This window comes from Cellulomonas sp. T2.31MG-18, from assembly GCF_964266755.1.
Lineage (GTDB): Bacteria > Actinomycetota > Actinomycetes > Actinomycetales > Cellulomonadaceae > Cellulomonas.
In genome coordinates this window covers 170,401-228,071 of record NZ_CAXWGW010000003.1, presented here as the reverse complement: position 1 = coordinate 228,071, position 57,671 = coordinate 170,401, and the positions used below count along the sequence as shown (strand labels likewise).

Here is a 57,671-nt window from a genome sequence, read left to right as displayed (position 1 = left end):
ACTCCCTCGACGGTGTCATGGCGCGCCAGGCCGGCCGGTCGGGCCCGTGGGGCGCGTTCCTGGACTCGACGCTCGACCGGTTCGCGGACGCGGCGGTGTTCGGCGGCCTGGTGCTGTGGTTCTTCGGACGGGGCGACGACAGGCTCACGGCCGTGCTCGCGCTGGCCTGCCTGGTCCTCGGATCGGTGGTGCCCTACGCGCGGGCCCGCGCCGAGGGGCTCGGGATGACGGCGTCCGGCGGCATCGCCGAGAGGGCCGACCGGCTGGTCGCCGTGCTCGTCGCGACGGCCGCCGTCGGCGCGGGACTGCCGCCCGTGGTGCTCACCGTGGTGCTCGGCCTGCTGGCGGTCGCATCGGCGATCACGGTCGGCCAACGCATGGCCGCGGTGCACCGGCAGGTGGCGGAGGCCGGTCGGTGAGCCGTTCCGGCGGCGTCATGGTGCGCGGCTTCGCTCTCGCCTGGCGCTGGGGCCGGCATCTGCCGGGACCGGTGGTCCGCGCGGCGACGACGCTGGCTGCGGACATCACGTGGCTGCGTCACGGGACCGGCGTCCGGCGCCTCGAGTCGAACCTGCGTCGGGTGCGTCCCGATCTCGCGCCCGCCGAACTGCGGCGGCTGTCCCGCGCGGGCATGCGCTCCTACCTCCGCTACTACGGCGAAGCGTTCACACTGCCCGGGTTCTCCCCGCAGCAGATCGCCGCACGGGTACGGGTGGTGGGGCGCGAGAACGTGCAGCAGCACCTGGACGCCGGTCGCCAGGTCGTCATGGCGCTCGGGCACCTGGGGAACTGGGACCTCGCCGGCGCCTGGGCGACGGCGGACCTGGCCCCGGTGACCACCGTCGCCGAGCGTCTGGAGCCCGAGGAGCTGTTCCAGGAGTACGTCGGCTTCCGAGAGGGTCTGGGGATGCGCATCCTGCCCCTCACCGGCGGTAGCGACGTGTTCCGTGCCCTGGTCCGGACCTCCCGGACCGGACCCGGAGTGATTCCGCTGCTGGCGGACCGGGACCTGACGGCCCGCGGCGTGGAGGTGCAGCTGTTCGGCGAGACCGCGCGCGTCGCCGCAGGTCCGGCAGCGCTCACGGTGATGACCGGCGCGCCGCTGTGCCCCGTCGGGATCAGCTACGAACAACTCAGCGGGGAGCGCCGGCGGCGCGCCGGCACGCCCTGGGGGGTTGTGGTCGAGTTCTTCCCGGCGCTCGAGGTCCCCGAGGAGCTGCCGCACCGCGACCGCGTGCAGGCCGTGTCGCAGGCCTGGGTGGACCGGGTGGCTGACGTCATCGCGGCGCACCCGCAGGACTGGCACATGCTGCAGCGCGTGTTCGTCGCCGACCTCGACCCGAGCCGCTACGCCGCGACGGTCGCCGCTGCGGCGGGGGAGTCGTGACCGGGCGGCGGGCGACGCACCGACCGCTGCGCGTCGGGATCGTCTGCCCGTACTCCTTCGACATGCCCGGCGGCGTGCAGTTCCATGTCCGCGACCTCGCGGAGGCGCTGATCGCCGCCGGCCACGAGGTCTCCGTGCTGGCGCCCGCGGCTGACGACACCCCGGTCCCGGACTACCTGGTCCCGGCGGGACGTGCGGTGCCGGTGCACTACAACGGCTCCGTCGCCCGGCTGACGTTCGGCCCGGTCACGGCCGCCCGCGTCCGTAGGTGGCTGGCGGCGGGCCAGTTCGACGTGCTGCACCTGCACGAGCCGGTCACACCGAGCCTCGGCATGCTGGCGCTCTGGATCGCCGACGGCCCGATCGTCGCCACCTTCCACACCGCGATCGTCCGGTCGCGGTCCCTGCAGCTGGCGTACCCCCTGGTGCGCCAGTCCCTGGAGAAGATCTCCGCGCGGATCGCCGTGTCCGAGGACGCGCGCCGGACGCTCGTGGAGCACCTCGGCGGTGACGCCGTCGTCATCCCGAACGGCGTCTACGTCGACCGCTTCTCCTCCGCCGAGCGGGACGAGCGGTGGACGGGTGCACCGGGTGCGCCGACCATCGCCTACCTCGGCCGGCTGGACGAGCCGCGCAAGGGCCTGCCCGTGCTGCTCGGAGCCGTCGGCCGAGTGCTGGACGAGGTGCCCGGAGCCCGCTTCCTCGTGGCGGGCCGCGGTGAGACGGGACAGGACCAGGCGCAGGAGGTGCTCGGGGCGCGGGCGGCCTCCGTGGAGTTCCTCGGCGGCCTCTCGGACCAGGACAAGGCTCGGCTGCTGTCGTCGGTCGACGTCTACTGCGCGCCGCAGACCGGGGGCGAGTCCTTCGGGATCGTCCTGGTCGAGGCGATGAGCGCCGGCACCCCGGTCGTCGCGAGCGACCTGGGCGCGTTCGCCCGCGTGCTGGACGACGGCTCGGCCGGCGTCCTGTTCCGCACCGGGGACAGCGTCGACCTCGCCGACACCCTGCTGCGGGTGCTCGGCGACGCCGAGCTGCGTCGCACGGTGGCCGACCACGCCCGCCAGGTGGTGCGCCGGTACGACTGGTCGACCGTGAGCGACCAGGTGCTCACGGTGTACGAGATGGCGGTCGCCGGGCGGGACGCGCCGGTGGGCGAGGACCCGTCGTCGTTGCGCGGCGCGCGGCTGATGGAGCTGCGCCGAGGACGTGAGCCCCGATGAGCCGGCTGGAGCTCGCGATCCTGCTCGTCGCCGTCGTGCTGCTGGTGATCCTGTGGCTGGTCTGGGTGGCGGCGACCCGGCTGGACCGGTTGCACCGCAGGGTCGGTGCCTCCCGGGCGGTGGTCGACGCCCAGCTGGTGCGCCGCGCGACGGCGGCGGCCGAGCTGGCCACCAGCGGGCTGCTGGACCCCGCCAGCGCGATGATCGTCGGCGAGGCCGCCTGGACGTCGCTGAGCTGCGAAGGCCCCGAACCCGCGGCGCTCACCGTCCCGCCGGACCTCCGGCGGCTCCTCGACACCTCGTCGGACGAGTCCGGCTCGGCCGCCCGTCCACCGCAGCCCTGCGACCGGGGCCAGGTCGAGAGCGACCTGACCGCGGCGCTCCGCGAGGTGCTGCGCGACCCGGAGGAGGTGGCCGCGCTGCGGGCCGAGCTGGGGGGCGACGGTCTGCTCGACGACCTCGCGGCGGCCTGGTACCGCGTCCAGCTGGCCCGGCGGTTCCACAACGACGCCGTCGCACAGACCCGGGCCGCCCGCCGCGGCGCCCTGGTGCGCCTGCTCCGGCTCGCGGGCACGGCGCCCAACCCCACGACGCTCGAGCTCGACGACGCGTGGCCCGAGGGGCTGCCGATGGTGCGCCCGCGCCCCTGAACGGCCCCGCGGCGCCCTCGGAGCACCGGTCTACGATGGGCCGTCCCCCCACCGCAGAACGGATGAGCGAGGCGCGACGTGAGCACGGAGAAGGAAGTCCAGGACAACGGCGTGATCGGCACCGCGCGCGTCAAGCGCGGCATGGCCGAGATGCTCAAGGGCGGCGTCATCATGGACGTCGTCACCCCGGAGCAGGCCAAGATCGCCGAGGACGCCGGGGCGGTCGCCGTGATGGCTCTCGAGCGGGTCCCGGCGGACATCCGGGCCCAGGGCGGCGTCGCGCGGATGAGCGACCCGGACCTGATCGACGGCATCGTCAGCACCGTGTCCATCCCGGTGATGGCCAAGGCCCGCATCGGCCACTTCGTCGAGGCACAGGTGCTGCAGAGCCTCGGGGTGGACTACGTCGACGAGTCCGAGGTGCTGACGCCGGCGGACTACGCCCACCACATCGACAAGTGGGCGTTCACCGTGCCCTTCGTGTGCGGCGCCACCAACCTCGGCGAGGCGCTGCGGCGCATCAACGAAGGTGCGGCGATGATCCGCTCCAAGGGCGAGGCCGGCACGGGGGACGTCTCGAACGCCACCACGCACATGCGGACCATCCGGGACGAGATCCGCCGGCTGACCTCCCTGCCGGAGGACGAGCTGTTCCTCGCGGCGAAGGAGCTCGCGGCCCCGTACGACCTGGTGGTCGAGGTCGCCCGGGCCGGGAAGCTGCCGGTCGTGCTGTTCACGGCGGGTGGCATCGCCACCCCGGCGGACGCGGCGATGATGATGCAGCTCGGCGCTGAGGGCGTCTTCGTGGGTTCGGGCATCTTCAAGTCCGGCAACCCCGCCCAGCGCGCCGCGGCGATCGTCAAGGCGACCACGTTCTACGACGACCCGGACGTCATCGCCAAGGTCTCGCGTGGTCTGGGCGAGGCGATGGTCGGGATCAACGTCGACGACGTCCCGGTGCCGCACCGGCTGGCCGAGCGGGGCTGGTGACCACAGGCCGTCCCACCGACGGCGCCGACGCGCCGCGGGCCGACGTCGACGGGGGAGCGGTGTCCGGGCTGGGACCCGACTGGGTACCCGGCCCGGACGGCCTGCTGTTCCGGCGTGCCGCGCGGGTCATCCTGCTCGACGACCAGGACCGCGTGCTGCTGATGCGGGGCCACGACCTCGACCAGCCGGACCGCAGCTGGTGGTTCACCATCGGCGGGGGCATCGCCGAGGGCGAGGCGTCGCGGCAGGCCGCCGTGCGCGAGCTCGAGGAGGAGACCGGCATCCGCCTGGAGGTGGAGCAGCTGGTCGGACCGGTGTACACCAGGTCGGCGATCTTCGACTTCTACGCGCAGCGCTGCCGGCAGGACGAGGACCTCTACCTGGCCCGGATCGCCTCCGACGGTCTGGGCGAGCTCAGTCGCGACGGCTGGACGCACGTGGAGCTCGACGTCCTCGACGAGGTGCGGTGGTGGGAGCTGGACGAGCTCCGGTCCGTCGAGATCGAGGTGTTCCCGGCCGGTCTGGTGGACCTCGTCGCCGCGCTGGTACCCGGTTGGGACGGCGTGACCCGGCACCTGGGCCTCGCACGAGAGGTGTGACCGGCCAGGCCGTCCAACTGCGGGGCCGGCGCCGTCGGACGTGACCTCCGCCCGCAGTCCTCAGGTGACCTGTGCGCGCAGTGCGTACGCCGGGTCGCGGTGCTCTCCGCCGTCGAGCACCGCGCGCAGCGCGCGTGCGGCCGTCAGCATGTCGACGTGCGTCAGGTACGGCGCCGCGACGCCGAGCCGGACCACGTCCGGCGTGCGGAAGTCGCCGAGCACGCCCCGCGCGGCGAGCGCCCGCACCACGCCGTAGGCCTCGGGGTGCCGGACGGACAGCTGCGAGCCGCGCCGCTCGTCCTCGGCGGGGGTGACGACGTCCAGGGCCGGCACCAGCTCCTCGATCGCCTCTCTCAGGTACCGGGTCAGCGAGAGGGAACGGCTCCGGAGGGCGCGGAGGTCGACGCCCTCGAACGTGCCGAGCGCCGCCTCGAGCGCCACCATCGACAGCACGGGCGGCGTCCCGACCCGGAACCGGCCGATCCCGGGTGCCGGCGCGTAGGTGGGCTCCATGGCGAACGGCCGCGCGTGCCCGTGCCAGCCGGGCAGCACGTTGGCCGCCTCGACCAGGTGCCGTCGGGCCACGTAGAGGTAGGCCGGCGACCCCGGACCGCCGTTGAGGAACTTGTAGGTGCAGCCCACGGCGAGGTCGACCTGGTGCAGGTCGAGTCCCACCTCGACGGCCCCGGCCGAGTGGCACAGGTCCCACACCGCGAGGGCACCCGCCTCGTGCGCGGCGGCGGTGACGCCCGCGAGGTCCCACAACCGACCCGTCCGGTAGTCCACCTGCGAGTACGCGATCGCGCCGACCGGCCGTCCCTCCGCCGCGAGTCGGGCCAGGGCGGTCTCCGCCTCGTCGGGCGGGACGGTGACCACCGTCCACCCCACCTGCTCGGCCACCCCGGCCGCCACGTACAGGTCGGTGGGGAACGACCCCGGGTCGGTGAGCAGCACCGGTCGGTCAGGACGCAGCCGCGCGGCGGCGTGCAGCGCCTGGTGCAGCCGCACGGTCGTCGAGTCGCCGACCACCACCTGACCCGGGGCGGCCCCGACCAGCCGGGCGATGGCGTCGCCGATCCGCTGCGGGGCATCCCACCAGGCGTGGTCGTTCCACGAGGCGACGAGGTCGGTGCCCCACTGCACCCGCACGGCGTCCACCAGCGCAGCCGCCACCCCTCGCGGCAGGGCGCCGAGCGAGTTGCCGTCGAGGTAGACCAGGCCGGGTGGCAGCTCGAAGCGGTCGCGCAGGTCCGTGCCGGCGTGGCGTCGGTCGAGCTCGCGCGCGCGGATCTCGAGCCGGTCGGGTGCCTCGCCGTCGGTGGGTGCCACGGGCGCCAGCCTGCCAGCCCGCGAGACCGATTTAGGATCGCTCCCCGTGACCACGACCGTCGGAGTCCTCGCCCTGCAGGGCGACGTGCGCGAGCACGTCGCCGCCCTGACGGCCGTCGGGGCGCGGGGCGTGCCGGTGCGCCGGACGACGGAGCTCGACGCGGTGGACGCCCTGGTGCTGCCGGGGGGCGAGTCCACCACCATCGACAAGCTGCTGCGGGCGTTCGACCTGTTCGGGCCCGTCCAGCAGCGGCTGCGCGACGGGATGCCGGCCTACGGGTCCTGCGCCGGCATGATCCTCCTGGCCGACCGCGTGCTCGACGGCACCACGGACCAGCAGACGCTCGGCGGCCTCGACGTCACCGTGCGCCGCAACGCATTCGGCCGGCAGGTGGACTCGTTCGAGACCGACCTGTCGATCGAGGGGATCGAGGGCGAGCCGGTGCACGCCGTGTTCATCAGGGCGCCGTGGGTCGAGGAGGTCGGGCCGGCCGCCCGGGTCCTCGGTCGGGTCGAGGGCGGCCATGCCGCCGGTAGGATCGTCGCGGTGCGCCAGGGCCCGTTGCTCGTCACGTCGTTCCACCCGGAGGTGACCGGGGACACGCGGGTGCACCGACTGTTCGTCGAGATGGTGCGCGGGGACCGATGAGCGGCGGCGGTGCCGCCCGGACCGCGACCACCGGCACGCACGAGGACTGAGGGGTAGCAGCACATGTCGGGTCACTCCAAGTGGGCCACCACCAAGCACAAGAAGGCCGTCATCGACGCGAAGCGCGGCAAGCTCTTCGCCAAGCTGATCAAGAACATCGAGGTCGCGGCCCGCACCGGTGGCGGTGACCCGGCGGGCAACCCGACGCTGTTCGACGCGATCCAGAAGGCCAAGAAGACCTCGGTCCCCAACGAGAACATCGACCGGGCGGTCAAGCGGGGCTCCGGCCAGGAGGCCGGCGGCGCCGACTACCAGACGATCATGTACGAGGGCTACGGGCCCGGTGGCATCGCCGTCCTCGTCGAGTGCCTGACGGACAACCGGAACCGAGCGGCGTCCGACGTCCGCGTGGCGTTCACCCGCAACGGCGGCACGATGGCCGACCCCGGGTCGGTCTCCTACCTCTTCTCCCGCAAGGGCGTCGTCATCGTGCCGAAGGACGGCACCGACGAGGACGCGGTGACCGAGGCCGTGCTGGACGCCGGAGGCGAGGAGGTCACCGACAACGGCGACAGCTTCGAGGTGCTGAGCGAGGCCACCGACCTGGTTCCCGTGCGCACCGCGCTGCAGGACGCCGGGATCGAGTACGACTCGGCCGACGTCGTCTTCTACCCGTCGATGCAGGTCGAGGTCGACGTCGAGGGCGCCCGCAAGATCCTGCGGCTGATCGACGCGCTCGAGGACTCGGACGACGTGCAGAACGTCTACACCAACTTCGACGCTCGGGACGAGGTCATGGCGCAGCTCGAGGACGAGGACTGACGCCTCACGGCGCCGCCCGGCACGTCGCGCACCGCGGCTGCCGGGCGCGGTCCATCATCACCACGTGCGCGTCCTCGGAGTCGACCCCGGCCTGACCCGGTGCGGCATCGGCGTGGTCGACGGGCTCCCGGGACGGCAGCTGCGGCTCGTCGCGGTCGGCGTCGCCCGGTCCGAGCCGACCGCCGAGGTCGATCAGCGCCTGTGGCGCATCGAGCAGCAGCTCGAGGAGTGGATCGAGGAGCACGGGCCCGACGCGGTGGCCGTGGAGCGGGTGTTCGCCCAGCACAACGTGCGCACGGTGATGGGGACCGCGCAGGTGGCCGGGATCGCGCTGGTCGCTGCAGCCCGCCGCCGCATCCCCGTGGCGTTGCACACGCCGAGCGAGGTGAAGGCCGCCGTGACGGGCAGCGGCACCGCGGGGAAGTCGCAGGTGCAGACGATGGTCGCCCGCCTGCTGGACCTGTCCGAGCTGCCGCGACCCGCCGACGCAGCGGACGCGCTCGCCCTGGCGATCTGCCACCTGTGGCGACCGGCCGGCGCGCTCGGCGCACCGCAGCGCGCGCCGGGCTCGCTAACCTCCGCGCAGCGCGCCTGGGCCGCCGCCGAGCAGGCCTCCCGCCGTCGCAGGTAGTCCGTGTCGTTCGTACAGGTGTTCGCTGCGATGTGGCAGCATGACGGCGGACGACGACCCGGAGACAGGAGGCCGCGGTGATCGCCTCGATCCAGGGCACCGTGCTGGCAGTTCGGTTGGACTCGGCCGTGCTCGCGGTGGGGGGTGTGGGCCTGCTGGTGCAGGCGACGCCGACGACGCTCGCCGGCCTCCGCGTCGGGAGCGCCGCGACGCTGTCCACGACGCTGGTCGTCCGCGAGGACTCCCTGACGCTCTACGGCTTCGCCGACGACGACGAGCGCGACGTCTTCGAGGTCGTCCAGACGGTCAGCGGCGTCGGGCCGCGGCTCGCCCTCGCCATGCTGGCGGTGCACACCCCGGACGGACTGCGCAGGGCGGTGGCGGACGAGGACCTCGCCGCGCTGCAGCGTGTGCCGGGCATCGGTCGCAAGGGTGCGCAGCGCATCGTCCTCGAGCTGGGCGACCGCCTCGGTGCCCCCGCCGTCCGTGCGACCGCGGCCGGCCCGGTAGCGGCAGCCGCACCCTCGGACCGCCGCGACCAGGTGGTCGAGGCGCTCGTCGGTCTCGGCTGGCAGGCGCGGACGGCGCAGGACGCGGTGGCCTCGGTGCTCGACGGCAGCACGGAGCCGATCTCCGCCGAGGACGTCGCAGGCGTGCTCCGTGCCGCGCTGCGCACGCTGGGCGGTGCGCGTGGCTGAGCCCGCGTACGGCGACGCGCCCGAGGAGACCGTGACGGAACGGTTCCGGGCCGACTCGCTGGTCCGCTCGGGCGCGGACGACGTCGAGCGGGCGGCCGAGGCCGCGCTGCGCCCCCGACGGCTGGACGAGTTCGTCGGCCAGCGCGTCGTCCGCGACCAGCTGTCGCTCGTGCTCCAGGCGGCCACCGCGCGCGGCAAGGCGCCCGACCACGTGCTGCTCTCGGGACCGCCGGGGCTCGGCAAGACGACGCTGGCGATGATCATCGCGGCCGAGCTGGGCACGTCGCTGCGCGTGACGAGCGGCCCGGCCATCCAGCACGCGGGCGACCTGGCCGCGGTGCTGTCCTCCCTGGAGGAGGGGGAGGTCCTCTTCCTCGACGAGATCCACCGCCTCGCCCGGCCGGCCGAGGAGCTGCTGTACGTCGCCATGGAGGACTTCCGGGTCGACGTGATGGTGGGCAAGGGCGCCGGCGCGAGCGCGATCCCGCTGGCGCTCCCACCGTTCACCGTCGTCGGCGCGACGACCCGCGCGGGGCTCCTGCCGGCGCCGCTGCGGGACCGCTTCGGCTTCACCGGCCACCTCGACTTCTACGACACCGCGGAGCTGGAGCAGGTGCTCGTGCGCTCGGCCGGCCTGCTGGGCGTCCCGCTCGACCGCCGGGCCGCCGTGGAGATCGCCTCGCGGTCGCGCGGCACGCCACGGATCGCCAACCGGCTCCTGAGGCGCGTGCGTGACTGGGCGGAGGTGCGCGGCGACGGGAAGCTCGACCTCCCCGCCGCCCGTGCCGCGCTCGCCGTGTACGAGGTCGACGAGCGCGGCCTCGACCGGCTGGACCGAGCCGTGCTCAGCGCCCTCTGCACCCGTTTCGGCGGGGGACCGGTGGGCCTGACGACGTTGGCGGTCGCCGTGGGGGAAGAACCCGAGACGGTGGAGACCGTCGCGGAGCCGTTCCTCGTCCGGGAGGGTCTGGTGGGCCGCACGCCGCGCGGTCGCGTCGCCCTGCCGGCCGCCTGGGAGCACCTCGGTCTGCGGCCGCCGCAGCCCACGGACACGCTCTTCGCCTGACGGAACCGGATGGGACCCATGCGCGTTGGAGGCACCAGTCGCGGCGCCTAGACTGCGGCGGACACACCCGATCTGCAGGAGACTCCCGCGCCCATGGGCAACTACGGCTTCTACATCATCATCGCGCTGGCCTTCGGCGCGATGTGGCTCATGTCGAGCCGCACCCGCAAGCAGCAGCAGGCGGCGCAGGAGTTCCGCAACACGCTCGAGCCGGGCGACGAGGTGATGACCGGCTCCGGGTTCTTCGGCACGGTGGTCGAGGTCGAGGGCGACGTCATCACCCTCGAGTCCACGCCCGGCAGCCGTACCCGCTGGCTGCGCGCCGCGATCTCCAAGAAGATCGAGCCCGTCGTCGCCGAGATCGGCGAGGCGGACGACGACGAGGACGAGCCCATCGACGTGCCGGACGACATCTCGTCGCTCGAGCCGCTGCCGACCCAGGACAGCACCCGCCCCGCCGCAGGCACGAGCACGCCGTCCGCCGCCGACGAGCCGGGCACCACGGCGGAGCCGACCACGACCGACGGTGACCGCCCGGACCGCGAGGGTGGTTCGCAGACCAAGTAGCAGCACCGGCCGGGGGACGCGCCCTCGGCCTCGTCCCCACCGGCGGCAGGCGTCGCCGGTGCGCGCATGAGAGAGAAGACGTTGGCCGCTCCGACACGCCGGCAACACCCGGTCCGCACGCTCACCACGCTCGGCGTCCTGATCGTCGTGGCCTTCGCCGCGATCGTCGCGGGGACGAAGTGGTCCTCCGCGACGTTCGCGCCGAAGCTGGCCCTCGACCTCGAAGGCGGCACCCAGATCATCCTCACGCCGGTCGCGCAGCAGGCCGGTCAGGTGACCTCCACGACGATCAACCAGGCGATCGACGTCATCCGGCAGCGTGTCGACTCCTCCGGCGTCGCCGAGGCTCAGATCACCAGCCAGAGCGGCAACAAGATCGTCGTCGCGCTTCCCGGCCACCCGTCCGACGAGACGCTGAACCTGGTGCGGACCTCCGCCCAGATGGAGTTCCGGCCGGTGCTGCAGGTGGGCAACCCGGGCCCGTCGCCGTCCGCGACCGCCTCCGCCACCCCGACACCCGGGGCGACCCCGTCGTCCGCCGCCACCCCCGCGGCGACGCCCGCCGCGACGCCGTCCGCCACGGCGACGGCCGAGGCGAACCCTGCCGCGTCGGCAAGTGCGAGCCCTGCGGCCTCCGCGGGCGCCACGCCGGCACCGTCCCCGTCGGCCAGCGGACCGACGTCGCCGAGCGACGTCGCCTACTACGTCACGCCGGACGTGCAGGCCAAGTTCGACGCGCTGGACTGCACGCAGGCGTCCAACCGGACGGGTGGTGTCAACGGCCCGGCCGACGCCGCCTTCGTGACCTGCGACACCGCCGGCACCGCGAAGTACATCCTCGGGCCGGTCGAGGTCAAGGGCTCCCACATCGCCAGCGCCTCGTCGGGCCTCAACCGCCTGCAGAACGGCGGCACCGGCAACCAGTGGGTGGTCGAGCTGTCGTTCGACTCCACCGGCACCACGCAGTTCGGCAACGTGAGCTCGCGGCTCTACAGCGAGACGGCGCCGCTCAACCGGTTCGGCATCGTCCTCGACGGTCTCGTCATCGAGGCGCCGACGATGAACGGCGTCATCAACAACGGTCAGGCGGAGATCTCCGGGTCCTTCACCCGGCAGAGCGCGGCCACGCTGGCCAGCCAGCTGAACTTCGGCGCGCTGCCGATCAGCTTCCAGGTGGAGAGCGAGCAGCAGATCTCGGCGACGCTCGGTTCCGAGCAGCTGCAGAAGGGCCTGCTCGCCGGCCTGATCGGCATGGTGCTGGTCGTCATCTACTCGCTGGTCCAGTACCGGGTGCTCGGTCTGCTGACCGTCGCCTCGCTGGTGCTCGCCGCGATCATCACGTATGCGGTGATCACCCTGCTGTCCTGGACGCAGGGCTACCGCCTGTCGCTCCCCGGTGTCGCCGGTCTGATCGTGGCGATCGGTATCACGGCCGACTCCTTCATCGTCTACTTCGAACGGATCCGCGACGAGCTGCGCGAAGGGCGCGTGCTCGGCGGTGCGGTCGAGCGCGGCTGGGACCGGGCACGGCGCACCATCCTGGCGTCCGACGCGGTCAACTTCCTCGCCGCCGTCGTCCTCTACGTCCTCGCCGTCGGCAGCGTGCGCGGCTTCGCGTTCACGCTGGGCCTGACGACGATCATCGACCTCGTCATCGTCTTCACGTTCACGCACCCGATGATGGAGATCATCAGCCGCTGGCCGTTCTTCACCGAGGGCCACCGCTTCTCCGGCCTCGACCCGCGGCGCCTCGGCGTGCCGACCACCCGCTACGTCGGGCGCGGCCGTGTGGTCACCGCCGGCGAGTCCACCGCGACGGCGGCCCCCGAGGCGGCCGACCCGGGGCGCGGTCGCCGCAACCCCGTGCCCGTCGGCTCCGGCGCAGGCACGGGCCCGGCGGCCGCCGCCGGCGGCATGACGATCGCCGAACGGCGGGCCGCCCAGCGACGAGCCCAGGCAGGCAGCCCGCCCACCGACGCCGGTGCCGACGAGACGCCCACCGCCACCGAAGGGGACGAGCACTGATGGCCGTCGGATTCGCCCAGTGGGGCAACGACCTCTACACCGGTCGGCGCTCCTACGACATCGTCGGCCGCCGGCGCGTCTGGTACGTGGTCGCCGCCGTGCTCGTCCTCAGCTCCGTGGTGCTGCTCTTCGCCCCCGGCCTCAACCCGGGCATCGAGTTCCGCGGCGGCTCGGAGTTCGTCGTCTCCGGCATCTCGAACAAGGACCAGCAGCTCGCGGTCACGACCGTGCAGGCCGTCGACACCAAGGAGGTGCCGCGCGTCAGCTCGGTGGGGAGCAGCGCGCTGCGCGTGCAGACCCGCACGCTGAGCAACACCCAGGTGGAGCAGGTCAAGGGCTCGCTCGCGAAGGCCTACGGGGTGCCCGAGACGCAGGTGACCAGCACGTTCATCGGCCCGACGTGGGGCGGTGACGTGTCCCGCAAGGCGGCGACCAGCCTCGTCGTGTTCCTCGTGCTCGTCGCGGCCGTCATGACGCTGTACTTCCGGAACTGGCGGATGGCCGTCTCGGCGCTGGTCGCGCTGTTCCACGACGTCACGCTGACCGCCGGCGTCTACGCGGCCGTCGGCTGGGAGGTCACCCCGGCGACGGTGGTCGGCTTCCTGACCATCCTCGGCTACTCGATCTACGACACCGTCGTGGTGTTCGACAAGGTGCGCGAGAACACGGACGGCGTGCTCGACCAGTCGCGCTACACCTACGCGGAGAAGGCCAACCTCGCGGTCAACCAGACGCTGGTGCGGTCGATCAACACCTCGGTCGTCGCGCTCCTGCCCGTCGCGTCGATCCTGTTCATCGGCGCGTTCGTCCTCGGCGCGGGGACGCTGCGCGACATCGCCCTCGCCCTGTTCGTCGGCATGCTGGTCGGCACGTTCTCGTCCATCTTCCTGGCGACCCCGCTCGAGGTGACGCTCCGGGAGCGGGAGCCGGCGCTGCGTGCGCACCGCGACCGGGTGCTCGCCGCCCGGACCGGATCCGGTTCGCCGGCCGCTGCCGGCGAGGCACCCCTCGTGGGCGCCGCCACGCGCACCGTCGGTCCGCTTCACCCAGGCTCGCACCAGGGCGTCGCGGCCCAGCCGCGCCGCCGGCGCCGGTGAGCGCCGCACCCGCAGCGTCCGGCGTCCCCGACCGTGCGGCGGTCGCGGCACGCGTCTCGGAGCTGATGCGCGAGGTTCCCGACTACCCGGAGCCGGGCATCCTGTTCCGCGACATCACCCCGGTGCTGGCCGACGCGCAGGCGTTCGCCGACCTGGTCGCCGTCATGGCCGCGGCCGCGCCCGGCCCCGTCGACCTGGTGGCGGGGATGGAGTCGCGCGGCTTCCTCCTCGCAGCACCCGTCGCGGTCGCGCTCGGCGCCGGCCTGGTGCCGGTGCGCAAGGCGGGCAAGCTGCCCGGTCCGACGCTCTCCGAGACCTACGAGCTCGAGTACGGCACGGCGACGCTGGAGCTGCACCCGTTCACCGTTCCGGCGGGCTCCCGGGTGCTCGTGCTCGACGACGTGCTGGCCACCGGCGGCACCGCGGCTGCCACGCTGCGCCTGTTCGCCGACTGCGGCGCCCAGGTGGTCGGCATCGGGGTCCTGGCCGAGCTGGCGGCGCTCCGAGGCCGCGACCAGGTGCCCGGCGTACCGGTTGACGCGCTGCTGACCCTGCCGTGAGGCTCCGCCCGGACGGGCTGCGTGACGGCCCCCGGACGTCCCGCCGTACACTCGCACGCACACAGCGGTGCCGCACCGCCCGACGGAATCGGTGACCCTCGTCGGGCGTTGGTAGTGGGACCGCGGGGAGAGGGGGTGTCGACATGACGGAGCAGCAGGTCGCGCCCGCGCAGTCGGACCCCGGAGACTCCCACGGCTCGAGCGCACGGTTGCGTGCCCGTCTCGCACGGCTCAGCGGCCGCGGGACCACGACGTCGCCGGCTATCGAACCGGTGCTCCAGGCCGCCCGGACGAACCATCCGAAGGCTGACCTGTCGATCCTCGAGCAGGCGTACGCCGTCGCAGAGAAGGCCCACCGCGGCCAGCTGCGCAAGAGCGGTGACCCGTACATCACCCACCCCGTCGCGGTCGCCACCATCCTGGCCGAGCTGGGCATGACGCCGTCCACGCTGGCCGCGGCGCTCCTGCACGACACCGTCGAGGACACCGACTACTCCCTCGACCAGCTGCGCACCGACTTCGGTCCCGAGGTCGCCATGCTGGTCGACGGCGTGACCAAGCTCGACAAGGTGCAGTACGGGGACGCCGCCCAGGCCGAGACCGTCCGCAAGATGGTCGTCGCGATGGCGCACGACATCCGCGTCCTGGTCATCAAGCTGGCCGACCGGCTGCACAACGCGCGCACCTGGAAGTTCGTCTCCCCGGCCTCCGCCGAGCGCAAGGCGCGCGAGACGCTCGAGATCTACGCCCCGCTGGCCCACCGGCTCGGCATGAACACCATCAAGTGGGAGCTCGAGGACCTCGCGTTCGCGACGCTCTACCCCAAGGTCTACGACGAGATCGTGCACCTGGTCGCCGAGCGGGCGCCGGCCCGCGAGGAGTACCTCGGGATCGTCCGCGAGCAGGTCAGCGCCGACCTGCGGGCCGCGAAGATCAAGGCGACGGTCACCGGCCGCCCGAAGCACTACTACTCGATCTACCAGAAGATGATCGTGCGGGGCCGCGACTTCGCCGACATCTACGACCTCGTGGGCGTGCGCGTCCTGGTCGACACGGTCCGTGACTGCTATGCGGCGCTCGGGGCGCTGCACGCGCGATGGAACCCGGTGCCGGGCCGGTTCAAGGACTACATCGCGATGCCCAAGTTCAACCTGTACCAGTCGCTGCACACGACGGTGATCGGGCCCGGCGGCAAGCCGGTGGAGATCCAGATCCGGACGCACGACATGCACCGTCGCGCGGAGTACGGCGTCGCGGCCCACTGGAAGTACAAGGAGAACGCGAAGAGCGGCACCGCCGAGGCAGCCGGCGACATGACGTGGCTGCGTCAGCTGGTCGACTGGCAGAAGGAGACGGCCGACCCGACGGAGTTCCTCGACTCGCTGCGCTTCGAGATCGCCGGGTCCGAGGTCTACGTCTTCACACCCAAGGGCGACGTCATCGCGCTGCCGCAGGGATCGACGCCCGTCGACTTCGCCTACGCCGTGCACACTCAGGTGGGCCACCGGACGATGGGCGCCCGCGTCAACGGCCGACTCGTGCCGCTGGACTCGACGCTCGAGAACGGCGACGTCGTCGACGTCTTCACCTCCAAGTCGGAGACCGCCGGCCCGTCGCGCGACTGGCTGGGCTTCGTCAAGAGCCCGCGCGCCCGGAACAAGATCCGGCAGTGGTTCACCAAGGAGCGCCGCGAGGAGGCCGTCGAGCGCGGCAAGGACGCGCTGGCCAAGGCGATGCGCAAGCAGAACCTGCCCATGCAGCGGCTGCTGTCGCACGAGTCGCTCGTCGCCCTGGCGAACGAGATGCGGTACCCGGACGTCACCGCGCTGTACGGGGCGATCGGGGAGAACCAGGTCGCCGCCAGCACCGTGGTCCAGCGGCTGGTGCACTCGCTCGGCGGCGAGCCCGCGGCGGAGGAGGACATCGCCGAGACGGCGCGTCCGGGGCCGACGGCCCGGCGGGTGCGCACGGGCGACCCGGGTGTGGTGGTCAAGGGCGTCGACGACGTCTGGGTCAAGCTCGCCAAGTGCTGCACGCCGGTTCCGGGCGACGAGATCATCGGCTTCGTCACCCGCGGCGCCGGCGTGAGCGTGCACCGGGCCGACTGCGTGAACGTCGACAACCTGCGCAGCCAGCCCGAGCGGCTGGTGGACGTCAGCTGGGGTCACACGAGCTCGCAGCTGTTCCTGGTGCAGATCCAGGTCGAGGCGCTGGACCGGTCCCGACTGCTGTCGGACGTCACCCGGGTGCTGTCCGACCACCACGTCAACATCCTGTCGGCGGCGGTCTCCACGTCCCGGGACCGCGTGGCGCTGTCCCGGTTCGTGTTCGAGATGGCGGAGCCGTCCCACCTGGCCTCGGTGCTCTCCGCGGTCCGGAAGGTCGAGGGCGTCTTCGACGTCTACCGGATCACCGGAGCCCGTACGGCGGACGAGCCGGCCATCCGGGCCTGAGCCCGCGCCTGGCGACCCGCCGGGTCCGGGTCCTCACAGCCGGCCGAGCAGCTCGCGAGCCTGCCGCAGCCCGCGTCCTCCCGCGACCTCCTCCAGCCGCGCCCGGGCCGCCGCCGGGTCGAACCCGAGCCCGCACAGGCCCTCGAGCAGCACGGCAGCCACCGGCGCGGGCAGCCACCGTGCGACGTCCAGCCCGGTCCGCTGGACGGTCGTCACCCGGATGCGACCCAGGGTCAGGACGTCCTCCGCGGGGAGCGGGGCCTCGGCACTCGACCGCCACGGGTCAGGGTCCGTGCGCCGGCCCCTCGGGGGAACGAGCACGTCGACGCGTGACGGTGCAGGACCGCCGAGGTGGACCCATGCGGCACTCGCCCGACCGACCACGCCGCGAGCCGGCACGACGTCCGCGACGGCAGCCAGCCGCATGATCGGTGAGACGTCGAGACCGGCAGCGACGGCGACGTCGCCCCACAGCACCGCCACCGTCCCGTCGCGGCACATGCCGGCCCACGCAAGCGCACCGACATCGCTCCTGCGGACAAGCTCGGGAACGGGTACGCGGACGGGCACGAGGGCATGGAGCGCGGACACGCCGTCAGCATGCCGTCGGGCACGGCGACCGGTTGACCGCCCTGTGGACGACCCCGGCCGCGGGGCCCGACGGCGGGCGCCAGGCGCTCAGCCCCGGGCGTCCTGCGCTGCGCGCTGAACCTGCTCGAGCCAGGCGCGGCGAGCGTCGAGCGCCGCCTGCGCCTCCGCCACGGCGCGGGCGTCACCCTTGGCACGGGCACGAGCGAGGTCCGCCTCGAGACCGGCGATCGCCTGCTCGAGCTGGGCGGCAGCCCCCTCCGCGCGGGCCCTCGTCTCCGGGTTGGTCCGGCGCCACTGGGCGTCGTCCGCCTCCCGGACGGCCTGCTCGACCGCACGGAGACGGCCCTCGACGCGCTGCACGTCCCCGCGGGGCACCTTCCCGGCCGCCTCCCAGCGCTCCTGCACGGAACGCAGGGCCGCCTTGGCAGCACCGAGGTTCCGGACCGGCAGCAGGGCCTCCGCCTCGGCGAGCAGCGCCTCCTTGACGACGAGGTTCGCCTGGTACTCCGTGTCGGTGGCCTGGTTGGCCGCGTCGCGTGCCGCGAAGAAGGCGTCCTGGGCGGCGCGGAACCGGGCCCACAGCGCGTCGTCGACCGGGCGGCTGGCCCGTCCGGCGGCCTTCCACTGCGTCATGAGGTCACGGAAGGCACCCGCCGTCGGCCCCCACTCGGTGCTGGCGGACAGCCGCTCGGCCTCGGCCACCAGCGCCTCCTTGGCGCCCTTGGCCGCGGCGTTCCGCGACTCGAGCTCGGCGAAGAAGTGCCGTCGCTCGCGGTCGAACGTGGTGCGCGCGTGGCTGAACCGCTTCCAGAGCGCCTCCTCCGTCGCCCTGTCGAGACGCGGCCCGGAGCGCTGGGCCTCCTTCCACTGGTCCAGCAGCGCGCGGAGCTGTTCGCCCGCCGGCCGCCACTGGATCCGGCTGGGGTCCGTCTCGGCGATCTTCTCCGCCTGCTCCACCAACGTGGTGCGTGCAGCGGCAGCAGCCTCGCGCGCGGCCGCGCGCTCGGCCTCGGCGGCGGCACGCCGCTCGGCAGCGACGGCACGCAGGGCGTCCAGGCGCTCGCGCAGCCCGACGAGGTCACCGACCGCTGCGGGCGCCGCCAGCTCCTCGGTCAGCTTGGCGAGGGTCTGGTCGATCTCCTTGACCGAGAGGTCCGTCGCGGAGAGCCGCGCCTCGAACAGCACCACCTTGGCCTGCAGGTCGAGGAACCGGCGCACGTAGAGCGCGAGTGCCTCGTCCGGGGTGGCGCCGGGGAACTGGCCGACCTCACGCTCGGTCTCGCCGTCGCGGACGAACACCGTCCCGGTGTCGTCGACGCGGCCGAACTCGGCCGCGCGCGCCGCTTCAGCGGGGTCCACCGGCGCGACCGGGGCGGGCGCTGCAGCCGGTGCAGCCGCCGCCGCGGGTCGGCCGGCAGGACGAGGCGTCGGCCGAACCGAGGCGGGGCTGGGGCGGGGGCCGGGGCGAGGAGCCGGTCGGGGTCCGGGGACCGGGGCCGACGGCGCGGGGGCGGTGTCGGGCAGCGGGCTCCCGGCCTCCGGCGCAGCCGGTGCTTCAGCGGTCGTGGGCTCCGCTGCATCGGCGGCGACCGTGGTGGCCGTCGGCTCCGTGCTCTCGTCGGCGGGCGCACCGTCGTCACCCTGGTCGGCAGGAGCGGGCTCGTCGTCGGACGACGCGGCAGCAGCAGGCTGCTCGGCCGGGGCGGTCACCGGCTCGGGGGCCGGTTCGGCGGGGGCCGTCACCGGCTCGGGGGCCGGTTCGGCGGGGGCCGTCACCGGCTCGGGGGCCGGTTCGGCGGGGGCCGTCACCGGCTCGGGGGCCGGTTCGGCGGGGGCCGTCACCGGCTCGGGGGCCGGTTCGACTGCCGTGTCGACGTCGTTCGCGGCCTCCGCCGTGGTGGGGACCGTCGTGGCCTCGCCGTCCTCGTCGGGCGCCGTCGGCGTCTGGGGGCTCTGCGTCACTGGGTCTCCACTCCCTCGATGATGACGTCCGACGCCGGGGCGGTGGTGGTACCCACCGTCACGGTGCCCGCGTCTGCGATGGCCTTCAGCACGTCCAGACCGGACGTGATGTGGCCGAACACGGTGTAGCCGCCCGCCGAGTCCGACGGGATCGTCGAGTCGGCGTAGACCAGGAAGAACTGGCTGCCCATCGAGCTGGCGTTGCCGGACTGCCGCGCCATCGCGACGGTGCCGGCCTTGTACACGTTGTCAGCGGGGGCGTTCTCGATCGGGCCCCAGCTGTACCCGGGGCCTCCGGTGCCCGTCGCCGTCGGGTCGCCGCACTGCAGCACGTAGATGCCCGAGGTGACCAACCGATGGCACTTGGTCGAGTCGAAGTAGCCCTGGCCGGCGAGCGTGACGAAGTTCGCGACGGCCTGCGGCGCCGCAGCCCCGTCGAGCGTCATCGTGATGTCGCCCTTGTTGGTGATGACCTTCGCCGTCCAGGTGCGGTTCTGCGCCAGCGACTTGTCGGGCAGCACGCCGCCGTTGCCCGTGCGTGCCGCCGTCGAGATCGTCGCCTGGCCCGAGGGCGTCGCGCTGGGCGCGGCGGCGGCCTTGCCGCCGTCCCGGGTCAGGCTGATCACGAGCACCACCGCGATGGCGACGACCGCGACCACGGACCCGATGCCGAGCCCGAGGCGCTGGCGGTGACGGCGCCTCGCCCGCGCGCGAGCCTGGCGCTCCTGCCACTTCTCGAGCCGCCGACGCTCGTACTCCCGCTCCCGCTTGCTGGACACGCCCACCCCTCGTGATGTGCGGGCCAGGTGAGTGGGACCACCTGCGGCACCGCGCCGTAGGACCGGGCACAGTCTAGGCAAGGGGCGCGGCGCCACGACCACCACGCCCGCTGGTCCGACGGTGGATCTCGTCCGCCGTGCGCACGAGGTGGACGCTCTCCACGGACCGACGGTCGTACCGTGCCGGGGTGGAGGTCCTCGAGGTGATCTCGCCCCTGCTCGGGGCCCGCTGCTGCGTCGTCGTGGGGGAGCAGGCGTCCTGCGTGGTCGTCGACCCCGGCGCCCTGGTCGCTGACACGGTCGTCGCGCTCGTGGCGCAGCGGGGCCTGCGACCGCAGGCGGTGCTGGCGACGCACGGGCACGCCGACCACACGTGGGACGCGGGTCGCCTGTCCGACCGGTTCGGCGTCCCCGTCGTCGTGCACGCGGACGACGTCTACCGGCTCGCGGACCCGTGGGGGACCCTCGGCGTGCTCGGCGCGGCGGTCGGCTCGCCCGACGGTCCGCTGGCCGCCGAGCTCCGGCGGCTCGGCGCCGACCCGTCGGACTGGGTCGCGCCGCACGACGTGCGTCCGGTGTGCGCGGACGGCGCCGCCGAGGAGCGGCTCGCGCTCGGAGAGCTCTCCGTGGTGGCCCGGCACGCGCCCGGTCACACCGAGGGATCGGTCGTCTACGTGCTGGAACCACCGGACGAGCGGCCGATCGCCCTCACGGGGGACGTGCTGTTCGCCGGCACCGTCGGCCGGACGGACCTTCCCGGGGGCGACGCCGTGGCCATGAGCCGGACCCTCCGGCTCGTCGTGCGCTCGCTCCCGCCCCGGTCCGTCGTCCTGCCGGGGCACGGCCCGGCGACCGATCTGGCGACCGAGCTCGCGCGGAACCCCTACCTGCGCTGAGCCGCGGACCGCCCTGGCGCGCTGTTCTGGGAGGATCGGTGCCCATGGCACGCCCCACACCGCTGTCCGGATTCCCCGAGTGGCTCCCCGAAGGTCGGATCGTCGAGCAGCACGTGCTGGACGTCCTCCGGCGCACGTTCGAGCTGCACGGCTTCGCCGGTGTGGAGACCCGCGCCGTCGAGCCGCTGGACCAGCTGCTGCGCAAGGGGGAGACCTCGAAGGAGGTCTACGTCCTGCGGCGCCTGCAGGCCGACCCGCAGCAGGAGGAGCGGGGCGACACCCTCGGCCTGCACTTCGACCTGACCGTGCCGTTCGCTCGGTACGTGCTGGAGAACGCCGGGCACCTCGCCTTCCCGTTCCGTCGGTACCAGATCCAGAAGGTGTGGCGCGGTGAGCGACCCCAGGACGGGCGGTTCCGGGAGTTCATCCAGGCGGACATCGACGTGGTGGGCGCCGGCTCGCTGCCGTACCACTACGAGGTCGAGCTGCCGCTGGTGATGGCCGAGGCGCTCTCTGCGCTGCAGGAGGTCGGCGTGCCGCCGGTGCGGGTGCTGGTGAACAACCGGAAGGTCGCGGAGGGCTTCTACCGCGGTCTGGGTCTGGACGACGTCGAGGCGGTGCTGCGGAGCATCGACAAGCTCGACAAGGTCGGCCCGGAGGTGGTGGCCGAGCTGCTGGTCGAGGAGGCCGGGGCGTCCGCCGACCAGGCGACGGCCTGCCTCGAGCTCGCGGCGATCTCCGGGCCGGACGGGGGCGTCGTCGACCGCGTGCGGGACCTGGCGAAGCGGTACGACGTCTCGTCCGACCTTCTCGACGAGGGGCTGCAGGAGCTCGGCACGCTCGTCCGGGCAGCCGCCGCACGGCTGCCGGGCACCGTCGTCGCGGACCTGAAGATCGCGCGAGGCCTGGACTACTACACCGGCTCGGTCTACGAGACGGTGCTCGTGGGCCACGAGCACCTCGGGTCCATCTGCTCCGGCGGCCGGTACGACACCTTGGCGTCGGACGGTGCCACGACCTACCCCGGCGTCGGACTCTCGGTCGGCGTGAGCCGGCTCGTCTCCCGGCTGCTGTCCGCCGGCCTGGTTCGCGCGACCCGTGCGGTGCCGACGGCCGTGCTGGTGGCCGTGACGGACGAGGACTCGCGGCAGCGCTCCGACGAGGTGGCGGCCACGCTGCGCAGCCGCGGCATCCCCGTCGAGGTCGCGCCGGCGGCGGCCAAGTTCGGCAAGCAGATCCGGCACGCGGACCGTCGCGGCATCCCGTTCGTCTGGTTCCTCGGTGCCGACGGCGCGCCCGACGAGGTCAAGGACATCCGCTCCGGCGAGCAGGTGGCTGCCGACGCAGCCGCCTGGGAACCGCCCGCGGCCGACCGGTGGCCCAGGGTGGTGCCGGGAGACGCGCACTAGGATCGTGCGGGCGCCCCGCCGGGCGCCCACCCCCTGACGACGAAGGACGACCCGTGCTGCGCACCCACACCGCCGGCTCGCTGCGAGCCGAGCACATCGGCACCACCGTGACCCTCACCGGGTGGGTGGACCGGCGGCGTGATCACGGTGGCGTGGCGTTCGTCGACCTGCGGGACGCCTCCGGGATCGCGCAGGTGGTGATCCGCGACGAGGCCGTGGCGCACGAGCTGCGCGCCGAGTACGTGCTGCAGGTGACGGGGACCGTGGGCCGCCGCCCGGAGGGCAACGAGAACCCGCACCTGCCCACGGGCGAGGTGGAGGTCGTCGCCGACCACGTCGTCGTGCTCAACGAGGCGGCGCCCCTGCCGTTCCAGGTGTCGACCTCGCTCAACGAGCCGGTGGGCGAGGAGGCGCGCCTCAAGTACCGCTACCTGGACCTGCGCCGGCCGGCCCCCGCACACGCGATGCGGCTGCGCGCCAAGGTGAGCCAGGCGGCGCGCCGGGTGCTCGACGCCGAGGGATTCGTCGAGTTCGAGACGCCCACGCTGACCCACTCGACGCCCGAGGGCGCCCGCGACTTCCTGGTGCCGGCGCGCCTGGCGCCCGGCAGCTGGTACGCCCTGCCGCAGTCGCCGCAGCTGTTCAAGCAGCTGCTGATGGTCGCGGGGATGGAGCGGTACTACCAGATCGCCCGGTGCTACCGGGACGAGGACTTCCGCGCCGACCGGCAGCCGGAGTTCACCCAGCTGGACGTCGAGATGAGCTTCGTCGACCAGGACGACGTGATCGCCGTCGCCGAGGGTGTGCTCAAGGAGGTCTGGGCGCTGATCGACGTGGACCTGACCACGCCGATCCCGCGGATGACCTACGCCGACGCCATGGCGCGGTACGGCACCGACAAGCCGGATCTGCGGTTCGGCCTCGAGCTGACAGACCTGACGCAGTACTTCGCGAGCACGCCGTTCCGGGTGTTCCAGGCGCCGTACGTCGGCGCCGTCGTGCAGCCCGGGGGAGCGGCGACACCGCGCCGCGGGTTCGACGCGTGGCAGGACTGGGCCAAGCAGCGTGGCGCCAAGGGCCTCGCCTACGTGACGGTCGGCGACGACGGCGAGCTGGCCGGGCCGGTGGCGAAGAACATCTCCGACGAGGAGCGCGCGGGGCTGGCGGCCGTCGTCGGCGCGAAGCCGGGCGACGCGGTGTTCTTCGCCGCGGGCAAGGCATCCGAGGCGCGCGCGCTGCTCGGTGCTGCGCGGCTGGAGATCGGCCGGCGTGCCGAGCTGATCGACGAGGACGCCTGGTCGTTCGTGTGGGTGGTCGACGCCCCCCTGTTCAAGCCCACCGGTGAGGACGACGACGTCGCGCTGGGCACCAGTGCCTGGACGGCCGTGCACCACGCGTTCACGTCGCCGACCCCGGAGTGGGTCGACCGGTTCGAGGAGGACCCGGGCAACGCCCTGGCGTACGCGTACGACATCGTCTGCAACGGCAACGAGATCGGCGGCGGTTCGATCCGTATCCACCGTCGCGACGTGCAGGAGCGCGTGTTCGCGGTGATGGGGATCGACCACGACGAGGCGCAGGAGAAGTTCGGCTTCCTGCTCGACGCCTTCAAGTTCGGCGCCCCGCCGCACGGCGGAATCGCGTTCGGCTGGGACCGGATCGTCGCGCTGCTCACGCACGCCGAGTCGATCCGCGACGTGATCGCGTTCCCCAAGTCCGGAGGCGGATTCGACCCGCTGACGGGTGCGCCGGCTCCGATCACGCCCGAGCAGCGCCGCGAGGCCGGGGTGGACGCCAAGCCCAAGGCGCCCGCACCGGCGCCCGCGCTCTGACGTCTGCCGCATGACGGCGTTGGACGAGCTGCCCCCACGGTGGCGGCACGACCGGCTCGTGTGCTCCGACGCGGAACGCCTCGGCTCCGCTCGGGTGCTGAACGACGAGCACGCACTGGTCGCGCTCGCCGCACGAGATCGCGGCACCACGGGGGCGGCCTACGGCGAGCGGGGCGGTGCCGCACGGTTGGTGACGGCACTCGTCCGGTCCGGTGAGCTACACGGGCCCGTGCTGTGGTTGAGCATGCCGCGCGACGTCGGCCTTCCCGATGCCGTGTGCGCCGAGCTCGGACTGGAACCGCTGCCCGGCTGGGACTGGCTCTCGGCCGACCGCCCGCCGTCGGCGCAGCCGAGGGAGGGCGACGTCGTACGCCTCGATCCGCAGGCCGACGGACCGGCGATCCGGGAGTGCCTGCGGACGGCGAACCCGGGTACGGAGGCCGACCCCACCGGGCCGCACGAGGCGGGCTGGTGGGGAGTGCGGGCGCCCGACGGCGGGCTCATCGGCGTCATCGGCGCGTCACGGCGTGGAGCGGCGACGCCGCAGCAGCACACGTGGCACCTGCACGGGCTCGGCGTGCGGCCGTCGCATCGCCGTCAGGGCTGGGGCCGCGCACTCACCGCCGCGGCGGTGCGGGACGGGCTGGACGCCGGCGCGCCGTGGGTGTCCCTCGGCGTCTGGGCCGACAACCACGCGGCGCTCGCGATGTATGCGGCGCTCGGGTTCCGGACGGACCATGAGCGTCGTTCGTACCGGCCTGTCGGTGAGCAGGCGACGCACCCCAGCCACTGACGTCGGCGCACCCTCCGCGGCGCGTTCGCGCCCTCAGTGCGTGATGGCGAGCCGGTCGTGCAGCCGGCGCAGCGGTGCCGGCGCCCACCAGTTCCACCGGCCGAGGACCGTCATCGTCGCGGGTACCAGCAGGACCCGGACCACGGTGGCGTCGACCAGCACCGCCACGGCCAGGGCGAAGCCGACCTCCTTGATCACCAGGAGGCGGCCGGCGACGAAGCCGCTGAAGACGACGATGACGATGGCGGCGGCCGACGTGATGATGCGCCCCGACCGTTGCAGACCGAGTCGCACAGCGTCGTCGCTGGTCGCCCCGCCGTCGTACAGCTCCTTGATCCGGGACAGCAGGAACACCTCGTAGTCCATCGCCAGCCCGAAGGCGAAGGCCACCACGAGCGCGAGGACGTACGTCTCGATCCCGCCCACGGAGGTGAACCCGAGCAGGCCGGCCAGGTGGCCGTCCTGGAAGGTCCAGACGAGCACCCCGAGGGATGCGGACAGCGACAGCACGTTGGTCAGCAGGGCCTTGAGCGGGACCACCACCGACCCGGTCATCAGGAAGAGCAGCACCAGCGTCGCGAGCGCCACGATGCCGCCGGCGATCCACGCGCGCTGCGCCAGCGCCTTCTGGAAGTCGAGCTCGTGCGCCGCCTGCCCGGTCACCCACACGGGGTAGCCCGGCCGCATCGCGCGGATCTCCGTCACCACGTCGCGCGCCACCGCGCCCGCCGGGTCGGCGGTGTCGGGCCGGACGCCGATCTGGACGTAGGAGCCGACCGCGGCGGGCGGGTCGACCGACCGCACGTGGGGCGAGCGGGCGAGCGTCGCGGCCAGCGCGGTCCCCTGCTCCATGCTCGCCTGCACCACCACGGTGATGGCGGGGGCCGCCGCGGACGGGTACTGGTCCGCGAGCTGCCGCAGGAACGTCACCTGGTCGCTGCCCCGCGGCAGCAGCTCGGCGCCGGAGTTCCGCAGCTCGAGGTGGGTGAGGGGTGCCGCGAGGAGGGCCAGCAGCGCGAGGGCGCCGCCCATCACCCACCACGGTCGACGCTGGACCCGGCCGGCCAGCCGGGAGAACGCGCCCTCCTCGGACTGCACGTCCGAGGTGCGGGCCAGCACGCCCCGGAGCACCGGGACGAGCGCCAGCACGCTGGGCCGCGCGAGTCGGCGGCCGGACCACACCAGCAGCGCCGGAACCAGGGTCAGCGCCGTTGCGAGCGCGATGACGATGACGGCGACCGCGGCGCCGCCGATCGCCCGCAGGATGTCGGGCCGGAACACCAGCAGCCCCGCGATGGAGATCGCGACCGTCAGCGCGGAGAACGTGACCGTCCGACCCGCGGTGGCCATCGTGCGCTCGACGGCCTCCGCCACGGCGCCGTCGCCACGTCGACGCCGGCTGCCCACGCCGCCGTCCGCGTCCGTCAGCCGGTGCAGCTCCTCGCGGTAGCGGCTGACCACCAGGAGGCCGTAGTCGATCGACAGACCCAGGCCCAGGACGGTGACGACGTTGACGACCGAGGCGTCCACGTCCATGACGTAGGACAGGCCCAGCACGGCAGCGAGACCGCCGGCGATCGAGGCGAGGGCGCCGGCCATCGGCATGGCCGCCGCGAGGAAGCCCCCGAACACGAGCACCATCACCAGCAGCGCCACCGGCAGCGCGATCGCCTCACCGGTGCGCAGGTCCTTCTCCACCTGGCCGGTGATCGCGTCGACGATCAAGGGGGTGCCGCCGACCACGCCCGTCACCTGGGGCGCGACCGGCCGCAGGAGGCTGGGGGTGTCCCTGAGCAGGCCCTCGACGTCGTGCAGGGCCGTCGTCTTCGCCTCGCCGACGACACCGGCACGCAGCTCCACCACGACGAGGAAGCCGTGCCCGTCCCGGGCCACCAGAGGGGCAGCGGCCGGGTTCGCCACGCCACCCGGCAGGACGAGCGGGTCGATCACGGACCCGACGCCCGCCACCGCGGCGAGCCTGTCCCGCTGCGGCGCCAACGCCTCCGCGACGCCCGCGGCCGCCGGGTCGACGCCGCTGAGGGCCAGCGTCACGGACGCACCGCCCTGGGCGCTGCCGGCCAGGATCGCGTCCGCCGCGTCGCTCTCGGACCCGGGCACGGCCGGCGCGCCGGTGCTCACGCGGTCGAACACCGTCTGCCCGGTGACACCCACCCCGGCGACGAGGTACGCCACGACGGCGAGCAGCACCCACACGAGCACGGCCGTACGAGGGCGACGGGCGACGGCGCGGCCGAGACGTGCGAACACGTTCGTCATCGTCGCAGCAAACCCCGCCCTGCGCGTGCGCCCGCGTGGGTGGTCCCCCCGGCCGGGGCGGGGGCGTGGGCGCCGGTGCGTAGGCTTCCCGCCGTGGACCTGTTCGACGCGGCGCAGTCGACCGCGCAAGGCCTGCCCGAGGTCGGGGCCGGAGCGCCGCTGGCGGTCCGCATGCGGCCGCGGACCCTCGGCGAGGTGGCCGGTCAAGGCCATCTGCTGGAGCCGGGCTCACCGTTGCGCCGGCTCGTCGAGCCGCAGTCGGCAGCCGCCCGGCGGGCGGCGCCGACGTCCGTCGTCCTGTGGGGACCTCCGGGGACGGGCAAGACGACGCTCGCCTACCTGATCGCTGCGACGTCCGGACGCCGGTTCGTGGAGCTGTCGGCCGTCACGGCGGGTGTCAAGGACGTGCGCGCGGTGATCGACGAGGCACGGCGCCGGCTGGCGACCGACGGCGGCGAGACGGTGCTGTTCATCGACGAGGTCCACCGGTTCACCCGGACGCAGCAGGACGCGTTGCTGCCCAGCGTCGAGAACCGGTGGGTCACCCTGGTCGCGGCCACCACCGAGAACCCGTCGTTCTCGGTGAACGGTCCGCTCCTGTCCCGCTCGCTGCTGCTGACGCTGCACCCCCTGTCCGTCGAGGAGGTCCGCGCGCTGGTCCGGCGCGCGGTGGCCGACGAGCGCGGCCTCGCCGGCGCGGTGGAGCTCGAGGCCGAGGCCGAGGAGCACCTGCTGCGGCTGGCCGGCGGCGACGCCCGGAAGGCGCTGACGATCCTCGAGGCGGCGGCAGGGGCGGCGCTCTCGGCAGCACCGGTCGCCCCGGGGGACGAGGAGCCCCGCCCGGTGGTGGTCGACCTCGGGACCGTGGAGCGGGCGATCGACGTCGCCGCGGTCCGCTACGACCGGGACGGCGACCAGCACTACGACGTCATCAGCGCGTTCATCAAGTCGATGCGTGGCTCCGACGTCGACGCCGCCCTGCACTACCTCGCCCGGATGATCGCCGCGGGGGAGGACCCACGGTTCATCGCCCGCCGCATCGTCATCGCCGCGGCCGAGGACGTCGGCATGGCGGATCCGAGCGCCCTGCAGACCGCGGTGGCCGCGGCGCAGGCGGTGGCGCTGATCGGCATGCCGGAGGCGCGCATCATCCTCGCGGAGGCGGTGGTGCACCTGGCCACGGCGCCCAAGTCGAACGCGGCCTACCTGGGCGTCGACCGTGCACTCGCAGATGTGCGTGCCGGGCGGATCGGCAGCGTGCCGGCGCACCTGCGAGACGCCCACTACGCCGGAGCGCAGCAGCTGGGGCACGGCAAGGGCTACGTGTACGCGCACGACGAGCCCCACGCGGTCGCGGCACAGCAGTACCTGCCGGACGAGCTCGTCGGCACCCGGTACTACGAGCCCTCGGACCGCGGGTACGAGCGCCAGGTGTCCGAACGGCTCGACCGGATCCGTCCCCTGCTGCACCCGGACGAGCCGCGCTGAGGCCTGCGGAGCCCCCGCAGGCCGGCACCGGCTGTCCGCCGCGACCTGCGGGCAGGCGGTCCTGGGCTCTCCTCACGTCCGGTAGAGTGGACGGGTTCGTCGTGCGCTCGCGTGCGACGACGCCTGGGGTCTCAGCCTCGCCACCGTCAGCAGCATCGTCAGCACCACCGTCGACGGCGGCTCCATGGTCGGCCCCACGCCCGCCGGACCCGGTGTCCGCCCGTGGGCGTGACGTCATCACCACGACAGGAGAACATCTCTGTGACCAACGTGACCCGTTCGCGTCGTCAGGTCCGCCTGAGCCGCGCGCTCGGCCTGGCCCTGACGCCCAAGGCCGTCAAGCACTTCGAGAAGCGGCCCTACCCGCCCGGCGAGCACGGCCGCGCCCGTCGCCGCACCGAGTCCGACTACGCGGTCCGGCTGCGCGAGAAGCAGCGTCTGCGCGCCCAGTACGCGCTGCGCGAGAAGCAGCTCGCCAAGGCGTACGAGAACGCCCGCAAGGCCCCGGGTCTGACCGGTGAGGCCCTCGTCGAGGACCTCGAGACCCGTCTGGACGCCCTGGTGCTCCGCGCCGGCTTCGCCCGCACCATCCTCCAGGCGCGCCAGGTGGTCACCCACCGTCACGTGCTGGTCGACGGCAAGATCGTCGACCGTCCGTCGTTCCGCGTGCAGGAGGGCCAGACCCTCCAGATCAAGCCGAAGAGCCAGGCGACCACGCCGTTCCAGATCGCCGCTGCCGGCGCCCACCGCGACGTGCTGCCGACCCTGCCGGGCTACCTGGACGTGCAGCTGGAGAAGCTGTCGGCCGTGCTGGTGCGCCGTCCCAAGCGCGCCGAGGTCCCCGTGACCTGCGAGGTCCAGCTGGTCGTCGAGTACTACGCCCGCTGACGCACCCGTCGGGCGACGAGCCCGACACCTGCACGAGAGCCCCGCACCGGTCCGGTCGCGGGGCTCTCGCGCACCCGGCCCCCGTCGGCCACGGCGCGGGGCCTGCGCGGGCGCGCCGGTAGGGTGGTGCGCTGGTGCGGCCGGAGCGTCGCACCGTTCCGCGGTGCCGCGTCGGGCGGCACCCGGCGTACGGACGACAGGACGGAGCGACCCATGTCCGGTGGCGACATCGCAGGCCTCATCGCCGCGGTGGCCTTCGTCGCGCTGGTCGGCTTCCTGGCGCTCCCGCTGGTGAAGCTCGGCCGGACGTTCGACTCCGCGACACGGGCGCTGACCGAGCTGACCGACCACACCGTCCCGGTCATCGACGAGGCCGCGAAGGCGGTGGCGAGCGGGAACCTCCAGCTCGAGAAGGTCGACGCCGTCACCTCCGCGGCCGCGTCCGTGTCGGAGAACGTCTCGGCCCTCACGGCGCTCATGACGGCGACCGTCGGCGGCCCGCTGATCAAGGTGGCGGCGTTCAGCCACGCCGTGCGGCGGGCGCTGGCGGGTGTGCGGCGGGGGAGCCGCTGATGCGCCGGCTGTTCTGGGTGGGCGTCGGGGTCGCCCTGACGGTCGTCGTGGTGCGGCAGGGCCGCGCGCTGCTGGAGCGGTACGCGCCGCCGGAGGCAACCGCGGCCGTCGCCGGCGCGGGCCGCCTCGCCCGCGCCGCCGAGGGCGCACGCCGGGAGTTCGCGGCCGGGTTCGCCGACCGGGAGCGTGCGCTGCGCGAGGCGCTGGTGGGCGACGTCGACGTCGACAAGCTGCGCGCCGAGGCACCTGCCAGGCGAGCCGCCCTCCGGGAGACGTTCGGCGGCCGCCACGCCGCACCCCCCGAGTGGGCGGAGAACCCGACCGAGGACCCGGACGACGACGACGGCTACGCCTTCTTCTGACCCGCCACCGGCTCCTCCGCCACCGCGGCGCCGGTGACGGAACACCGAGACGCGCCGCGACGCTGCACCTGTGAGAACCCGCCCGCCAACGGGCGCCGAACGACGACGAGGACATCATGCGCACCGCCGAGATCCGCCAGCGCTGGCTCGACTACTTCGAGAGCAAGGGCCACGCCGTCGTGCCGTCGGTGCCCCTGATCTCCCCGGACCCGTCGATCCTGTTCACCATCGCCGGCATGGTGCCGTTCATCCCGTACATCCTCGGCACCCAGCAGGCGCCGTGGCCGCGCGTGGCGAGCGTGCAGAAGTGCATCAGGACCAACGACATCGAGAACGTCGGCCGCACCGCCCGGCACGGCACGTTCTTCCAGATGAACGGCAACTTCTCGTTCGGCGACTACTTCAAGGAAGGCGCCATCGAGCTGGCCTGGGAGCTGCTGACGGGCTCGCAGGACGAGGGCCGGTACGGGTTCGACGGCGACCGCCTCTGGGTGACGATCTGGGACCAGGACGACGTCGCGCTCGACTCGCTGCGCCAGGTCGGTGTGGACCCGAGGCACATCGTGCGGCTGCCGCGGGAGGAGAACTTCTGGGACACCGGCCAGCCGGGTCCGGCGGGCCCGTGCGCAGAGTTCCACTACGACCGCGGTCCGCAGTACGGGCCCGAGGCGGTCGGCGGCACGGTGGACCCGGGCGGCGACCGGTACATGGAGATCTGGAACCTGGTGTTCGACCAGTTCATCCGTGGCGAGGGCGTCGGCAAGGTGTACCCGCTGGTCGGCGAGCTGGACAAGAAGGCGATCGACACCGGTGCGGGCCTGGAGCGCATGGCCTTCCTGCTCCAGGACAAGCAGAACATGTACGAGATCGACGAGGTGTTCCCCGTCATCACCAAGGCGGAGGAGATCTCCGGCCGCCGGTACGGCGCCGACCAGGCCGACGACGTGCGGCTGCGCGTCGTGGCCGACCACGTCCGGTCCGCCCTGATGCTGATCGGCGACGGCGTGACGCCGTCGAACGAGGGCCGCGGCTACGTGCTGCGGCGCCTGCTGCGGCGCACCGTCCGCTCCATGCGGCTCCTCGGCGTCCAGGACGCGACCCTGCCGCACCTGCTGCCGGTCAGCCGGGACGCGATGAGCGCGTCGTACCCGAACGTCGCCGAGGACTTCAACCGCATCTCCCAGGTGGCGTACGGCGAGGAGGAGGCGTTCGCACGCACGCTCGAGTCCGGGACGACGATCCTCGACACCGCGGTGCGCACCGCGAAGGCGAGCGCCGGGGCGGACGTGCCGGTGCTCACGGGCGCCCAGGCGTTCACGCTGCACGACACGTACGGCTTCCCGATCGACCTCACGCTCGAGATGGCGGCCGAGCACGGCGTGCAGGTGGACGAGGGCGCGTTCCGCTCGCTGATGGCCGAGCAGAAGGCACGTGCCCGCGCCGACGCGCTGGCCAAGAAGACCGGCCATGCGGACACCTCTGCCTACGCGGACCTGCACGCGCGACTGTCGGACGAGCACGGCCGGCCCGTGAAGTTCATCGGGTACACCGACACGACGGCGCGCGCGCACGTCGTCGGCCTGCTGGTCGACGGCGTCCCTGCGCCTGCGGCGGTCGCCCCGGCCGACGTCGAGGTGGTGCTGGACGTCACGCCGTTCTACGCGGAGGCCGGCGGGCAGCTCGCCGACACCGGCACGATCGTGCTGGACGGTGGTGCCCGCATCGAGGTGGACGACGTCCAGGCGCCCATCAAGGGCCTGAACGTGCACCGCGGGCGGCTGGTCGACGGGACCGTGACCTTCGGCGAGCCGGCCACGGCGACGATCGACACCGCACGCCGCCGGGCGATCGCGCGGGCCCACACGGCGACGCACATGGTGCACAAGGCGCTGCGCGAGGAGCTGGGTCCGACGGCGACCCAGGCCGGGTCGGAGAACGCACCGAGCCGGCTGCGCTTCGACTTCCGGTCGGGAGCCGCGGTGCCCGCGTCGTCCCTGTCGGAGATCGAGGGTCGGGTCAACTCCCGGCTGCAGGACGACCTCGAGGTCACCGACAAGGTGATGGACATCGACGAGGCCCGGGCGCTCGGCGCCATGGCGCTGTTCGGGGAGAAGTACGGCCGGCAGGTGCGCGTGGTGTCGATCGGCGGCGACTGGTCGCGCGAGCTGTGCGCCGGCACCCATGTGCGTCGGTCCGGCGAGCTCGGGCTGGTCACGCTCCTCGGCGAGGCGTCGATCGGCTCGGGCGTCCGGCGGGTCGACGCCCTGGTCGGCGACGGCGCCTACGGGTACCACGCCACCGAGCGCGCCCTGGTCGGACAGCTGTCGGGCCTGCTCGGCGCGCGGCCCGACGAGCTGGCCGACCGTGTGTCCGGCCTGCTCACGCGGCTCAAGGACTCCGAGAAGGAGCTCGCGAACCTGCGCCAGGGTCAGCTGCTCGCCCAGGCCGGCACGCTCGCGGCCGCCCCGCAGCTGGTGGGCAACACCCGGGTCGTCGTGCACGACGCCGGCGAGGTCGGTTCCGGTGACGACCTGCGCGGCCTGGCCACGGACGTGCGGTCCCGGCTCGGCGAGTCGTCTCCGTCGGTCGTGGCCGTCGGCGGCGTCAGCAAGGGCCGGCCGGTCGTCGTCGTGGCGACCAATGCGGCAGCCCGCGAGGCCGGCCTGAAGGCGGGGGCCATGGTCCGCGCCGCGTCGGCGGTGCTGGGTGGTGGCGGCGGTGGTCGCGACGACCTCGCGCAGGGCGGTGGGCAGGAGTCCGCCAAGCTGCCCGAGGCTCTGTCGGCCGTCGTCGAGGCGGTGCGTGCCTGAGGCGCCGGCCGAGCCCGTCGTCCGTGGGGTCCGCCTCGCGGTCGACGTGGGATCGGTCCGTGTCGGCCTGGCGGTGAGCGACCCGGACGGGCTGGTGGCCACCCCGGTGGCCACCCTCGCCCGGGGCGCCGCTCGCGACGGTGCGCGCGCCGCTGACCTGGTCAGGCTCGTCGAGGAGGTGGGCGAACGCGGCGCCGCGGTGGTGTACGTGGGCCTGCCCCGGCACCTGTCCGGAGCCGAGGGCGCGGCAGCCGCGGCGGCCCGCGCGTACGCTGGCACCTTGGCGCAGGCGATCGCACCAGTCCCGGTGCGACTCGTCGACGAGCGGATGACCACGGTGGCCGCTCATCGGGCGCTGACGGCGTCCGGCAGAGCCGGGCGCAAGCACCGCGCGGTGGTCGACCAGGCCGCAGCCGTGGTGATCCTGCAGGACGCGTTGGATGCGGAGCGCGCCACGGGCCGTCGGCCCGGGGAGCGGGTCGAGGCGGACCCGCGACGAGGCGCACTGGGGGGTCCGCAGGAGGACACGACGACTGGTGGAGAGACGCACAGGTGAGCAACAGCCGAACCGACTGGTGGCCGCCCCTCGAGGGGGAGTCGCACGCGAGCGGTGAGCCGCAGCCCAGCCACGACCCGCACGCCACAGGGGACCTGTTCGGCGCCATCGAGACCGCCGCCGCGCCGTCACCACGTCGGTCGCGCTCCAGCGCGCGGGCACACCGTGCGAAGGAGCGCAAGCACCGTCGCCGCCGCACGTTCCTGGTGCTGACCCTGGCGCTCGCGATGATCGTCGGCGCCGGCTACGTCGTGTACTCGTTGTTCGGCTCGTCCTGGCACCTCGGCTCGTCCAGCAGCGCCGTCTCCGACTACCCCGGACCGGGGTACCCGTCGGCGCAGGTCGTGGTCAACGCCGGCGACAGCGGTTCGCAGATCGGCAAGACCCTCGTCGACGCGGGCGTCGTGGCCTCGCAGAAGGCGTTCACCGCGGCGTTCTCGGCCAACCCGGACGCGGCGAAGATCCAGCCCGGCACGTACAACCTGCTGCTGAAGATGAAGGCGTCCGACGCCGTCAGCGCCCTGCTCAACCCCGCGAGCCGGGTGTCGATGCGGGTGACGATCCCCGAGGGGCAGACGTCCGCGCAGATCCTCGCCAAGATCACCGAGGTGGCGCTCATCCCCGCCAAGGACCTGCAGGCCGCGGCCGCCGACCCGGCCGCCATCGGTCTGCCGCCCCAGGCGAACGGCAAGATCGAGGGCTGGCTGTACCCGGCGACCTACCAGGTCCAGCCCGGTGAGACCGCCGCGGCGGTGCTCAAGCAGATGGTGGCCCAGACCGTCTCGGTGCTGACGGCGAAGAACGTGCCGCAGGACCAGTGGGAGACGGTGCTGAACAAGGCGTCCCTGATCGAGCGCGAGGCCCGCCGGGACGAGGACCGCCCGATGATGGCGCGGGCCATCGAGAACCGGCTGGCCCAGGGCATGGCGTTGTCCATCGACGCCTCCGTCGCCTACGGCCTGAACAAGCCGGGGACGCAGCTGACCAACGCGGACATCCAGAACGCGGACAACCCGTACAACACCTACAAGCACATGGGCCTGCCGCCGACACCGATCGCCTCGCCGGGCGAGAAGTCGATCGACGCCGTGCTCAACCCCGCGCAGGGCACCTGGTTGTTCTGGATGACGGTCAACGACGACACGGGCGAGACGAAGTTCGCGACGACGTACGCCGAGCACCAGCAGAACCAGGCGCAGCACGACGCGTGGCTGGCCAGCCGCGCCTCGAGCACGGCCACACCGGCCGGCTGACGGGACCGCGATGTCGCAGGAGCGCAGGGCGGCCGTGCTCGGCCACCCGGTGGGCCACTCGCTGTCGCCGGTGCTGCACCGGGCCGCCTACGAGGCGCTCGGCCTCACCGGGTGGCGGTACGACGCGATCGACGTCACGGAGGACCAGCTCGCGGACGTCGTCGGCGCGCTGGACGGGACGTGGGCCGGCCTCTCGCTGACGATGCCGCTCAAGCAGACCGTCCTGCGCCTGCTCGACCACGTCGAGCCGCTGGCCGAGACGGTCGGGGCGGTCAACACCGTCCTGGTGCAGAAGGTCGGCCGCACGGTGGCCCTGACGGGCGCCAACACCGACGTGCACGGCATCGTGGCGGCGCTCCGGGAAGGCTTCGCCGTGGCGGGCGACCACCTGCCGGTCGCACCGTCGGCCGCCGTGCTGGGGGCGGGCGCGACGGCGGCGTCGACGCTGGCGGCGCTCGGGGAGCTCGGGTGCACCACGCCGACCGTCTACGTGCGGGCTGTCGGCAGGTCGGGGCCGCTGCAGCGCGCGGCTCACCGGATGGGTGTCAGCCCCGTCGTGCGCACGCTGGACCGCGCGGGGGCGGAGATCGGCGGGGCCGACATCGTCGTCAGCACGCTGCCCGCCGGTGCCGCCGACGCCGTCGCGGACCAGCTCACCGGCCGCCCCTCGGGCGTCCTGCTCGACGTCGTGTACGCACCGGCGCGCACCGCGCTCATCGCGGCGTGGGAGACCGCCGGGGGAGTGGCGGTGGGCGGCGCGAGGATGCTGCTGCACCAGGCGGCCGAGCAGGTGCGGCTGATGACGGGTCGTCCGGCACCGCTCGCCGCGATGGACGCCGCGCTTCGGGACGCCCTCGCGGCGTCCGTCTGACCCCCGGTTCGCTCCCGGCCCGGACGCCGGTCGCCAGGCGAGGGTCGCGTCGCCGCGTGAACTTCCCCCGCGGAATCACCCGGACAGGTGTCCATCTTCTCAGGGCGTCGACCTAACGTGCCGATGCACGTCTAGAGGGCTGTTCGTCGTGACACCTCTCGGACCGGCCGTTGAGTGGAGGACGCGTGAAGCAGCTCGGGGAGATCCTGCTCGACGAGGGACTGGTGTCGGAGGCGCAGCTGCTGGCGGCGCTGGACGAGCAGGGTGCGCGGAACCAGTCGCTGGGCCGCACGCTCGTGGAGCTCGGCTTCCTCAGCGAGGGTCAGCTGGTCAAGGCCCTCGCGGCGCAGGTCGGGATGCCGTTCGTCGACCTGGACGAGTACCCGGTGGACCGGGCCGCCGTCTCGATGGTCCCGGCCGCCCTGTGCCGTCGGTACACCGTCCTGCCCGTGGGCATCCGTGACGGGGCCCTGATGCTCGCGACCGCCGACCCGGGCAACGTGGTGGCCGTCGACGACGTGCGCACCGTGTCCGGCATGCAGGTCGTCTCGGTGGTCGCGACGTACGACAACGTGCTGCGCGCCATCGACCGGTTCTGCCGGGCCGACGACGAGATGGACAGCCTGACCAACGCGTTCGAGGACCAGGCGCCCGAGCCGGAGACCGACCTGTCCCGCATGGGCGACTTCGTCGACGACGACGCCCCGATCGTCCGGTACGTCAACCTGCTGGTCACCCAGGCGATCACCGACCGCTCGTCGGACATCCACATCGAGCCGACCGAGCACGACCTGCGCGTCCGGTACCGCATCGACGGTGTGCTGCACGAGGTGCAGCGCTCACCGAAGAACATCCAGGGCGGCGTGATCAGCCGCGTCAAGATCCTCTCGGACATCGACATCGCCGAGAAGCGCAAGCCGCAGGACGGCCGCATGTCCGTGGTCCACAACGGGCGCAAGATCGACCTCCGCGTGGCGACGCTGCCCACCGTGTGGGGCGAGAAGATCGTCATGCGCATCCTGGACAACTCGACCGCGAGCCTGGACCTGCGCGACCTGAGCTTCCTGGAGCACAACTACGAGGCGTACCACGAGTCGTTCACCAAGCCCTACGGGATGATCCTGGTCACGGGCCCGACGGGCTCCGGCAAGTCGACCACGCTGTACGCGACGCTGAACGCGGTGTCCCGGCCGGAGATCAACGTCATCACGGTCGAGGACCCGGTCGAGTACCGCCTGCCGAACATCAACCAGGTGCAGGTCAACCCGAAGGCCGGCCTGACGTTCGCCGGCGCCCTGCGGTCGATCCTGCGCTCCGACCCCGACGTGGTGCTGCTCGGTGAGATCCGCGACCACGAGACGGCGCAGATCGCCATCGAGGCGGCCCTGACCGGCCACCTGGTGCTCTCGACGCTGCACACCAACGACGCGCCCTCGGCGATCACCCGACTGATCGAGATGGGCATCGAGCCCTTCCTCGTCGGCTCGGCCCTCGACTGCGTGGTGGCGCAGCGGCTGGCACGGCGGCTGTGCGAGAAGTGCAAGGAGCCGTACCGACCCTCGCCGGAGGAGATGGAGTCCGCACGGTTCCCCTGGATCGCGGGGGAGCCGGTCCCGGAGATCTTCCGGCCCGTCGGGTGCGTCTCGTGCTCGCGCACCGGCTACCGCGGCCGGCTCGCGCTGCACGAGGTGATGCGGGTGACCGAGGAGATCGAGCGGCACGCCGTCACCCACTCGTCCAGCGCGGAGATCGCGGCCACCGCGCGCAAGCAGGGCATGATCGCGCTCCGCGACGACGGCTGGCACAAGGTCGCGATGGGGCAGACGCCGATCGAGGAGATCCTCCGCGTCGTCGCGTGAGGCGGTGACGGGTACGACGAGCGCCCGACGACTGGACCGGTCCCAGGGGTCAAGCACTCGTCGTCCGATGCCGATGCAGCATCCGAGCGGATCTGCGCGCGCTCGCGCGCCGAGCAAGTGGAGGCGATGACGTGACCGAGTCGTACCAGCGGCCGGCCGAACCGACGCGGCCGTTGCCGCCGTACCGGCCGGCAGGACCTCAGGCCACGGACGGCTCCGGCGCCCCCGTGTTCCACGGCGCCTACTCGCCGGTCCCCTCGGAGAGCGCGGTGCAGCCGCAGACGCCTCCGTATGGCGCGCCCGCGCCCTCGGCAGCCCCGTACGGTGCCCCCGCACCGACGGCGACGCAGCCGTACACCCCGCAGGCCGCCCCCGCTGCAGCGCCGACACCGCCGGTCGGGACGCCGTCCGGCCCGACCGGCGCGCCCTCGCGCACCGCCACGCCGAGCGCAGCCAAGCCCGCGGGACCTGGGCACCTCGCGCGCGTCGGCATGACGGAGGAGCACGGCGACGAGCTGCCGCTCGACGACATCCTGCGCGAGATGGTCCGCCTCGGCGCCTCCGACGTGCACTTCACCACCGGTGCCGCGCCGACCGTCCGGCTGTCCGGCTCCCTGCACCCGCTCGAGGGCTTCGGGATGGTGAAGCCCGAGCCGCTGCGCCGCACGCTCTACTCGATCCTCACGCAGAAGCAGCGTGAGCGCTTCGAGGAGGAGCTCGAGCTCGACCTGTCCTACGCCGTGCGTGGCCTGGCCCGGTTCCGCGTGAACCTCTACCAGCAGCGCGAGTCGATCGGCGCCGCCTTCCGCGTGATCCCCTACGAGATCAAGCCGCTGGAGGAGCTCGGCGTCCCACCGGTCGTCGGCACCTTCGCCGGGCTGCCGCGCGGTCTGGTCCTCGTCACCGGCCCCACGGGCTCGGGCAAGTCCACGACGCTAGCGTCGATCATCGACCTGGCGAACCGGTCCCGCGAGGACCACATCATGACCGTCGAGGACCCGATCGAGTTCCTGCACCGGCACAAGAAGTCGCTGGTCAACCAGCGTGAGGTCGGCCAGGACACCCATTCGTTCGCCAACGCGCTCAAGCACGTGCTGCGCCAGGACCCGGACATCATCCTGGTCGGCGAGATGCGCGACCTCGAGACGATCTCGGTCGCGCTGACCGCCGCCGAGACCGGTCACCTAGTGTTCGCCACCCTGCACACGCAGGACGCGGCCCAGACGATCGACCGCATCATCGACGTGTTCCCGTCCCATCAGCAGGCGCAGGTGCGCACCCAGCTCGCCGGCACCCTGCAGGGCGTCGTCTGCCAGACGCTGTGCAAGCGGGCCGACCAGCCCGGCCGCGTCGTCGCGACCGAGGTGATGATGGCGACGCCCGCCATCAGGAACCTGATCCGCGAGGGCAAGACCCACCAGATCTACTCCTCGATGCAGGCCGGCGCGCAGCAGGGCATGCACACCCTCGACCAGCACCTGGCCGACCTGGTCAAGTCCGGGAAGATCTCCTACGAGACGGGCCTGGAGAAGGCGCACCACATCGAGGACTACAACCGGCTGACCGGTCGGTTCTCCGGTCAGACGCAGGGTCAGGCGGCGATGGCCGACCCGGCGTACGGCAGCGCGTTCGGGGGGCAGGCGTACTGATGGCGACCGCGACGAAGACCTACGAGTACGCGGTCCGGGACCGCTCCGGGAAGATCATCAAGGGACGCGTGGAGGCCGCGTCCCAGGGTGCGGTGGCCGGGCGGCTGCGGGAGATGGGGCTGGCGGCCGTCTCCATCGAGGAGCTCAACACCGGGGGGCTGAAGCGCGAGATCAGCATCCCGGGTTTCGGCCGGAACAAGATCAAGCTCAAGGACGTCGCGGTGATGTCCCGGCAGCTGGCGACGATGATCAACGCCGGTCTGTCGCTGCTCCGGGCGCTCACCATCCTGGCTGAGCAGACTGAGTCGCCCGCGCTGGCCAAGATCGTCGCCCAGGTCCGCAGCGAGGTCGAGACCGGTGTCGCCTTCTCGGTCGCCCTGGGAAAGCACCCCAAGGTGTTCCCGCCGCTCATGGTGAACATGGTGCGCGCTGGTGAGGTCGGCGGGTTCCTGGACGAGGTGCTGCTGTCGATCGCGGCGAACTTCGAGGGGGAGGTGCAGCTGCGCGGCAAGATCAAGTCGGCGATGACCTATCCGGTGGTCGTATTCGTCGTCGCGATCATCGCCATGGTGGGCATGCTCCTGTTCATCGTGCCCATCTTTGCCAACATGTACGCCAGCCTCGGTGGCCAGCTGCCATTCCTCACTCGTTTGCTGATGGCGATGTCGACGGCGCTCAAATGGGGTATCGGACCGCTGATCGTCGCAATTGTCGTCTTCGTCATCTGGTGGGGACGGCACAAGAACGACGATGCCGTCCGGGAACGTGTGGATCCCTGGAAGCTCAAGGTCCCGGTATTCGGCCTGCTCTCACGGAAGATCGCCGTGTCCCGTTTCACCCGCAATTTCGGCACGATGGTCCACGCCGGCGTCCCGATCCTGCAGGCGCTGGACATCGTGGGGGAGACCAGCGGAAACGTGGTGATCGAGCACGCCGCGAAGGCCGTGCAGGAGTCAGTCAGGCGTGGCGAGTCGCTGGCGGGGCCCTTGGCGCAGCACCCGGTGTTCCCGCCGATGGTCGTCCAGATGATCTCGGTCGGTGAGGACACCGGTGCGCTCGACACGATGCTGGCAAAGGTGGCGGACTTCTACGACGCCGAGGTCGAGGCGATGACCGAACAGCTCACCAGCCTGATCGAGCCGATCATGATCGTGGGCGTCGGCGGCATCATCGGTTTCATCGTCATCGGCATGTACATGCCGATCTTCCAGATCGCGAACGTGATCAGCTGATCGCTCCGCCGAACGGGTGAAACTCCGGCTCCGCCCATCGCCGGGCTCAAGTCGGACGAGGTCGACGACGATAGCGCTGGTGCACGACACGAACCGGTCTCGACCGGACTGCCATCGACATCGCACGATCCACCCAGGAGTTGACGTGATCGCTCGCATCCGCAAGTCCATGCAGGAGAAGGACCAGGGCTTCACCCTGATCGAGCTCCTCGTCGTCATGATCATCATCGGCATCCTCGCCGCCATCGCCATCCCGGTGTTCCTCAACCAGCGCAAGAAGGCCGTGGACACGGCAGCCAAGGCGGACGTCTCGACGCTGGGCAAGGAAGTCGCGACGTACTACGTCGACGCGACGACGAAGCTCGCGACAACTGACATCACCGGTCCCGCCGGCGGCCGCTACTCCATCAAGACGAACGACGTCGGCAAGGTTTCTGCCGGAGTCGCGTACAGCCTGTACAAGGACGCCGCCGCGACGTCCACCGACGTGATCACGGCGTCCCAGACGTGGTGCGTCGAGGTGGCAGTCACCGGCGGCACGCTCTCGCGTGTCTCCTACTCCGCTGCGAACGGGCTCGCGCTGACCGCGTGCCCGTGATCTAGCCCGTAGGCCGGCGGGGTGCGCAGCTGCGCACCCCCCCGGCCAGGTCACGCACTTGGCCGCAAGCCCAAGTCACANGGGGTGCGCCGAGGCCCACCCCGCCGGCCTGGTCACGCACTTGGCCGCAAGCCCATGTCAGAGGAGGGAACGTGCGACGGCGGACGATCGAGGCGCTGCGTGGTCGCCCGAGCGACGGTTTCACCCTCATCGAGGTCATGGTTGCGATGTTCGTGACGACCATCGTGATGACCGCCCTCATCTACTCCGTGGTCCAGTCCCTTGCCACGATCCAGCAGGCGCGCCAGCGCCAGACCGCCACGGCGCTCGCCACGCAGCAGCTTGAGCGCCTCCGGGCCGAGCCCTACGACACGGTCACACAGCCGGACCCGGCCTTCACTCTCGGGAGCGTGGCCTACACGACCACCTCCGGTGGCAGTACCACCTTCAACCCTCCCGCACAGCTCGTCCCGGGCGGCGTCTCGGAGCCGCTCGTGATCAACAGCGTGTCCGGTCAGGCGCTCGACCAGCAGGTCGGGAACGTGACGTACCACGTGCAGACGTATGTGACCAAGGCGCCGCTGACGGACACCTCCGGCACCCAGCCGTTCAACCTGACCGCGATCGTCACGTGGAGGAGCTCCGTCTCGCGCGGCACCCGCGAGCTCGTGCAGCGCTCCACCACCTTCTCGTCCTCGGGCTGCCTCTCCACGGCCAACAGCCCGTTCGCCGCGCCCTGCCAGGCGTACTACACCGTTCGCGCCGGCGAAGCGCTCAGCGGCGTGACGGTGAGCAACGTCACGGACCCGACTGCCCTGATCCAGGGCATGGGCGCCAAGCAGCTCCAGCTCGACCTGTCCCACACGTCGGCGAACCTGCTGGTCGAGCAGACGGCGAGCGGCACCGCTTCCGCGGTCACCTCAGGGGCGTCGATCACCGCGTCGACCAACTCGACCACTGGCGGCCAAAGCGCCGGCGCCGTCGTGGACTCCGACCCGTCCTCCGTGCCAGGCCAGTCGGTGACCAGCACCACACCGAGTCAGACGGCCGCGACGCTGACGACGACGAGCGGCCCGGGTGGAACCCTGTCGGTTCGCCCCTCGACCAGTGATTCCGGCGGTGCCCAGGCCGCCATCCAAGCGCCGTCGTCGCTCTGCACCGATGCCACCGGGTCCGGGCTGGTCACGGGCCTCACCGGAGCGGAGCGCCCGTGCGCGGCTTCGATGCTCCAGACCAACGGCTCCTCGGCCGTCCTCACCTACACGTCACCGACCGGTACGGCGCTCGACCTCGGCACGTTCGGGATCGCAACAAGCCCGTCCCGTGCTGTCGCGGCGCTGCTTGGAGCCACGAACTTGGGTGTCTGCTCGGCGGGCGGGTCGGTCGACTGCGGCCACGCGGCGGCGTCGCGGTCCCAGGGTTCGAGCTCGTTCGGCGCGCTTCCATTCTCGTCCGCACCGGGCGGTTTCGACGCCTCGACCGGTCTGTGGAACGTCAGCGGTATCCAGGAGTCGGCCGTCGCCGAAGAGGGCTCCGGGGCGCTCGGAGGGTCCTACACCCGGAGCGGTCAGGTGAAGGTCTGGAACGGCACCGCGTACCAGACGATCTCCCTCGCCTTCGACGGCAGCACGCCGGTGCAGCAGACCGTGACCATCCAGCCCACCACGATCGGCTATGCCGGCGGTGTGAGCGTGCGGTACGACGGCTCCGTCACCGTCCAGCGCCCCAGCATCGTGCGGACGCCGACGAGCGCCGCACGCACGGGGAACGTCAACACAGACTGCAAGACAGCCGCCTGCATCACGTCTGTCAACGGGTCGAGCGGGGTGTCCGCGCGGGTCACGGTCACCGTCAGCGTCGGCGGCACCCAGGTGACGAGCTTCGCCACCACCGTGGACCTCGGCGGGCTGACCGCCGACTCGTCCTTCAAGGCGGCGGCCAATGCGTGACGCGATCCGGCGCTGCCGGCGCCGCACCTCCGAGGAGGGCACCACGCTCGTCGAGCTCCTGGTGGCGATGATCGTGTTCGCCATCGCCATGACGATGATCATGGCTGCGGCGATCGCCGTGCAGAAGGTGACGAAAGACTCCGAGGCGTCGGCCGACGCTGTCTTCCAGACGCGCCAGGCGCTGGCCACGATCGACAAGCAGGTCCGCTCGGGCAACGTGCTGTTCAGCCCGGCTGACGAGGCGACGTACCTGACCACGTGCCAGAGCTACGGCACCAACGCCGGGTCGTGCATGCGCATCTACACGCAGACCAACGGGCCGCAGAAGTGCGTGCAGTGGCAGGTGTCCCCTGACGGCACCGGCACCTACCAGCTCCTGATGCGAAGCTGGACGCCGGACTGGCAGACCGTCGGAGGCGTCTCGGGCTGGGCTGTCACCGCGCGGGGACTGGCCGCGCCTTCCGCAGGTTCCCCGCCCTTTACGCTCGACACCAACGCGTCTGGTACGTACGGCACACGCCTGCTCCGGGTACACCTCGACGCCATCAACGCCAAGTCGGGCAAGGACGTCGCGCTCGACGCGTCGATCTCCGGTCGGAACACCACCTACGGGTACACAGGCAACGAGTGCCTGCCGGTTCCCGCGGCTTGACGGAAGGACTGGAACGGCCATGAGCTTCCTGCACAAGGTGTTCACCCGCCGCCGCGGCGACGACGGCATCGCGATCGTCGCCGCCATGGGGGTAGTGATGCTCGTGGGCATTCTCGTGGTGGTCACAGTCACCATCGCCATGGGTGAGTCGACTGCCACCGGGCGAGACCGCCAGCGGTCCTCGGCGATCGCCCAAGCAGAGTCTCAGCTCGATGTGACCGTCGGGCGGATCCAGGCCGCAGCTCCCGCCGACCTCGCCTCGAGCGTCTGCAACCCGTCGACGACGACCACGAAGGTCGGTAGCGATACGTTCACCGTCACCACGAACGTGACGTACTACAGCGCGGGCGCCACCCCCACGGCCGTGTCGTGCGACGACGTGGCGACGACGCAGCTGGGCCAGGCCGTGATCAGGGCGACGGCAACCTCCAGCAAGCTGGCGAGTGCCATACCTGCGACCCGCACGATGGAGACGCTGGTCCAGCTGACGCCGAACTACAAGGTGAACCTCGACAAGGCCATCTTCTCGCAGTCCAACCTGACGATGGCCAACAAGACGAACCTCAAGAGCTCGGGCGGAACGCCGAACGCGGACATCTACACAAACGGCGACTTCACCTGCAACAACAACGAGGACTTCCAGGGCTCGATCTACGCTCAGGGCAGCGTGATGCTGTCCTCGCAGTGCACCATCGCGGTGGACGTCTGGGCCGGCAACAGCATCACCATCAACAACCAGTCCGCAGCGATCAGCGGACAGGCCCTCGCGCACAGCGGCAACATCTGGCTGGGCAAGGCATCGCTCGGCCAGCAGGCCCGTGCCGGCGGCAGTGCGACGAGCGACTCGCAGGGCCCCTGCAGCATCGCGGGCAAGTGCTTCTCGGGCGTGAGCGTCGGCATCCCGCCGCACAACGACTTTCCTACGCTCGTGTGGAACTCCCAGGCGCAGGCTGACTGGGCGGCCAACGGCTACACGACGGTCGTCAACCTGCCGAACTCGACGTTCCCCTGCGGCTGGTACACCGGACCCGACCTGGTCGGGGCGGACGGCCACACAACCAACTTGAACGGCAAGGCGGACGGCGTCGGGGCGTGGCTCTACGCGAACGCGTACAAGTTGTCGGGTCCCACGATCGTGACCGTTGACCCCACCTGCACCACCCAGGTGCAACTCCAGGGCATCAATGTCGCGCTGAACAAGAACCTGATCCTCATGTCGGCGCCCGGCATCAACTTCTCCGGTAACACGCAGATCTATTCCGTCGCGGGCACCGCAACGACCGCCAACCCGAACCTGCTCTACCTCATTCAGCCGTACACGTTCAACGGCATCGCGCCGACGTGCAACGGGGACGGGATCTCGCTCAACAACCAGGTGAGCGTCGATCCGACGGTGAACACGCTGATGTACTCGCCGTGCTCGATCACCAAGGCGAACCAGTCCACGCTGACCGGTCAGGTGTACTCGGGCGGCCAGCTGAACGTGAACAACCAGCTGGACATGACGTACCAGCAGCTGCCGGTGTGGGGCGGTCTCGCGGGGGTCACCAACTCCGACACGATCGCCTCCTACAACGCGCAGACGAAGTACAAGCGCGAGACCCAGTGACGTCGCTGAATTCGTCGCCGGCGGTCCTCGGCTCGTTCTTCACCGTCTTCTTCCCGGTCGCCACCGGGGTCTTGGGTCTGCTGATCGGCTCCTTCCTCAACGTCGTCGTCTGGCGCGTCCCGCGCGGTGAGTCCGTGGTCCGTCCACCGAGCGCGTGCCCGCGGTGCGGGCGGGCGATCCGTGCCCGCGACAACATTCCGGTCCTCTCGTGGCTCATGCTGCGGGGTCGGTGCAGGGACTGCGGCGCACCGATCGCTCGGCGCTACCCCTTGGTCGAGGCCGGTACCGGCATCGCCTTCGCGGTGGCGGCCTGGGCGACCGGCCCGTCATGGCGGCTGCCGGCGCTGCTCTACCTCGTCGGCGCGGGCATCGCGCTGGCACTCATCGACCTCGACGTCCACCGGCTGCCCGACCCCATCGTCTTGCCCTCCTACGGCGCCGCGCTGGCGCTCCTCGCCCTCGCGTCGTGGAACCCGGGCAGCGCGAGCGACTGGGGCGCGCTGCTGCGAGCGGCGATCGGCGGGGTGGTGCTCTTCGCGGTCTACTTCGTCATCGTCATGGTGTACCCCGCCGGAATGGGCTTCGGAGACGTCAAGCTCGCCGGTGTCCTTGGGCTCTATCTCGGCTGGTTCGGCTGGGGGGCCCTGGCGCTGGGTTGGTTCGCGGCCTTCCTGCTCGGCGGTGTCTTCGCCATCGGCCTGCTCGTCACTGGGCGTGCCGGCCGCAAGTCGGGCGTGCCGTTCGGTCCCTGGATGATCGGCGGCGCCTTCCTCGGACTCCTCGCGGGCGGTCCCGTCGTGGGCTGGTACCTGACGCTCCTCTGACGCGTGCCGCTCGATCGCATGCCCTCGCACGGATCACGCGTCGCCGCTCAAGTCGTCCGGGTCCGGCACCGATAGGTCGAAAGAACGCTCGTGAGCATGAAGGGATACCCGTGGCCAGCAACCGCGTCATCGGCCTGGACATCGGCTCGTCCGCCGTCCGGGCCGCCGAGCTCGAGTTCGGCGGCGGCGCCCGGGGCGGAAGGACAGCGCCCACGCTGCTCCGCCTCGGCGAGGTCGCCCTTCCGATGGGCGCCGTCCGTGATGGTGAGGTGGTGCAGCCGGAGACAGTGTCCGGAGCGCTTCGCCAACTGTGGCAGCAGACCAAGTTCGAGTCCAAGGAGGTCGTGATCGGCGTCGGCAACCAGCGCGTCCTGGTCCGGGACCTGGACCTGCCTTGGATGCCCCTGGCGCAGCTCAAGGCATCCCTGCCGTTCCAGGTGTCCGAGATGCTGCCCATGTCCTCGGACGAGGCGCTGCTCGACTACTACCCGGTGGCCGAGTACGACGGCCCGCAGGGTCGCACGGTGCACGGGATGTTGGTAGCAGCTCAGCGAGACACCGTGACGGCCAACGTCCTGGCTGTGGAGGGTGCGGGCCTGCGCCCGCTGATGGTGGATCTGAACGGGTTCGCCCTGCTGCGTTCGCTCGCGCAGGGTGACCTGGCCCGTGCAACCGTCGCGTTCGTCGACATCGGCGCCACCGTGACCACGGTCGTCGTCGCTGCTCAGGGCGCTCCCCGCCTGGTCCGCTCCCTGCCGTCCGGTGGTCAGAACCTCACCAACGCGGTCGCGAGCGCGATGTCCGTGTCCGCACCCGACGCGGAGCGGATCAAGCGCGAGATCGGGATCGGCTTCGCCGCACCGCCGGAAGCCGCCGCGGCGGCCGAGGCGATCTCCTCTGTGGTGCGCACGCTGGTCGAGGCCATCCGGAACACGCTCGTGTACTACGCCGGCAACAACCCGGGGGCAGGTATCGACGTCGTGGTGCTCAGCGGAGGCGGTTCGCACCTCCCAGGCCTCGGGCAGTATCTCTCCAGCGCCAGCCGGCTTCCCGTGAACGTCGGGGACCCCGTCGCGCCCCTGCGGGCCGGCAAGGGATTCAACCGCCAGACCATCGCCGGGCGGGAGTCGCTGCTGGCCCTGCCCATCGGACTCGCGTACGGAGTTGCCGCATGACCACGCTCGCCGACCCGCCCCGGGCGAAGAAGGGCGTGGGCACCATCCTCGGAGGCTTGCCGCAGGTCAACCTGCTTCCCCCGGAGGTCCGCGCCGCCCGGGGCCTCCGGAACCTCAAGCGCTGGCTGGCGCTGGTCCTCGTTCTTGTCCTCGTCCTGTGCATCGGCGCCTTCGCGCTCGCCAAGCTGGTCCAGGCCGGCGCGAACAGCGAGCTGAAGCAGGCTCAGGCCGAGACCCAGCGCCTGCAGACGGAGCAGCAGAAGTACGCGGAGGTGCCTAGGGTGCTCGATGCCTTGCAGAAGGCGCAGACCGCCCGCCAGCTCGGCATGGCGACGGACATCGCCTGGGGCCCCTACTACGCGGCCGTCACGGCCGTCCTGCCGGCTGATGTGAGCATCGACTCGCTCGTCGTGAGCACCAGCGGCGCCGCGGCCGCTGTGGGCAAGACGAACCCGCTGCAGGCGGCCTCCGTCGGCCAGATCCAGTTCACCGGTCGGTCCACCACGGTGCCCAACACCGCCGCCTGGCTCGACGCACTCGATTCGGTGCCCGGCTTCTCGGGCGCGTGGGCATCCAGCGCGACGATCACCCAGAGCGAGAACAAGACCACTTACTACAACGTCTCGGTGACAGTGCAGGTGACCTCGGCCGCCTTCACGCACCGGTTCGACGCGACGAAGCAGGGGAGCTGACGTGGCCGGCGCGAAGAAGGGCACCTGGATCGGCGCGACCGTGGTCGGCGCCGTCGCGATCGTCGTCGCGTCCTGGTTCCTGGCGATCAACCCCGCGCTCGGCGCGGCTGCGGACGTCCGGGCACAGACGGTGCAGACCAAGCAGGCGAACGATGCACTGGCGCTCAAGGTGGCCAAGCTGAGGGCGGACTTCGCCAAGCTCGCCGACTACAAGAAGCAGCTCGCCGCCATTCAGGTCCAGGTCCCGACCACGGCACAGCTGTCCGACTACCTTCGGCAGCTGGACACGATCGCGGCGGCACGGAGCGTGACGATCACGGCCGTTGCGCCGGGCACACCCCAGGCGGTGGTGGCCAAGGCCGCGGTCGCACCTGTGGCGCCGCCGACGACGGCGTCCGCCACGGCAGGGCCAACACCTGCGGCGACCCCCGCGGCTACCCCGGTCGCCGCCCCCGCCACGGGCACCGGGAACGCCGCCGCGGCGGCCGCGTCCGCGGTGCCGGACGGATTCAGCTCCATCCCCCTCTCTGTGACAGTGATCGGCAGCTACGACAACACGCTGGCCTTCCTGTCCGACCTGCAGACCGCGACGCCGCGCCTCTACCTCGTCTCGGGCTTCACCGCGACAGGCCAGCAGGACGCCGCTGCCGCAGGCGGCAAGCCGAAGACGGTCGTCGGTGACCAGCAGCTGGTCATCACCGGCTTCCTGTACGCGCTGCCCGACACCACCGCCGTGCCGGCACCGTCGGCCAGCGCGACGCCGGCTCTCCCGAGTGCGGTGGGCGGCAAGAACCCACTGGTCCCCGTCGGCGGCAAGTAGCCCCACCGCGAAGCGCACGACGGCGCCCGTCCGGTCCGACGACCGGGCGGGCGCCGTCGTCGTCGCTGGTCCGTGACAAGATCGCGCCCATGCTGCGTTGGCTGACCTCCGGCGAGTCCCACGGCGAGGCGCTCGTCGGCATCCTCGAGGGCATGCCGGCCGGGGTGGAGCTCCGGTCGGCAGACGTCCAGGCGGCGCTGGCCCGCCGCCGCCTCGGCTACGGCCGGGGCGCGCGGATGAAGTTCGAGCAGGACGAGGTCCGGCTGCTCGGGGGGGTGCGGCACGGGCTCACGCAGGGCGGTCCGGTGGCCCTCGAGATCGGCAACACCGAGTGGCCCAAGTGGGTCGACGTGATGGCGTCCGACCCGGTGGACGACCCCGAGCTGCTCAACCGCGCCCGCAACGCCCCGCTGACCCGGCCCCGACCGGGTCACGCCGACCTGGTGGGCATGCGCAAGTACGGGTTCGACGACGCGCGTCCGGTGCTGGAGCGCGCGAGTGCGCGGGAGACGGCGACGCGGGTGGCGCTGGGCACGGTCGCCGCGGCGTTCCTCGAGCAGGCCGCCGGTGTCCGCCTCGTCTCGCACGTGGTCCGGATCGGCTCCGTCGCCGCCCCCGAGGACGGCCCGCTCCCGGTGCCCGACGACCTCGACGCGCTCGACGCCGACCCGGTCCGCTGCCACGACGAGGCGACCTCGGCCGCGATGGTGGCGGAGATCGACCAGGCGCACGACGACGGCGACACCCTGGGCGGCATCGTGGAGGTGCTGGCCTACGGCCTCCCGTCCGGACTGGGCACCTACGTCGAGGCTGACCGGCGGCTGGACGCCCGTCTGGCGGCCGCGCTGATGGGCATCCAGGCGATCAAGGGCGTCGAGGTCGGCGACGGGTTCCGCACCGCCGCCCGTCGCGGCAGCCAGGCGCACGACGAGATCGAGCGCGACGCCGACGGGCGCATCGTCCGCCGCACCAACCGCGCCGGCGGCATCGAGGGCGGGATGTCCAACGGTGAGGTACTCCGTGTGCGCGCCGCCATGAAGCCGATCTCCACGGTGCCGCGCGCGCTCGCCACGGTCGACACGGCAACCGGGGAGCCGGCCCGCGCCCAGCACCAGCGCAGCGACGTCTGCGCGGTCCCTCCGGCGGCCGTGGTGGCCGAGGCGATGGTCGCGCTGGTCCTCGCCGACGCCCTGCTGGAGAAGACGGGCGGCGACTCGGTGGCAGAGGTCCGACGCAATCTCGAGGCGTACATCGCCTCGATACCGGAGCTGCTGCGCTGACCGGCGGCCCGACCACCGGGCGGTCGACCGGCCGCGCGGGCGCCGCCGACTACCCTGCAGCCGTGCCTACCGTTGCCTCTACCGGCCCTCGCGTCGTCCTCGTCGGACCGCCCGGCGCCGGGAAGACCACCGTCGGCCTCGCTCTCGCCTCCCGCTGGCAGCTGGTGGCCCGGGACACCGACTCGGACGTCGAGGCCGTCGCCGGCAAGCCGGTGTCGGACATCTTCGTCGAGGACGGCGAGGCGCGGTTCCGCGCCCTTGAGCACGAAGCGGTGGCACGGGCGCTCGCCGAGCACGACGGCGTCCTGGCGCTGGGCGGGGGTGCGGTGCTGCACCCGGCCACGCAGGACGCCCTCGCGGCCTACCGTGCGGGTGGCGGGGTCGTGGTGTTCCTCGACGTCAGCCTGGCCCACGCCGCCCCTCGGGTCGGCTTCAACCAGTCGCGGCCCCTCCTGCTGGGCAACCCGCGGGCCCGCTGGAAGGAGCTGATGGACCAGCGACGTCCGGTCTACCAGGACGTCGCGACGCTCGTCGTGCTGACCGACGGGCTGGCCCCGGAGCAGGTCGCCGAGCGGATCGAGTCCGAGCTCGCCACGCTGCGTCAGCAGCGGCTCGCCGCCGCCGCCGCGCAGCCAGCCTCAGAGGAGCACGCATGAGCGAGGGAGCCAGGATCGTCACGGTGACGGGGGAGCGGCCGTACGACGTCGTGATCGGGCGCCATCTGCTCGGCGCGCTCCCCGGGCTGCTCGGTACCGACGTGCAGCGTGTGCTCGTCGTCCACCCTGCGGCCCTGGCGACCACGGCCGACGCCGTGCTGGCGGACCTTCGTCAGCACGGGTACGAGGCCTTCGGCGCCGAGGTCCCGGATGCCGAGGAGGCGAAGACCGCCCAGGTCGCGGCGTTCTGCTGGCAGGTGCTGGGCCAGGCCGGGTTCACCCGGTCGGATGCCGTCGTCGGCGTCGGTGGGGGAGCGACCACCGACCTGGCGGGCTTCGTCGCGGCCACGTGGCTGCGCGGCGTGCGGGTGGTGCAGATCCCCACGACGGTGCTGGCCATGGTGGACGCCGCCGTCGGCGGCAAGACCGGCATCAACACCGCCGAGGGCAAGAACCTGGTCGGCGCGTTCCACCCGCCGGCTGGCGTCCTGTGCGACCTGGCGGCGCTCGAGTCGATGTCCCCCCACGACTTCGTCGCCGGGCTCGCCGAGATCGTCAAGGCGGGCTTCATCGCCGACCCGGTGATCCTCGACCTGGTCGAGGCCAACATCGAGCTGCTCCGCGACCCGGTGGCCGCGGCGGGATCCGACGTGCTGCTCGACCTGATCGAGCGCGCCGTGGCGGTCAAGGCCCGGGTCGTCGGCGAGGACCTGCGTGAGGCGGGGCTCCGGGAGATCCTCAACTACGGGCACACCTTCGGCCACGCGATCGAGCACGTCGAGCGCTACCGCTGGCGCCACGGTGCCGCTGTCTCGGTCGGCATGGTGTTCGCCGCCGAGCTCGCGCGTCTGGCCGGCCGTCTCGGGGACGACGTCGTGGACCGGCACCGGTCCGTCCTCACGGCACTCGGTCTGCCCACCACCTACCGCGCCGATCGCTGGGACCAGCTGCTCACCGCGATGCGTCGGGACAAGAAGACCCGCGGGGACCGGTTGCGGTTCGTCGTGCTGGAGGACGTCGCCAAGCCGACCCGGCTCGAGGGGCCCGACCCGACGCTGCTCGCGGCGGCCTACGCGGAGGTCGCCCAGGAGCCTCAGGGAAGTACCGCGATCGAGCTCTAGCGACCTTGACCTCAAGCCGCCGGCCCCCGGCGACGATGAATCACCGTGACCGTCGTGGACGCCCTCGGCGAGGAGACGCCGACGGCGCCTCCCACCGGGTGGTCGTCGTGGCTGGCCGCTGAGCTCTCGCGGCTCGACGTCGACGCACCGCGAGCCGCAGCCTTCCTCAGGACCGTGGGATCACACCCAGAGCGGCTCCTCGTTCCGCTCGCCCTCGTTGTCTGTGGCGCACTGGCTGCCGTCATCCCCGACGGCGACGCAGGATGGTTCCGCGCGGCGGGCGCCTCGATGATCGGACCACGCCTGCTCGACGTGTTCTCCGCGCCCGGTCTCCAGATCGGTCCCCTCTATCTGCTGCTTCTCGGGCTGGCGACGAAGGCGCTCACGGTCCTCGGGTCGCCGGTGGCCACCCGAGCGCTGCTGGGGGGCACCCAGGCCGCGATGGTCGTCTGGTTCGCCATGTGGACGACGCAGCGCTCGGCGCACCTTCGCGGGCATGAGGCGGTGGCCGGCCGGTGGGCGGTCGGGCTGCTGCTCGGCCTCGGGGGGTTCGCCGCCGAGGGCATCGGCAACGGGCACCCCGAGGAGATACTCGTGGCACTGCTCCTGCTCAACGCCGCCCTCAGCGCCGCCTCGGATCGCCACGGGATCGCGGGTGCGGTCCTGGCTGCAGCCGTCGGACTCAAGCAGTGGGGTGCGTTCGGAGGCGGCATCCTCCTGCTGCACCGAGGCCGGACCGGCCTGCTCCGAGGCGCAGGCACGCTCGCGGGCCTCACGCTGCTCCTGTACGGGCCGTTCTTCCTCTTCGGCACCGTCCGGACGTTCGACTTCTCCTGGGGCTTCGGTGCGACGTCGTACCTCGGGAGCCTTGGGCACGCCTGGGGCGCCACGGACTGGCAGCTGCGGTTCATTCAGGGCGGCCTGGCGGGGCTTGTTGGCGTCGTCGCCGCGTGGCGACGACCGACCTCGCCATTCCTCCCGGTCGTCTGCGCGATCTCGGTCCGACTGCTGATCGATCCGCTGCGCCTCACGTACTACAGCGGCGCACTGGTCGTCGTGGTCGCCGTATGGGCCTGGTCGTCAGGCGACGTGCGGATGACCCGGTTCCGGCTGCTCGTGACCGCGCTCACCCCGCTAGTCGTGCTCGGGCCGTACCTCCTGTCCCGAACGGTCATCTGGTTCGCTGGGACCGGTCTCCTCGTCGTCGTGCTCGTCTTTGCGCCCCGGCTGGACCGCCCGAAGCGGGTCGACGGAACCGACGGTCGTCAGGCGGTCTCACGATGACCCGTAGCCCGGCCGTCGTGGCCTCCTCGGGGACGACGCTGGTGCGTCGCCCTGGGCGCGCCGAGACGCGCCTCCGCCGGGAGCTCGAGGACCTCGGTCAGCGGTCGGCGAGCCAGCTGCGGGTGCTGCTCGCCGTCTGGCGCCACCCGGCCGTCGTCCTGCTGCCGCTAGGCGCGATTGTCGGCGTGGTGGGCGGACTGCTACGCCAGGACGGCGACCAGGTTCGGTTCCGCGCTGCGGGCTTCGCCATGGTCGGCCCTGGCTTCTTCCACGTCTTCGCCGACAGCTGGATCCAGCTGGGACCGCTCTACCTCCTGGCGCTCGGGCTGGTCGCGCGGCTCGCCGCCACCGCGCACCTGTCTCTGCAGACGGTCGGCATCGCGGCGGCGGCCCTCCATGGGCTGGCCGTCGTCTGGCTGTCGCTTACTGCCTCTCGGCACGCTGCACTGGCCTCGGGCACGTGGGTCCGCAGGGCGCAGTGGATGGTCACTGGGACGGTCCTGGCGGGCGGCATCCTCAGCGACGCCTTGGTGGCCGACCATCCAGAGGAGCTCCTGCTCGGCTTCGTGCTCGTCCTGGCGGCCGTGCGGCAAGACTCCGGAAGGAACGTGCGCGCGGCAGGTTTGCTGGTCGTGGCCATGGGCATCAAGGAATGGGCGATCACATGCGCCGGGCTGCTGCTGAACCGGGGTTCGATCCGGCGGCGCGCATGCGCCGTGGCCCTCCTCGTCGTCGGCACCGTTGCGCTCATCGCACCGTTCAAGATCTGGGGCGAAGTGTCGACCTTCTCCCAGACCTGGCTGATCCCCAAGGGAACCTGGTTCGACGCGGTCCCCTTTCTCGCCGGCCGATCAGGCTGGACGTTCCGGGTGGTGCAGGGCGGAGCGGCGGGGCTGGCGGGCGTGCTGATCGGCCTACGGGCTCGCACCTCGGCGCTCGTGGTCGTGATGGTGTCGATCTGCGTGCGCCTGCTGCTGGATCCCCTGAGGTTGACGTACTACTGGGGCGCCCTCGTCGCCGTCGTCGCCGTCTGGGTCTGGACCACCGAGTCCGAGCCGGTGCGCCGAGTGAGAGGGTGGCTCACGGCCGCGATGCCGATGCTGACCTTCTGCACGCTGGTCCCAAGCGGACCTTGGTGGCACGCCGAGACGGTGGTCGCCGTCGCCCTTCCCGTGTTCGCCGTGCTGGCCGACCGAGTCGCGTCTCGCCCGCAGCAGGCGCTCGTCACCGATACGGAGCCTGGGACCTCACTGCCGGACGACAAGGCGCCCGGGCCGACGGACCGGTCGGTGACGAGACCGCTCGCGTCGTCGTCCGCCGTCCAGGAGTAGCTCGTCACGAGCTGCCGAGCCCGAGGTTGAGGACGACGCGAGCGATCCCACACCTCACCGCCTCCGCGGGTGGTCCCGGTACCAGTCGCGCCAGATGATCCGGTGCACGGGGATCCACCGCGGGATCGACCGCAGCCCCGGGATGAACGGCAGGAGCAGCAGCCCGAGGGTCAGCAGCATCATCAGGCCCCAGACCAGCGCGTCCGCGTTGTCCGAGGTCGAGAACGGCGGCACCTGGTACCAGAACGTGTACAGCCACATCCACGGCTGACCAGGGAAGTTGCCGGTCTCGTTCATCATTCCCCACTGGTCGCCACCGAGATGACGCGCACGGGCCTGGTCCTCCAGGTACGCACCGTCGGACAGCAGCAGCAGCGAGCGCGTCTGGTCCCCGCCGTAGAAGTTGCCCGACGAGGTCAGGGCACCCTCGAGGCCGCCGGTCTGCGCGAGCGTGAGGAACGCCGCGGAGATCGCCGGCACGGGCCCGTAGTCACCGTCGGCCACCTGCTTCGGGTCGTTGTCCGGCGCCTTGGACAGTGCGTCGCTGTACGCGGAGGCCCACTTGTTCTGCTGGTCCGGCGTCGCCCCGTTCCACGTCGTCAGCGCGGTGCTCAGGTCCGTGTTGCCGGTCACCTTGGACAGCGGCGTCAGCACCAGGTCGGCGGCCGAGTCGACAGGGATCCGCACGCCGGCCCACTTCTGCAGCTTGAGCGGTCCGAGGTTCTGGCCGTCGCCGGCCGTGTTGTAGGGCGGCCCGTAGGAGGCGCTCGTCGTCGTCCCGGCGAGCTCGCCGGCGGCCGTCGCCACCACGTCGTTCGGGGCCTGCGCGGCCCAGTCGGCCATCGTGATGGCCTTCTCGTCGGGGGAGGAGAAGACCGCGGCGAGGATCACGGTGAGGAGCGCGACGACGACGAGTGCGACGACGAACTCCTTGACCAGGTCGTACGGACGTGTCGGGAAGCCGTGCGAGTCCGGCGTGCCCCGCCGCGGGGAGTGGTGGGTGGGTCTGGTGACCGTTGCGGTGCTCATCGTGCGTCCTCCACGTCTGCGTCGGCTCCCTCGGAGTCGATCGGCGGGACGATCCCGTGCCTGCGCACGAGCACGACGTGCAGCAGCACGATCACGCCCAGCACGAGCGGCAGCAGGGCGACGTGCCACAGCAGCATCTGACCGGGGTTGAGCACGTTGAAGAAGGCGCCGATCCCGACCGAGTTGAGCCCGTCCTTCGCCTGGCCGCTGATCCACTGGGAGTCGAAGTTGGTCTGCGACAGATAGCCGGTGAAGGCGGTGCCGATCGAGCCGAGGAACGCCAGCACCCCCGTCATCCACGTCAGAGCCCGGTTGCCGCGCCACGCGGCCATCCAGAACTTGCCCCACAGGTGGATGACCATGAAGGCGAAGAACAGCTCGACGCTCCACAGGTGCAACGAGTTGACGAAGTGGCCCAGGGAGGAGACGTGCCACCAGGTGACGCCACCCACGGCCAGCAGCACGCCGGACCCGATCACCACGATCAGCGCGGCCAGGGTCAGCACGCCGAAGACGTAGATCCACGAGGACATGTAGGCAGGCTGCCGGTCGGGCAGCACCTGCCCCTGGGGGACGACCCGCGACATGCGGTCCCGGGTGCGGACGGTCCAGCTCTTCGAGGACGTGCCGGGCGGCGTGCCGCCGGTCTGCGTGGCGGTCATCGGTCGCGGTCCGTCCGGTCGTGGTGCCGCCGGCCAGGGAAGGGCACGACGAGCGCGAGCACGAACACGACGAGCATGAGGCCGATGATCACGGCGTTGGTCACGGAGATCTGGATGACGCCGGCATTGATGTACCGGCCGGCCGGATCAGCAAGCAGAAGTGCGTGACTCATAGGTCACCTCTCGGGCCGACGTTCCACCGCCGGAACCAGCGATGGCACCGCGTCTTTCCTGGTCAGGCTAGCCCCGTGGGACCTACGGCCCTAGGCCCAAGGTCCGCATCTAGCAGACATTGACACTTCCTTAACACCTGGGAAGACCCTCGGAGGAATCAGTGCGGCAACTGTGCGGCAGCCCCGTCCGCATCGGCGAGCATCCAGCACCCGGTCAGCACCGCCGCGCGAGACGTCAGGTAGGGAGCCCCGGCGCGGCGATCGCGTGCGGTGAGCACGCACGGCCCGACCGGCCACCGCCGCTAACCTGACCGACGTGACCAGCGTCCTCGTCCTCAACGGCCCGAACCTGGGGCGTCTCGGCGTCCGTGAGCCGGAGGTCTACGGCTCGGCCACGCTCGCCGACCTGACGGCAGCCGCCACGCAGTGGGGGCGTGACCTCGCGCTCGACGTCGAGGTCCGGCAGACGGACGACGAGGCGGAGCTCGTCGGCTGGCTGCACGCCGCCGTCGACGACCGCACCCACGTGGTGCTCAACCCGGCCGCCTTCACCCACTACTCGTACGCCCTGCGCGACGCCGCGGCCCAGGTGACCGAGGCGGGCCTCCTGCTGGTCGAGGTGCACCTGTCGAACCCGCTCGCCCGCGAGGCGTTCCGGCACCTGTCCGTCATCGGCCCGATCGCCACCGGGACGGTTGCTGGCTTCGGTTTCGACTCGTACCGCCTCGCCCTCGCGGCGATCGCGGCCCGTTTGTAGTCAAGCACAAGCCTGCGGGCTTGTTACGTCTGCAACAAGCTGAGAGACTTGTCGCATGTTCGTCGTGACAGTCGACCAGCAGGGGAGCCGTCGGTCGACGGATCAGGTCCCTGCTCTCCTCTCGGGCCTGCCGCACCTCGACGGCGTGCTCCTGCCCTTCGAGCGCACGGTCGGTGACGAGGTCCAGGCCGTCCTGGACGACCCTTCATCCACGGTCGAGGTCGCCCTCCACCTGC

Annotated in this window: 54 protein-coding genes (2 of these 54 only partly in view); 46 read left to right on the top strand and 8 right to left on the bottom strand. The window is 72.2% G+C overall.

The window, feature by feature from the left end:
• The 6 genes from pgsA to ACFQTY_RS13185 all read left to right on the top strand — a co-directional run.
• Positions 1-419 carry the 3' portion of a phosphatidylinositol phosphate synthase gene (pgsA, locus tag ACFQTY_RS13210; RefSeq protein ID WP_378101115.1) on the top strand. Its footprint begins 193 nt before the window's first position, so the window shows 419 of its 612 coding nt (coding positions 194-612); the start codon falls outside the window, past its left edge; the stop codon is at positions 417-419.
• A gap of 17 nt (positions 420-436) precedes the next feature.
• Positions 437-1,387 (top strand): phosphatidylinositol mannoside acyltransferase, encoded by a 951-nt coding sequence (locus tag ACFQTY_RS13205; protein WP_378101804.1) that lies wholly within the window; start codon positions 437-439, stop codon positions 1,385-1,387.
• Positions 1,388-1,413: 26 nt separating this feature from the next.
• Positions 1,414-2,607, top strand: a complete 1,194-nt coding sequence (locus ACFQTY_RS13200; protein WP_378101801.1) for a glycosyltransferase family 4 protein — start codon at positions 1,414-1,416, stop codon at positions 2,605-2,607.
• Positions 2,604-3,257 carry a hypothetical protein gene (locus ACFQTY_RS13195; RefSeq protein ID WP_378101113.1) on the top strand — a complete coding sequence of 218 codons (654 nt, stop codon included), beginning with the start codon at positions 2,604-2,606 and terminating at the stop codon, positions 3,255-3,257. The genes ACFQTY_RS13200 and ACFQTY_RS13195 overlap by 4 nt, the downstream gene beginning before the upstream one ends.
• A 78-nt stretch (positions 3,258-3,335) precedes the next feature.
• The gene (gene pdxS / locus ACFQTY_RS13190) at positions 3,336-4,247 is read left to right on the top strand and encodes a pyridoxal 5'-phosphate synthase lyase subunit PdxS (protein ID WP_291762775.1); all 912 of its coding nucleotides are present in this window, start codon (positions 3,336-3,338) and stop codon (positions 4,245-4,247) included.
• Positions 4,241-4,846: an NUDIX hydrolase gene (locus ACFQTY_RS13185; RefSeq protein WP_378101798.1), complete on the top strand. Its 606-nt coding sequence runs from the start codon at positions 4,241-4,243 to the stop codon at positions 4,844-4,846. The genes pdxS and ACFQTY_RS13185 overlap by 7 nt, the downstream gene beginning before the upstream one ends.
• Before the next feature lie 60 nt (positions 4,847-4,906).
• On the opposite strand, the gene kynU is transcribed toward ACFQTY_RS13185, so the two are convergent.
• On the bottom strand, positions 4,907-6,175 hold the full coding sequence (kynU, locus tag ACFQTY_RS13180) for a kynureninase (protein ID WP_378101110.1): 1,269 nt from the start codon (positions 6,173-6,175) through the stop codon (positions 4,907-4,909).
• A 46-nt stretch (positions 6,176-6,221) separates the two neighbouring features.
• Here kynU and pdxT point away from each other — a divergent pair, with 46 nt between their 5' ends.
• From pdxT to ACFQTY_RS13130, 10 genes are all read left to right on the top strand, one after another.
• Positions 6,222-6,824 (top strand): pyridoxal 5'-phosphate synthase glutaminase subunit PdxT, encoded by a 603-nt coding sequence (pdxT, locus tag ACFQTY_RS13175; protein WP_337972758.1) that lies wholly within the window; start codon positions 6,222-6,224, stop codon positions 6,822-6,824.
• 63 nt (positions 6,825-6,887) lie between these two features.
• Positions 6,888-7,646 carry a YebC/PmpR family DNA-binding transcriptional regulator gene (locus tag ACFQTY_RS13170; protein WP_378101108.1) on the top strand — a complete coding sequence of 253 codons (759 nt, stop codon included), beginning with the start codon at positions 6,888-6,890 and terminating at the stop codon, positions 7,644-7,646.
• A gap of 64 nt (positions 7,647-7,710) precedes the next feature.
• A complete protein-coding gene (ruvC, locus tag ACFQTY_RS13165) occupies positions 7,711-8,277 on the top strand; it encodes a crossover junction endodeoxyribonuclease RuvC (RefSeq protein ID WP_378101106.1) in 567 nt (188 codons plus the stop codon).
• Between the two features lie 77 nt (positions 8,278-8,354).
• Complete coding sequence (gene ruvA / locus ACFQTY_RS13160; RefSeq protein ID WP_378101104.1) at positions 8,355-8,975, top strand: Holliday junction branch migration protein RuvA; 621 nt, start codon at positions 8,355-8,357, stop codon at positions 8,973-8,975.
• 31 nt (positions 8,976-9,006) lie between these two features.
• Positions 9,007-10,041, top strand: a complete 1,035-nt coding sequence (gene ruvB / locus ACFQTY_RS13155) for a Holliday junction branch migration DNA helicase RuvB (protein ID WP_378101796.1) — start codon at positions 9,007-9,009, stop codon at positions 10,039-10,041.
• Positions 10,042-10,134: 93 nt separating this feature from the next.
• Positions 10,135-10,608 (top strand): preprotein translocase subunit YajC, encoded by a 474-nt coding sequence (yajC, locus tag ACFQTY_RS13150; protein WP_291762782.1) that lies wholly within the window; start codon positions 10,135-10,137, stop codon positions 10,606-10,608.
• A 66-nt stretch (positions 10,609-10,674) separates the two neighbouring features.
• Positions 10,675-12,633, top strand: coding sequence for a protein translocase subunit SecD (gene secD / locus ACFQTY_RS13145; RefSeq protein WP_378101101.1), 1,959 nt, complete (start codon positions 10,675-10,677; stop codon positions 12,631-12,633).
• On the top strand, positions 12,633-13,730 hold the full coding sequence (secF, locus tag ACFQTY_RS13140) for a protein translocase subunit SecF (protein WP_378101099.1): 1,098 nt from the start codon (positions 12,633-12,635) through the stop codon (positions 13,728-13,730). The genes secD and secF overlap by 1 nt, the downstream gene beginning before the upstream one ends.
• Positions 13,727-14,290 (top strand): adenine phosphoribosyltransferase, encoded by a 564-nt coding sequence (locus ACFQTY_RS13135; RefSeq protein WP_337972763.1) that lies wholly within the window; start codon positions 13,727-13,729, stop codon positions 14,288-14,290. Before secF ends, ACFQTY_RS13135 begins: the two co-directional genes overlap by 4 nt.
• Before the next feature lie 143 nt (positions 14,291-14,433).
• Positions 14,434-16,743 (top strand): RelA/SpoT family protein, encoded by a 2,310-nt coding sequence (locus ACFQTY_RS13130; protein ID WP_378101097.1) that lies wholly within the window; start codon positions 14,434-14,436, stop codon positions 16,741-16,743.
• 33 nt (positions 16,744-16,776) lie between these two features.
• Here the strand turns inward: ACFQTY_RS13130 and ACFQTY_RS13125 are convergent, their stop codons facing one another.
• From ACFQTY_RS13125 to ACFQTY_RS13115, 3 genes are all read right to left on the bottom strand, one after another.
• Positions 16,777-17,334: a hypothetical protein gene (locus ACFQTY_RS13125; RefSeq protein ID WP_378101095.1), complete on the bottom strand. Its 558-nt coding sequence runs from the start codon at positions 17,332-17,334 to the stop codon at positions 16,777-16,779.
• A gap of 87 nt (positions 17,335-17,421) precedes the next feature.
• Positions 17,422-19,296 carry a DUF349 domain-containing protein gene (locus tag ACFQTY_RS13120; protein WP_378101093.1) on the bottom strand — a complete coding sequence of 625 codons (1,875 nt, stop codon included), beginning with the start codon at positions 19,294-19,296 and terminating at the stop codon, positions 17,422-17,424.
• The gene (locus tag ACFQTY_RS13115) at positions 19,293-20,075 is read right to left on the bottom strand and encodes a peptidylprolyl isomerase (RefSeq protein WP_378101091.1); all 783 of its coding nucleotides are present in this window, start codon (positions 20,073-20,075) and stop codon (positions 19,293-19,295) included. The genes ACFQTY_RS13120 and ACFQTY_RS13115 overlap by 4 nt, the downstream gene beginning before the upstream one ends.
• Before the next feature lie 188 nt (positions 20,076-20,263).
• Here ACFQTY_RS13115 and ACFQTY_RS13110 point away from each other — a divergent pair, with 188 nt between their 5' ends.
• The 4 genes from ACFQTY_RS13110 to ACFQTY_RS13095 are packed head-to-tail and all read left to right on the top strand — an operon-like array spanning position 20,264 to position 25,005.
• Positions 20,264-20,971 carry an MBL fold metallo-hydrolase gene (locus tag ACFQTY_RS13110; RefSeq protein ID WP_378101089.1) on the top strand — a complete coding sequence of 236 codons (708 nt, stop codon included), beginning with the start codon at positions 20,264-20,266 and terminating at the stop codon, positions 20,969-20,971.
• Between the two features lie 44 nt (positions 20,972-21,015).
• On the top strand, positions 21,016-22,380 hold the full coding sequence (hisS, locus tag ACFQTY_RS13105; RefSeq protein WP_378101087.1) for a histidine--tRNA ligase: 1,365 nt from the start codon (positions 21,016-21,018) through the stop codon (positions 22,378-22,380).
• Positions 22,381-22,433: 53 nt separating this feature from the next.
• Positions 22,434-24,212: an aspartate--tRNA ligase gene (gene aspS / locus ACFQTY_RS13100; protein ID WP_378101085.1), complete on the top strand. Its 1,779-nt coding sequence runs from the start codon at positions 22,434-22,436 to the stop codon at positions 24,210-24,212.
• Positions 24,213-24,222: 10 nt separating this feature from the next.
• Positions 24,223-25,005: a GNAT family N-acetyltransferase gene (locus ACFQTY_RS13095; protein ID WP_378101083.1), complete on the top strand. Its 783-nt coding sequence runs from the start codon at positions 24,223-24,225 to the stop codon at positions 25,003-25,005.
• Positions 25,006-25,038: 33 nt separating this feature from the next.
• Here ACFQTY_RS13095 and ACFQTY_RS13090 read toward each other — a convergent pair whose 3' ends face one another.
• Positions 25,039-27,282, bottom strand: a complete 2,244-nt coding sequence (locus tag ACFQTY_RS13090) for an MMPL family transporter (RefSeq protein ID WP_378101081.1) — start codon at positions 27,280-27,282, stop codon at positions 25,039-25,041.
• Between the two features lie 93 nt (positions 27,283-27,375).
• Here ACFQTY_RS13090 and ACFQTY_RS13085 point away from each other — a divergent pair, with 93 nt between their 5' ends.
• The 24 genes from ACFQTY_RS13085 to ACFQTY_RS12970 all read left to right on the top strand — a co-directional run bounded on the left by ACFQTY_RS13085 (position 27,376) and on the right by ACFQTY_RS12970 (position 54,814).
• Positions 27,376-28,770, top strand: coding sequence for a replication-associated recombination protein A (locus ACFQTY_RS13085; RefSeq protein ID WP_378101079.1), 1,395 nt, complete (start codon positions 27,376-27,378; stop codon positions 28,768-28,770).
• 261 nt (positions 28,771-29,031) lie between these two features.
• A complete protein-coding gene (gene rpsD / locus ACFQTY_RS13080; RefSeq protein WP_337972772.1) occupies positions 29,032-29,658 on the top strand; it encodes a 30S ribosomal protein S4 in 627 nt (208 codons plus the stop codon).
• 213 nt (positions 29,659-29,871) lie between these two features.
• On the top strand, positions 29,872-30,231 hold the full coding sequence (locus ACFQTY_RS13075; protein ID WP_263730775.1) for a DUF948 domain-containing protein: 360 nt from the start codon (positions 29,872-29,874) through the stop codon (positions 30,229-30,231).
• The gene (locus tag ACFQTY_RS13070) at positions 30,231-30,593 is read left to right on the top strand and encodes a hypothetical protein (RefSeq protein WP_378101076.1); all 363 of its coding nucleotides are present in this window, start codon (positions 30,231-30,233) and stop codon (positions 30,591-30,593) included. Before ACFQTY_RS13075 ends, ACFQTY_RS13070 begins: the two co-directional genes overlap by 1 nt.
• A gap of 116 nt (positions 30,594-30,709) precedes the next feature.
• Positions 30,710-33,403 carry an alanine--tRNA ligase gene (alaS, locus tag ACFQTY_RS13065; RefSeq protein WP_378101074.1) on the top strand — a complete coding sequence of 898 codons (2,694 nt, stop codon included), beginning with the start codon at positions 30,710-30,712 and terminating at the stop codon, positions 33,401-33,403.
• The gene (ruvX, locus tag ACFQTY_RS13060; RefSeq protein WP_378101072.1) at positions 33,396-33,959 is read left to right on the top strand and encodes a Holliday junction resolvase RuvX; all 564 of its coding nucleotides are present in this window, start codon (positions 33,396-33,398) and stop codon (positions 33,957-33,959) included. The genes alaS and ruvX overlap by 8 nt, the downstream gene beginning before the upstream one ends.
• Complete coding sequence (gene mltG / locus ACFQTY_RS13055) at positions 33,956-35,212, top strand: endolytic transglycosylase MltG (protein ID WP_378101069.1); 1,257 nt, start codon at positions 33,956-33,958, stop codon at positions 35,210-35,212. Before ruvX ends, mltG begins: the two co-directional genes overlap by 4 nt.
• Positions 35,213-35,222: 10 nt before the next feature.
• Positions 35,223-36,083, top strand: a complete 861-nt coding sequence (locus ACFQTY_RS13050) for a shikimate dehydrogenase (protein ID WP_378101067.1) — start codon at positions 35,223-35,225, stop codon at positions 36,081-36,083.
• Between the two features lie 185 nt (positions 36,084-36,268).
• Positions 36,269-37,942 (top strand): GspE/PulE family protein, encoded by a 1,674-nt coding sequence (locus ACFQTY_RS13045; protein WP_378101065.1) that lies wholly within the window; start codon positions 36,269-36,271, stop codon positions 37,940-37,942.
• Positions 37,943-38,073: 131 nt separating this feature from the next.
• Positions 38,074-39,591 (top strand): PilT/PilU family type 4a pilus ATPase, encoded by a 1,518-nt coding sequence (locus ACFQTY_RS13040; RefSeq protein WP_378101063.1) that lies wholly within the window; start codon positions 38,074-38,076, stop codon positions 39,589-39,591.
• Entirely contained in the window at positions 39,591-40,823 is a 1,233-nt protein-coding gene (locus ACFQTY_RS13035; RefSeq protein WP_378101061.1) for a type II secretion system F family protein, read from the top strand. The genes ACFQTY_RS13040 and ACFQTY_RS13035 overlap by 1 nt, the downstream gene beginning before the upstream one ends.
• 145 nt (positions 40,824-40,968) lie before the next feature.
• A complete protein-coding gene (locus ACFQTY_RS13030) occupies positions 40,969-41,421 on the top strand; it encodes a type II secretion system protein (protein WP_378101059.1) in 453 nt (150 codons plus the stop codon).
• Positions 41,422-41,573: 152 nt separating this feature from the next.
• Positions 41,574-43,370, top strand: a complete 1,797-nt coding sequence (locus ACFQTY_RS13025; protein ID WP_378101057.1) for a prepilin-type N-terminal cleavage/methylation domain-containing protein — start codon at positions 41,574-41,576, stop codon at positions 43,368-43,370.
• Positions 43,363-44,022, top strand: a complete 660-nt coding sequence (locus tag ACFQTY_RS13020) for a type II secretion system protein J (RefSeq protein ID WP_378101055.1) — start codon at positions 43,363-43,365, stop codon at positions 44,020-44,022. The genes ACFQTY_RS13025 and ACFQTY_RS13020 overlap by 8 nt, the downstream gene beginning before the upstream one ends.
• Before the next feature lie 19 nt (positions 44,023-44,041).
• Positions 44,042-45,631, top strand: coding sequence for a hypothetical protein (locus ACFQTY_RS13015; RefSeq protein ID WP_378101053.1), 1,590 nt, complete (start codon positions 44,042-44,044; stop codon positions 45,629-45,631).
• A complete protein-coding gene (locus ACFQTY_RS13010; RefSeq protein WP_378101051.1) occupies positions 45,628-46,455 on the top strand; it encodes a prepilin peptidase in 828 nt (275 codons plus the stop codon). The genes ACFQTY_RS13015 and ACFQTY_RS13010 overlap by 4 nt, the downstream gene beginning before the upstream one ends.
• A gap of 110 nt (positions 46,456-46,565) precedes the next feature.
• On the top strand, positions 46,566-47,630 hold the full coding sequence (gene pilM, locus ACFQTY_RS13005) for a type IV pilus assembly protein PilM (RefSeq protein ID WP_378101049.1): 1,065 nt from the start codon (positions 46,566-46,568) through the stop codon (positions 47,628-47,630).
• Positions 47,627-48,322, top strand: a complete 696-nt coding sequence (locus ACFQTY_RS13000) for a PilN domain-containing protein (RefSeq protein ID WP_378101047.1) — start codon at positions 47,627-47,629, stop codon at positions 48,320-48,322. Before pilM ends, ACFQTY_RS13000 begins: the two co-directional genes overlap by 4 nt.
• Position 48,323: 1 nt before the next feature.
• On the top strand, positions 48,324-49,142 hold the full coding sequence (locus ACFQTY_RS12995; RefSeq protein WP_378101045.1) for a hypothetical protein: 819 nt from the start codon (positions 48,324-48,326) through the stop codon (positions 49,140-49,142).
• An 89-nt stretch (positions 49,143-49,231) separates the two neighbouring features.
• The gene (aroC, locus tag ACFQTY_RS12990; protein WP_378101043.1) at positions 49,232-50,422 is read left to right on the top strand and encodes a chorismate synthase; all 1,191 of its coding nucleotides are present in this window, start codon (positions 49,232-49,234) and stop codon (positions 50,420-50,422) included.
• A gap of 62 nt (positions 50,423-50,484) precedes the next feature.
• On the top strand, positions 50,485-51,078 hold the full coding sequence (locus ACFQTY_RS12985) for a shikimate kinase (RefSeq protein ID WP_378101041.1): 594 nt from the start codon (positions 50,485-50,487) through the stop codon (positions 51,076-51,078).
• Positions 51,075-52,199: a 3-dehydroquinate synthase gene (gene aroB, locus ACFQTY_RS12980; RefSeq protein ID WP_378101039.1), complete on the top strand. Its 1,125-nt coding sequence runs from the start codon at positions 51,075-51,077 to the stop codon at positions 52,197-52,199. The genes ACFQTY_RS12985 and aroB overlap by 4 nt, the downstream gene beginning before the upstream one ends.
• 288 nt (positions 52,200-52,487) lie before the next feature.
• A complete protein-coding gene (locus ACFQTY_RS12975) occupies positions 52,488-53,483 on the top strand; it encodes a hypothetical protein (protein ID WP_378101037.1) in 996 nt (331 codons plus the stop codon).
• On the top strand, positions 53,480-54,814 hold the full coding sequence (locus tag ACFQTY_RS12970; protein WP_378101035.1) for a hypothetical protein: 1,335 nt from the start codon (positions 53,480-53,482) through the stop codon (positions 54,812-54,814). Before ACFQTY_RS12975 ends, ACFQTY_RS12970 begins: the two co-directional genes overlap by 4 nt.
• Positions 54,815-54,868: 54 nt before the next feature.
• Here the strand turns inward: ACFQTY_RS12970 and ACFQTY_RS12965 are convergent, their stop codons facing one another.
• The 3 genes from ACFQTY_RS12965 to ACFQTY_RS12955 are packed head-to-tail and all read right to left on the bottom strand — an operon-like array spanning position 54,869 to position 56,678.
• Positions 54,869-55,843, bottom strand: a complete 975-nt coding sequence (locus ACFQTY_RS12965) for a hypothetical protein (protein ID WP_378101033.1) — start codon at positions 55,841-55,843, stop codon at positions 54,869-54,871.
• On the bottom strand, positions 55,840-56,505 hold the full coding sequence (locus ACFQTY_RS12960) for a cytochrome b N-terminal domain-containing protein (RefSeq protein WP_378101031.1): 666 nt from the start codon (positions 56,503-56,505) through the stop codon (positions 55,840-55,842). The genes ACFQTY_RS12965 and ACFQTY_RS12960 overlap by 4 nt, the downstream gene beginning before the upstream one ends.
• Positions 56,502-56,678, bottom strand: coding sequence for a hypothetical protein (locus ACFQTY_RS12955; RefSeq protein WP_378101029.1), 177 nt, complete (start codon positions 56,676-56,678; stop codon positions 56,502-56,504). Before ACFQTY_RS12955 ends, ACFQTY_RS12960 begins: the two co-directional genes overlap by 4 nt.
• 316 nt (positions 56,679-56,994) lie before the next feature.
• On the opposite strand from ACFQTY_RS12955, the gene ACFQTY_RS12950 reads away from it, so the two are divergent.
• Together ACFQTY_RS12950 and ACFQTY_RS12945 are read left to right on the top strand one after the other, a co-directional pair.
• Positions 56,995-57,435 (top strand): type II 3-dehydroquinate dehydratase, encoded by a 441-nt coding sequence (locus ACFQTY_RS12950; protein ID WP_378101027.1) that lies wholly within the window; start codon positions 56,995-56,997, stop codon positions 57,433-57,435.
• Positions 57,436-57,490: 55 nt separating this feature from the next.
• Positions 57,491-57,671, top strand: the start of a protein-coding gene (locus tag ACFQTY_RS12945; RefSeq protein ID WP_378101025.1) for a hypothetical protein. 470 nt of this gene lie beyond the right edge of the window; only the first 181 of its 651 coding nucleotides appear in the window; the start codon lies at positions 57,491-57,493; its stop codon lies off the right edge, out of view.

Coding starts and splice junctions, on each gene's coding strand:
- ACFQTY_RS13205 (WP_378101804.1), top strand. CDS start 437: ATGGTGCGCGGCTTCGCTCTCGCCTGGCGCTGGGGCCGGCATCTGCCG.
- ACFQTY_RS13195 (WP_378101113.1), top strand. CDS start 2,604: ATGAGCCGGCTGGAGCTCGCGATCCTGCTCGTCGCCGTCGTGCTGCTG.
- ACFQTY_RS13170 (WP_378101108.1), top strand. CDS start 6,888: ATGTCGGGTCACTCCAAGTGGGCCACCACCAAGCACAAGAAGGCCGTC.
- yajC (WP_291762782.1), top strand. CDS start 10,135: ATGGGCAACTACGGCTTCTACATCATCATCGCGCTGGCCTTCGGCGCG.
- secD (WP_378101101.1), top strand. CDS start 10,675: ATGAGAGAGAAGACGTTGGCCGCTCCGACACGCCGGCAACACCCGGTC.
- secF (WP_378101099.1), top strand. CDS start 12,633: ATGGCCGTCGGATTCGCCCAGTGGGGCAACGACCTCTACACCGGTCGG.
- ACFQTY_RS13130 (WP_378101097.1), top strand. CDS start 14,434: ATGACGGAGCAGCAGGTCGCGCCCGCGCAGTCGGACCCCGGAGACTCC.
- hisS (WP_378101087.1), top strand. CDS start 21,016: ATGGCACGCCCCACACCGCTGTCCGGATTCCCCGAGTGGCTCCCCGAA.
- ACFQTY_RS13095 (WP_378101083.1), top strand. CDS start 24,223: ATGACGGCGTTGGACGAGCTGCCCCCACGGTGGCGGCACGACCGGCTC.
- ACFQTY_RS13090 (WP_378101081.1), bottom strand. CDS start 27,282: ATGACGAACGTGTTCGCACGTCTCGGCCGCGCCGTCGCCCGTCGCCCT.
- ACFQTY_RS13075 (WP_263730775.1), top strand. CDS start 29,872: ATGTCCGGTGGCGACATCGCAGGCCTCATCGCCGCGGTGGCCTTCGTC.
- ACFQTY_RS13070 (WP_378101076.1), top strand. CDS start 30,231: ATGCGCCGGCTGTTCTGGGTGGGCGTCGGGGTCGCCCTGACGGTCGTC.
- alaS (WP_378101074.1), top strand. CDS start 30,710: ATGCGCACCGCCGAGATCCGCCAGCGCTGGCTCGACTACTTCGAGAGC.
- ACFQTY_RS13050 (WP_378101067.1), top strand. CDS start 35,223: ATGTCGCAGGAGCGCAGGGCGGCCGTGCTCGGCCACCCGGTGGGCCAC.
- ACFQTY_RS13035 (WP_378101061.1), top strand. CDS start 39,591: ATGGCGACCGCGACGAAGACCTACGAGTACGCGGTCCGGGACCGCTCC.
- ACFQTY_RS13020 (WP_378101055.1), top strand. CDS start 43,363: ATGCGTGACGCGATCCGGCGCTGCCGGCGCCGCACCTCCGAGGAGGGC.
- ACFQTY_RS13015 (WP_378101053.1), top strand. CDS start 44,042: ATGAGCTTCCTGCACAAGGTGTTCACCCGCCGCCGCGGCGACGACGGC.
- ACFQTY_RS13000 (WP_378101047.1), top strand. CDS start 47,627: ATGACCACGCTCGCCGACCCGCCCCGGGCGAAGAAGGGCGTGGGCACC.
- aroC (WP_378101043.1), top strand. CDS start 49,232: ATGCTGCGTTGGCTGACCTCCGGCGAGTCCCACGGCGAGGCGCTCGTC.
- aroB (WP_378101039.1), top strand. CDS start 51,075: ATGAGCGAGGGAGCCAGGATCGTCACGGTGACGGGGGAGCGGCCGTAC.
- ACFQTY_RS12975 (WP_378101037.1), top strand. CDS start 52,488: ATGATCGGACCACGCCTGCTCGACGTGTTCTCCGCGCCCGGTCTCCAG.
- ACFQTY_RS12970 (WP_378101035.1), top strand. CDS start 53,480: ATGACCCGTAGCCCGGCCGTCGTGGCCTCCTCGGGGACGACGCTGGTG.
- ACFQTY_RS12965 (WP_378101033.1), bottom strand. CDS start 55,843: ATGAGCACCGCAACGGTCACCAGACCCACCCACCACTCCCCGCGGCGG.
- ACFQTY_RS12960 (WP_378101031.1), bottom strand. CDS start 56,505: ATGACCGCCACGCAGACCGGCGGCACGCCGCCCGGCACGTCCTCGAAG.
- ACFQTY_RS12955 (WP_378101029.1), bottom strand. CDS start 56,678: ATGAGTCACGCACTTCTGCTTGCTGATCCGGCCGGCCGGTACATCAAT.